The organism is Mesorhizobium sp. CA16, from assembly GCF_020165175.1.
Taxonomy (GTDB): Bacteria; Pseudomonadota; Alphaproteobacteria; order Rhizobiales; family Rhizobiaceae; genus Mesorhizobium.
On the sequence record NZ_JAIUHP010000005.1, the window covers coordinates 169,415 to 226,213 of the forward strand.

Consider the following 56,799-nt stretch of genomic DNA (forward strand, 5'->3'; position numbering starts at 1 on the left):
CTTACTTCGGCATCTGCTTCGGCATGCAGATGGCCTGCATCGAGGCGGCCCGCTCTCTGGCGGGTGTCGACCATGCGTCGTCGACCGAGTTCGGTCCCACCGACGAGCCCGTCGTCGGTCTGATGACCGAGTGGCTGAAGGGCAATATGCTTGAGAAGCGCAGGGCCGCAGGCGATCTCGGCGGCACGATGCGGCTTGGCGCCTATCAGGCCGAGCTCGCCAAGGGCTCGAAGATAGCGGATATCTACGGCGACACGCAAATTTCCGAGCGCCACCGACATCGCTACGAAGTCAACATCGACTACAAGCAGCGGCTCGAGGATTGCGGCCTGGTGTTTGCCGGCATGTCGCCCGACGGCGTGCTGCCGGAGACGGTCGAATATCCTGACCACCCATGGTTCATCGGCGTGCAGTATCACCCCGAACTGAAGAGCCGCCCGCTCGACCCGCATCCGCTGTTCGCGAGCTTTATCTCGGCTGCAGTGGATCAGTCGCGGCTCGTCTAGGTGTGCTGATATTCAGGTGAGGCCGGCCTGCAAATGGCGGCTTCCTGCGCTTCCGGTGCTCACGTACTTCAAGTACGTTCCGCTCCGGTTCTCGGAACCCACCATTTTCGACTCGGCCTGACCTGAATCTCAGCACGCCTTGGCTCCGGCCTGCGTGCCAGCTATGCGGACCGTAATGCAAACTTATGTCGCGCTGCTCTACAGCATCATCCTGGGCGAGGGGCGGCGGGTGGTCATGTCCGACCTGAAGGCCATGGCGGAAAGCCTCGGGCTGAAAAACGTCCGCACGCTGGTTGCGACAGGCAATCTGGTGTTCGAGGCGCGCACAGGCGAGCTTTCAAAGCTCGAGGGCCGGCTGGAAAAGGCGTTCGAGAAAAGCTTCGGCCGGCATGTCGACATCATCGTGCGCCGTGCCGAGGACTGGCTGAAGCTTGCCGCCGCCAATCCGTTTCCGGGCGAATCAGCGGACACGGCCGATCAGGTTGCGGTGCGCGTGATGCGCGAGCCGCTGCCGGCGGACACCGTCGAGGCACTCCAGGCCTATGCCGCCGACGACGAAAAAGTATTCCTGGTAGACGGCGATATTTGGCTTGTCTTCTCGCGTGAGCGGCCGAGCTCGCGGCTGCTTGCCGCCGCCAATCACAAGCGCCTCGGCATCGGCACGTCGCGCAACTGGAACACGGTGCGCCGTCTGGCGGAGATGGTAGGCAGTAGGCAGTAGGCAGTAGGCAGTAGGTGGCATTCTCTATTTGCCTAAGCCCTACTGCCCACTGCCTTGTTTCAGGCCTTGGCGGTCCTTGCCCCGGCGCCAAGCGCCATGGTGCGCAGCACATAATAGACGACGCCGGCGATCGCCACGCCGAAGAACCAGCCATAGACGCCCCACCAGGACGGCAGCCAGTTGGTGAAGTTAGGCAGGATCGAGGAGAAGATGGCGCCGATGCCGGCTGCGATGAAGGCGTTGACATGCCACCCGCTCTGGAAACGGAACTCGCCGTCTTCGCGATAGAGTGCTTCGACGTCGACTTCGCTTTTGCGGATCAGGTAGTAGTCGACCATCATCACGCCGAAGATCGGTCCCATCGTCGCGCCGATGACGTTGACGAAGGAAGCCGCACTGCCTTCCCATGGCGCGAAGGGATAGAGCACCAGCGCGATCAGCGCCGCGATGTAGCCGCCCTTCTTGAAGTCGATCTGGCGCGGGAAGACGTTAGAGAAATCGAACGCCGGCGAGACGAAATTCGCCACGACGTTGATGCCCAGCGTCGCCACCGCGAAGGTCAGCGCGGCAAGCGCCGCCAGGAACCAGCTGTCGAACTTGGCCGAGATCTGGTCGGGATGGAGCAGCACCTCATGGTAGACGTCATAGGCGGCGATCGTGGTGACGCCGGCGACCAGCGAGAACAGGATGAGGTTGACCGGCAAGCCCCAGATGTTGCCCTTGCGCAGCGCTGCATTGTCCGGCGCGTAACGGGCGAAATCGCAGAAGTTGAGGTAGAGAGCCGAGAAATAGGTCACCCAGATCGCCGCCACCGCGAACAGCGCGGTCCAGGATCCAGGCTCGCCCGGAACGCCGGCGTCCTTGGTCTTGTCCAGCAGCACATCCATCGGGATGTCGCTGGTGAAGGCGAAAGTGCCGGACTTCACGCAAAGATAGATGGCCAGGATCAGCATCATGATCCACACGGCCGGGCCGGCCCAATCCTGGAAGCGACGGACGGTTTCCATGCCCTTCTGGATGATCAGCAACTGCAGCGCCCAGATGATGATGAAGCAGATCACCTCCAGCGTCGAGTGTCCCAGAAGGTGCGAGCTCTTGTTGAACTCGTCGAACCATTGCAGGCGCGTCAGCAGCGCCACGATCGCGCCCGACGCCGCGGCCGTCTGGGCGCCGTACCAGAAGCAGGCGACGATCGCCCGCACCAGCGCCGGGACGTTGGCGCCCCAGATGCCGAAGGAGGCGCGGGCAAGCACGGGGTAGGGCACGCCGGTCTTCACGCCGGCATAGCCGACCATATTCATCAGCGCATAGATGATCAGCGAGCCGATGCCGATGGCGATGATGAAGTTGACGAAGCCGCCGCAAAACAGAAACAGGCTTGCCGCCAGGTAGTAGCCCCAGAGGCTATGGACGTCAGAGGTCCAGACGTTGAAGATCGAAAACGGTCCCCAGTTCCTGACCGTTGCGGGAGCCAGATCCTCATTGTAGAGGTCAGGCGATGCGCCTTGGATGGTCATTGCAAGTGTTCCCCTTTTTGCAAAACGCGCCCTCACGCGGTGACCGCGGAGGTTAAGCCTGACGCAGGGTAACCGGCAAGCAACCCATTTGCCGGCTTTCGCCTTAAAGATATTCAATGAGAATCGCCGTTATCCGGCGGCTCCAGGCCTGCATTGGCTGAGTCGCCAACTGATTTTCGCGCATGTCAGGCGCGGGCCCGCGTTTCGAACTTTTTCCATCGGCAACCAAATTTGTTTGGAACCGATTCGCGGGACGTGCGTTTATTGCGGTTCGACTGCGCTGCGGTCGACCGGGAGGATAATTATGGATCGCTTGCATTTCTTTACCCCAGTGCGAATTGCGCGTGGGCAGGGATACCCTGTGGAGGAAGTCGATAGCGTCTCCGAGGCGATGGTGTTCCTGCGGAAGTGGCCAACGGGACGGCGCGGCCCGGTTTATCAATGCGCCCTGAATTGCTGCGCGGCGGCACTATCGGGCAAGATGTCGGCCGAGGAAGCGCGCAAAGCCTTTGTCGGCTTTGCTCGCATCACCCGGCTGCTCGACGACGACATGGCGCTGCCGCTGGGCGGCGCGTCGATGGACAATGTCCACGCCTTGAGGCGCTAGCGCCGTCACGCCCCCGCGGCTGCGCTGACAGATGTGACGATGAGGCGTCGGCTTATGGTCGACGTCGCCGTGCTGTTGTCGGTTCAGTTTTCCTTGAAAGAGCGTGTGAGCGAAGCCTGCACCGGGGCCAGCATATAGTCGAGCAAAGTGTGCTCTCCCGTCAGGATCATGACCTCCGCCGGCATGCCGGGCGACAAGTGCACGTCATGCAGCTCTGCGAGATCGGCGGTGTCGACTTTGACCTTGGCGAGGAAATAAGGCTCGCCGGTCTTTTCGTCCGTCAGCCGGTCGGCCGACACCGATGTGAGCAGGCCATGGATTTGCGGCAGATGCCGGCTCGGATAGGCCGACAACACCACGCGAGCCGGCATGTCAGGATGTACCACGTCGATATCCGCCGGTTTGATGCGTGAATCGATGACCAGATTGGGCTCGTTGGGAACGATATCAAGCAGCGCCTGGCCGCTTGCGATCACGCCCGATTCGGTCGTTATGCGCAGGTTCATCACCGTTCCGGCGATTGGTGCGACAATGTCGGTCCTGGCCAGCACATCCTGGCGCGAAGGTAATTGGCTGCGCAGTTCAGCCAGGTCCCCTCGCACTTTTGCGAGATCCTCATTGGCGCTCTCGCTGTCCTGTTGGCGCAGGTTGAGGAGCTGGAACTCGGTCTCGCCGATCTGCTGGTCGTTATGTGCCACTTGCGCGCGGTTCGACGCCTGATTGGCGCGGATCTCGGCCTGGGACCGCTGCAGCGCCAGTATCCGCGGCAGCCGCTCCAGTCCCTGTTTGTACATTTCCTGCGCTGAGGCGATCTCCTGGTCGATCAGCCTGAGCTGCTCGGCCTCGGCGGCAATCACCTCCCTCGATCCTGTACTTTGCTCCTGGATTTGCGCGATGCGCTTGTTGAGGATTTGCGTGCGCCCCGCACGGGTCGCCAGGCGGCTGTCGAGCAGCGCCTGTTCCTCGGCGACCACCTTTCGCGCCGTCTCGCTGTCGATCGATGTCAGCTCCTTGGGCAAGGTGATCCGGTCCTGCCCGGCAAGCTCCGCGACCAGGCGCGCTTCGGTCGCCAGCAGTCGGATATAGTGGCCTTGCAACTCGTCATAGCGACCTTGGGCGTCGGTCGTCTTCAGGCTGATCAGCACCTGGCCGGCGCTCACCTTGTCGCCGTCCTTTACGTGGATCGCGCCGATGATGCCGCCCTCCAGATGCTGGACGGTCTTGCGATAGCCCTCGGGGCTGACAACGCCGTTGGCGACGACGGCGCTTGCCAGAAGGGCGACGCTTGACCACGCGGCGGTGCCGCCCACGAAGACGATCACCGACACATAGCCCAGCATGCGCGCTGGCCGCGTCCGTTGGTTCAGGTCGCGGCCGCTGGCGCGGAGGGCAGGTGACCGCCGCCGGACCAAGCCTGAAACCAGCAGCAGGACGAGCACGCCGGCGGCCGCAATCATCGTGACGCGCGTCGGCTGGTTCAGGCCGCTGAACGAAATCGATGCCGCGGCGACCAGATCGCCTGCGGAAATGGACAGTCTGTCCGCCAACGCGCCCAAGCTATCCATCAGCCTGTCCAGCATCGTCGAGAAGTCGCCAAATCGATCACCGCCCATGGCTCACTCCCCTGCCTTCCGGTTTGCTGGCGCATTGGCGGCGATCTTGTCCCGTATGGCCGCCGGCACCGGGATGTGCCTGGGCTGGCCTGCCAGCGCGCCGAGCACCTCGTCGCGCGTGCCGAACATCGAAAGGGATCCGTCGCGGATGAGGGCGATATGATCGGCAGTGCGCAGAAGATTGGTCTGATGGCTAATGATGACTACCGTGCGGCCCCGCTCCTTGAGCTGCTGGAGCACGTTGAACAGCGCCACTTCGCCTTCGCCGTCGAGGCCGGTGTTCGGCTCGTCGAGGACAATCAGCGGCGGGTCACCGAATAGCGCCCGGGCCAGCGCGATGCGCTGGCGCTGGCCGCGCGATATCCAGGCCCCATGCGGTCCGACTTCGGTGCGATAGCCGCTCGGCAGCCGCAGGATCATTTCGTGGATGCCGGCGAGTTGAGCCGCGGCTATGACCGCTTCGCTGTCGACGTCACGCAGGCGGGCGATGTTCTCGGCGATCGTTCCAGGGAACAGCTCGACCTGCTGCGGCAGATAGCCGATATGCTGACCGAGTTCCTCCGCAGGCCAGTTCCAGACCTCCGCGCCATCCAGCCGGACGTGGCCGAGCGAGGGCCGCAGCGTGCCGACAATGAGACGGCAGAGCGTGGTCTTGCCCGAGCCGGACGGGCCAATCACGCCGCAGGTCTGGCCGGGTTCGACGCCGAAGCCTATCGCGTTCAGCAGCGCCTGCGACGTCCCTGGCGCACAATAATGCAGGTTTTCGAGCTTCAGCCGGCCTTGCGGGCGGGGCAGGCTGACGCCGGCTGTTTGCATCGACCTGGTCTCGGCGAAAAGCTTCATCAGGTTGCGGCGCGCGGTCCGCGCGCTGACCAGACTGCGCCAGGCGCCTATCGAGCGCTCTATCGGCGCCAGCGCGCGGCTGAGCAGGATGGAAGCCGCGATCATCGAGCCGGGTGTCAGCTCGCGACGCAGGACGAGATAGGCGCCGAGCCCCAGCACGGCCACCTGAAGGGCGAGACGCAGCGAACGCGACAGGCTGCCGATGATGGTGGTGCGCTGTAAAATCCGGGTCTGGATGTCGATCAGCGATTGCTGGTTTTGCTCCCACCGCCGCAGTGCCGGCTCGGACATGCCGAGCGAGCGCAATGTCTCGGCGCCATCGACGAATTGACCGACGGCGGCCTGGCTGCGACGCAGTCCCGCTGCCGCATCCTGGCCTTTGCGGCGGGTGAGGAAATCGTTGGCGAGCGCGGCGCAGAACAGGAGCACGGCGCCGGCAAGGCCGACTACACCCAATGCCGGATGCAGAAACCACATGAACGCCAGGAAGACCGGCGTCCAGGGCGCGTCGAGGAAAGTCAGTATGCCATCGCCGGCAATGAAGCCGCGCAGATCGCCCACGTCCTTCAGGCCGGTTTCGAGGTTGCTGCCGGCCAGGCGCGCCTCCATCGCGCGTTCGATCACCGGAACGCTGAGCTGGTCGTCCAGCCACTGGCTGATATGGCCGAGCATCATCCGGCGGGCGTGTTCCAGCAGGCCATAGACGGCGATGGCGCCGATGACGGCAAGGGTAAGCCATAGCAGCGTGTCTATCGACCCACTCGACAGCACTCTGTCGTAGATCTGCAGCATGTACACGGTGCTGGCGAGCAGGAGGAGATTGGTAAGCAGGCTGAAGAGAAGGAGGGCGGGCACCTGATGGCGGGCCAGATGCATCACTTCCTGGAATTGTGGCCTTGGCTGCATCACGGATACCCCCCGCTTCGATGCCGTTTGTCAGTGCCCGGCCCCGGCATTGAATTGGCGCCTGGGCCGGTGTCGTTACGGGGGCAGCATCGGCTGCCCCCGTAAGGTCAGGCGTCAGGCGATGTCGACCAGAATGTGCTGCACCGCTGTCGTGTCGCCATCCGCGTCCGCTATCTGGACGCCGAAGTCGAGGTGCGCGTCCGGTGTCGTGGTCTGCGTCGAGGTGAAGCCGAGGTCCACGATCTTCAGCACGTCGTTGTCGGTCGCGTCCCAGTTCACCAGTGCGGTCTGAGAGCTACCGCCGGCTGAGCCCGTCGCCCGGTTCAGGTCGATCGCCGTCGGCGTCTCCTGAAAGCCGGCCAGGTTCGGGTTATCGGGACCGATGATCCCGTTACCGGACTGCATGATCTGTGCACCCTGGATCACCCAGTTCTCGCCGACACCATTGTAGTCGTTCCTCTCGATGATGATGAGGCCGTCGTTGTTATCGAGTGGGAAGTCGGCTGCGTATGCGGTAGGCACCTGCCCCATTTTGTAGATGTCGGCGTTCTCGATGTAGATCGCCTTGGTGGTATGCACGCTGCTGTCCGTGCTGCTGACGAGTTGAAGGATGACCATCAGGTCCTCACTGGTGCCGATCCCGTCGAACTTGATGGCCATGTCGGCGGCCGTCTGGCTCGGGGTGATGCTCTCGGTGCCGATGCCAGGGCTGGTGTCGAAGAACCGCAGCGTCAGCAATTCGCCTTTCTGGATGGTGTCGCCAGCGACCCCGTTCGTGCTCTGGGTAGCAGACACCCAGTCCTCGTGGTTGTTGGTGACCAGATCGCCAGGGTTCCACGCGGTGTCGGTGGGTGTCGCGTTGTCGCTGTCGCCGGTGGAGTTAAGACCGAACTTGATGGTGTTGGTGACCGAGTTCGCCGTGAACTGCACGAAGAAGTCCCGGTCGGTCGTTTCGGGAGTGCTATCCGCCTCGAAGAGCTTCTCCACCACAATGTTCGGGTGGCCGACATTGCTCGTGGGCTCCTTGGATAGAAGCTCACTGGTGTGCAGGATGTCTTTGGTGAAGCCCTCCACCGCGTCGTTCAAGGTGATGGTGTAGGTGTCAGCAGTCTTGTTGAAGACTAGGGTACCGCCCGCCGTGGCCGTTTGGTCGCCAGCCGTATTCGGGTCGCTGTCGTACGAGATTTGCCAGTTGAACGTTGCCTGGGTGGCGTCTTCCGACTGGAGCGTCGCGGACGAGCTAATGAACGGCGTCTGCGTGTTGGGGACCAGACCTGTGAGGTTGCCACCAAGGCTGAGCTGGATGCCGGTAGCCACGACGTCCTGGTCGGCGAAGTCCGAGTGCGTGGTGTCGTAGAACGCGGCTGGGTGGGCATCCGCGCCAACATCGTAGCCGAAGGCTCCGGTGGCCGACGCGTTGAGCGTGTTGGCCAGCGTCTCGTGCGTTCCGGGACCGTTGCCGGCATTTTGGTCGCCGTCGAACGGCACCGTGATCGTCGGGGCATCGTCCTTGAAGACGAGGCTTGTACCGATGTTGGCAGTGTCCGTGGCCTGATCGCCGTCACCGTCGGTGATGGTCGCCGTCAAGGTGACGAGATCATCGGCCGCCAGCGTGGTTGCCTGATCGGGTCCGGTGTCGGGCGAGTGTATGACTGCACGTGCCTGATCGAGTGTCACGTTACCATCAGCATCCACGCTCACCGTGAACACGATATCGCCCGCAGCTGATCCAGCGCGGCCAACCACCTCACCGTTTTCGACGAAAAGCAGAACCGACTGGCCGGTCAAAGTGTCCGTCAGGCCGCTGTCGTTCGTGATCTGACTGATGTCGAGCGTGTAACTGATGGCGTCGCCATCCGCACCAGCATTCGAGTGGAAGGCAGCGGAGAAGTCGCCGCTGTTGTCGCCCAAATTGGACTCATCAACCGTGATCGTCGGCTTGGTGCCGTCTGCCGTGATGCTCGGCCCATCGTCCTTGAAGTTGAGGTTCTGGCCGATGTCGAGGGTGGCCGGTGCGTGGTCACCGTCCTTGTCGGTGACGGTCGCGGTGAGTTGGATCAAATTGTCGGCTGCCAGAGTCTTGCTCTCGTCCGGGTCGCTGGTGGGATGGACCACCGCGCGGATCTGATCGAGGGTGACGTTGCCCGAGGCGTCGACAGAGACCGTGAACACGAGGTCGTTGCTCGTGGCTGTGCGACCTTGGATGGCGCCGCCACTCAGCGAGAGGACGACAGGCTGCCCAGTCGCGGTGTCGACAAGTCCGGTCGAACCTGCCGTAAAGCTAAGCGCGTAGGTCACCGTGCCCGCCCCGTCTGCCCCGTATAGCGGGCTGAAGTTGGCGGCAAAGCTCTTCGTGTCGTTGGTGCCAAGAATCGTCTCGTCAACGGTCAGCGTCGGCTCGGTGCCGGTCGTCGAAATGCTTGGTCCATCGTCGTTGAAGTTGATGAAAGAGCCGACTTGTTCGTTGTAGGCGTTGGCCACGTTCCCAGCAAAGTGCACTTCCTTGACGTCGAAATAGTCCTTCTCCATGTCGATATTCTTGATGGTGAATCGGTCGAACGTTCCGCCCGAGCCGCCCGCAGTCGTGAAATCGACGGTCACGCCCTCGCGGACGTTGTGCAGGATCATTCCGGTGCCGCTGAGATCAACTGTTATGCCCAGGGCGGCGGCCGTCGTCGCGACGCCGTTCAGCTTGAACGTCACTCCGGTGATATTGATCTCGGTATCGTTGTCGTCACCCGGCAACACGGAGCCTTTCGCGTTGTCGTTATTGTTGTAGGCGTGGACCTCAATATCGGCCACGGTGTTGGTGGGTGTGGACTGCGAGATCGAGAAACCTGCGCCGGAGACGTTCTCGATGTGGTCGGTGTAGTTGGGCGCGAGCGGCGTGTCGGTAAAGTTCTTGCCAGCGCTCTGGGTGCCGCCATTTATCAGATCGATCTGAAGCTCACGGCCGAAGCGTACATCCTGGGATGAGACGCCCAGGCCTTGCGTGCTGACGTTGACTTCAGCCTGCACCCCATTGTCGTGAGCGGTGACAAGGATCTTCTGTGAGCTCGCGACGTCGGCGTCGAGGATGTACCAATTGTTGTGTCCGGGAGGGGCGTCGCCGAGCTGGCTGAAATTGAGCACGGTCGTTCCCGTGACCGATGCGAACACCTTGTTGAGCAGATCGATTTGGTCGTTCGGGTTAGTTGCATCCGGATGGAACAACGGCACATACTGAACCAGGTACAGGTCTGCATTGGTGGCGCTGGTGCTGGCCAGCCCAAACGAGAAGGCGAGTGGGCCGGTCGGGGCGGGCATGGTGGCCGCGTTTGAGGTCCCAATGACGCCGATCACAACGTTTGGGTGAGTTTGATCTTGGAACAGCCAGACATAATTGCCATCGACCGTCCGGATGCCGCTGTTGACGCCGACGGTGGTCGAAAACGGAGTTCCGGAGGAATTCTGCGTGAGAATAACCGAGGTGATGGTTTCGCCCGCATTTGCTGAGGCCACCACGAAGTCGGCTTGGTAGGCGACTTCCGGCGAGGCCAATCCACCCGAACCGTCGAGGCTGAGGAGATATTGCAGCGTGGTGTTGCTGGTAGGGCTAATATCATCTTCCTGAAAACCGGTGGTCTCGTCGATGATGATGTCTTGAGCTGTGATGTCCAGTGCCATTGGTAATTCTCCCTGGTTTCAATGCGGCAGCGCGATTTCAGCCCCAACGCTGGCAACCGGCCGCACGGACGCGCATCGCTGGCCAGGCCAGCGCTACGCGCCATCGTTAAAGAAAACTGGAGTGGTGAATTGACTCTCAGGAGGGGTAGAGGGGTTCGGAGGAGCCGCCGCTGATCCTCCGCTCCTTGCCCCGTCAGGCAATTCTAGGGGGATGCGTCCTGCGCGCATCGGCGGCCCACCAACGGCGGCCGCCAAGGATCGATAATGAGGGCATACTAACCGCCCCTCCCCAACAGGCATGACTGCCTGCACGCCTCCAATGCTCATATTATGAGCAGCTAATGTTTACTCTTATTTGTGGAAAATTAAAACTGGACTATTGATTTTTTAATAACTATGTGACTGAGGAAAATGGTCCCTCTCGAAATGGGACTTATGTCCCTGCCATCGAAGTATCTGAAAATAAAAGAGAATGCGGTATATTGCGCTGACAGATTTGATTATGACAGGGGCAAACAGCATTGAATAGGCTTATGCGGACGACGCTAGCCATAGCACCAATGATGGATCGGGCAGATAGCTAAGTAATATCAGATGGTTGCGGGCAGCCGTGTGCAAAAATCGCACACAAACGTTCTGCTTCTCTTCTTTTTTCGTTCCCACGACGGAGCCGCCGACAGTCCCATTCGGACGCTCTCTTGCCGCCGATGTTGGCCGTTCCATCGCGAATGTTCGCTGCGATATCCATGGGCCTTAAAGTCCGATGCGGCATCCAATTTCCCTGGGGTTCCTGGAACTTTCGGAATCTGGGTCGCACCTCAGCCCGAATTGCGGGTGCTTATGGACAAGGCGGGGTATTAGGTTCGGTTTTTGGTCGGTTTGTAAGGCACCGGCTTATGATATGGGCGGTGTTCGGATAGCGCGCTTCATCACACATTTCCAATATGAACGACAGCTTTGCGCCTCAAGCCGGTCGTTCAGAGGTGTTTGCCGATTACCCGGAAGTGGACATTTGCCCTTGATGAAATCAACGTCCTCCTTGCCGGATTATCCGCGGTCATCCGTTTTGGACCGCCCGGCGCAACGACCCGAAGCGCAAGCGGTATTGCATCGGCGTAATACCGACCTTGCGGCGGAACAGGCGCCCGAAGAAACTCGTGTCCTCGTAGCCGACCTCGTTGGCGATCGCCTCGATGGCCTCGTCGCTCGTTTCCAGCAGCCACTTGGCTTCTTCGAGCCGCAGCGCGTGAACATAGTCCAACGCGTTCATGCCCGTTGCCTTGGCGAGGCGACGCGCGAAGGAGCGTTCGGGCAAACCCGACAGGCGCGCCATGACGGCGACCGGTGCCGGCTTGCGGAAATTCGATTCCGCCCATTGCTGACTTTGCTTGATCACTGCGTCGCTGGTCTGCCGCGAGCGCGCCAGCGTGGCGAAGGGCTGCTGGCCGAGGTCGTGCCATTGCAGCATGTAGACCCTCGCCACCTCGATCGCCTCACGAAGACCGACGAAGCGCGCGATCAGATACAGAGCCAGATCCTGCCAACTCGATCCGCCGCCAGCCATGACGATGCGCTGCGCCTCGCCGCTCAGCACCAGCGACTGCTCCACTTTCACCTTTACGCCGGGATAGTTGTTCGTCAGCGCGTCGACATAGCCCCAGTGGATTGTCGCCTCGCGGTTCGCGAGAAGCCCGGCTTCGCCCAGCAGCACCGCGCCTGAACAGGCGCTCGCCAGCAGCGCGCCTTCCTCATGCACGCGCTTCAGCCAGCGCGCTTCAGGGTCATACTGCCCGGCGACGCTTTCGCCCGGATTGACGAAGAAATCGGGGATGCAGACGATATCAGGACGCGGACAGTCGGCAATCGTGTGATCAGGATGTACCCAGACGCCGTTCGCAGCGCGAAACCGGTCTGCTCCGCGCGCCACGACCTAGGGCCGCATCCGCTGGTCGCCAGCCATGCCCTGCGTGATGAAGCGAAAGTCCCGCCCCGGCGAGGAGAACAGGTCGACCATCCCGTAGAGCGCCGAAGCCGTGACCTCGGGCACGGCGAGGATCGCCACATTGAACGGAGCCACCTGTTCAGCCATGGCAGAAATGACCGTTTCGTTGCATTTTCGACTTTAGCCGGCGCATTCGTTCCGCGCTAGCATTCTGGAAACGGAGGATGGGACGATGAACGCGACGACCACGCCTTCGCTTTCGCCAGCCAGCATCGAAAACCTTCGCTCCAGAATGCGCGGCGAGGTGCTGGTTCCGACGAACGAGGCCTACGATGCCACCCGGGTCGTTTGGAACGGCATGATCAACCGAAGCCCAGCCCTCATCGCCCGCTGCCGGAACGCCGCCGATGTCATGGTCTCGGTAAATTTCGCGCGCGAGGACAGACTCGCCATCGCCATCCGTTCTGGCGGCCACAATGTCGCCGGTTATGCGGTCTGCGACGGCGGATTGATGATCGACATGTCGCCGATGAACGCGGTGCGCGTCGTGCCCGGCCTCGACCGCGCCATCGTCGGTGGCGGTGCGACCTGGGCGGATGTCGACGCCGCGACGACGCCTTTCGGCCGTGCCACGCCGGGGGGCCTCATCTCCGCGACCGGCGTTGCGGGCCTGACATTGTCCGGCGGCATCGGGTGGCTCCGCGGCACTCATGGCCTCTGCGTCGACAATCTCGTCGCGGCCGATGTCGTCACCGCCGAGGGCAAGCTGATCCGCGCTGACGAGACGGAAAACCGCGATCTTCTCTGGGCGCTCCGCGGCGGCGGCGGCAATTTCGGTGTCGTGGTGAGCTTCGAGTTCAAGCTGCACCCGATCGAATCTGAGCTGATGTTGTGTGGCCCCGCCTATCCCGAGGAACGCGCGGACGAGGTCATTGCGCGCTGGCGCGACTTCATGGAAACGGCACCGGACCGGCTGAGCGGACTCGCTGAATTCTCGATGCTGCCTGACGATCCTTCCCTCCCCGAGCCCGCGCGCGGCCGGCGCGTAGTGTCACTTGCGCATGTGTATGACGGCCCGGCGGATGAAGGCGAACGGATTGTAGCGCCGCTCCGCGGTTTTGGCGAACCGCTGGTCGATTTCAGCGGCCGCATGCCCTATTGCACCATTCAGTCACTGTACGACGCGCTGTTTCCGAAGGGGCGCGACCGCTGCTACTGGAAATCAACCTATCTCTCCCGCCTCGACGACGGCGTCATTGCGGATATCGTACGGCAGATGGCGAAACGTCCGTCCGAGATGACTTTCGCCTCGATCTGGAAATTCGGCGGCCACGTGCAGCGCGTGCCGGAAGACGCGACCGCCTTCGGCGACCGGTCCATGCCCTACATGCTGAGCCTCGACGCGATCTGGTCGAGGGCTTCGGACGACGACGCGAATATCGGCTGGGTGCGCACCTTCTGGCAGCACATGCAGCGACACTCGACCGGCCGGCTCTATCTCAATTTCCCAGGCCATGGCGAAGGCGCCGACCTCGTCCGCGATGCGTTTGGCCCTCAGGCTTACGGACGTCTTCAACAGGTAAAGCGGCGCTATGATCCCGAGAACATCTTCCGGATGAACCAGAACATCGATCCTGGAGCCGCATAGTGACCTGGAGGCTGAATTTCCTCGACCGACGATCCTTCAAAACAAACTCTCCTGCGCCTTTTGGGGCTTCGATCAGCTCATCTAGCCGGAGGCCAAACGGCAGCTGTCCGCTAAACGCGCTCTGATAGCGGACCGACGGCTCTCGGCGCATAGCGAACTCCGCGTCCCGTCATGGGCCGCTCCAGCCTAGCTCTTTACTCGGCATCGCCCGGGTACGTCGCCACGAGCGTCACGATCTGCCGCCCTCTCCAACCCCGTGCTCGAGCTTACGGCGGGCGGCGACGGGCGGTGTCAGTCGAGCCCGGCTACGCGTAATCCTTTGATATAGCGCGCGCGATCCTTTTCGTGGATGATGGGGTGGTATTTCTCGACCCAATCCACGGACACGGATGGATGTAGGCGCCGCGTTTGTGACAGCGCGTGGGTGGCGGCGGCGTGATCGCCCGCCATGCCTGCGGAGGCGGCGTAGGTGCGCCAAGCCGTCCCGAAATTCTGCCTGAGATCCACAGCGCGCCGCTCGAACTCGGCTGCCTCGACATAACGCCCCGCCATGAAATGACAGAGCCCGACGACGGAAAGGCTGCCCGCCTGCGTGAAGTCGCGCGGGCTGAGCCGGTCGGCAAGCGCGACATGGTGCAGACCGTCGTCGGGCATGCCGGCATAGGCATAGGTCGATCCAAGGATCATGTGCGCGTAGGCGAGGCTCGGATTGAGGGTGATCGCCTCAGATAGGGCTTTAACGGCAGGATCGAAACGGCGCGAGGCCATATGCACGAAGCCCGCGGCGAAGTGCGTCCAAGGGTTCTCCGGATCGCTGCGGATCGCCCGTTGCGCCATGTCGTGGGCAGTCGACAAGGTGGCTTCGGCATCAGCCAGTCCAAGCATCACCTTTGCGCCGAGGCCCCAGGCTACCAGGCAGTTGGCGTGTGGATAGTCGGGGTCGATGTCGATAGCTTTTTTCAGCAGCCGCTCGGCGATCTCGAAATCCGGCATCGAACCCCAGGTCCAGACATAGGGCATCGCCTTCATGACGAACCCCCAGGCGTCCAGGCTGCCGGGTGACCGGCTCTGGAAACGCTCCTGCTCGGCCACGTAGAGCCTGGGCTCGATGGCACCGATTACGCTTTGGGCGATCTCGTCCTGCAGCGCGAAGAAATCGGCGATTTCCGCATCATAACGCTCCGCCCAGATCTGGCGCCCGGTGTTGGCATCGCTCAACCTGGCATTAATCCTGAGCCGCTGTCCGGAACGGCGCACGCTCCCATCGAGCACATAGCGCACGCCAAGTTCGCGCCCGATATGCTTCACGTCGACCGCTTTACCGCCATAGGTGAAGGAAGAGTTGCGGGCCGAAACGAAGAGCCAGCGCAGCCGCGCAAGGCGAGTGATGATGTCTTCGGCGAGACCGTCGCCGAAATATTGCTGCTCGCTGTCGTCGCTAAGATTCGCAAAGGGCAGCACGGCGATGGAGGGCCCAGCCTCCTCGTTGTCGGATGGGGTCGAGGTCGCGTCAAGGAACTCCACCGCGCCGCCGAAGCGGTAGCCGATCCGCGGTATGGTCGCGATCCACTCGGCATCGTCGGACGCCCGCCCAAGCAGTTTGCGCAGCAATGCGATCTGGACGGAGAGGTTGCTCTCCTCGACCGTCGCGCGCGGCCAAGCCGCGTCCATGAGCTCCGCTTTTGACAGAACTTCCCCAGTTCGCATCACCAGCGCTGCCAGCAGCAACACACCGCGATAGCCGACGGGAACGGGAACGCCTTGCCGGAGCAGCGTTCCTGCCTCCGGATTGAGCTCGAACGGGCCGAAGGCGAAACGCTTCCCCATCATGGAACAAACTAACATCTTTTTGGAGCTTTTCGGAACTTTTCGGCCATGGCCCCGCGACCTTGCCGCGCGCCGGGTTCACGCTGACAAGGTGTTTCGAGACAGGAGAGCCGAAAATGTCCGCTGTAGTTTTCGATCGTATCGGGTTTGGGACCGAGACCACCCAGGTAACCCCAGTGAGCACTCCGCGCCCCCGCGATCAAGAATTTCGCGCAGCGCTCGACCGCTATATAGCTGCCTATATTGCCGATCAGAAGCGCCGAACCGAGGGGAATGCGGCTTCGCAACTCGATGGGGAATGATGCGGGATCACACTATCGGCCACCGTCCGTTCGTTCGCAAGTCACCTGCGCAACTATGGCTAATATGATGGACATTAATTTAATTCGTTGACGGCTTTTGCCTCGCGTATTGGCTCCAGAAGGTTTGCGCCTTGCGCCCGCCTGTCGAGCATCTGCTATCCCAACATTTGAAGGACCAGCTGCAGGATAGGGGCAGTGACGTCCCTCCTATTTCGAGGCGGATAACGGGGCACAGGCGTTCCTCGATCGTGACGGCGAGATGGAAAGGGGGATGGCTTTCGCCATCACCCATCAGACGTCTCCCTCTGTGGCACGCCAGCCTATTCGAGAAGATCGGGGTGTTGCCTGAGGATGCGCTGCCAGAGCGGCTGGCATTGAAACCAGCCTGCGGCGGGCGTTCCGTTCACCGCGCGAGCGGCTCGGGCATTGGCCGGATCGACCTGCAGCGGCGTCCCCACGCTCTCGGCGAGGAACTGCGCCTGGCAACAGCGTTCCATTGAAATGAACCACCAGACTGCTTCGTCGACAGTTTCACCGACCGTAAGCAGACCGTGATTGCGCAGGATCGCCGCTTTGTGGGCACCAAGGCCCCCGGCGATCCGGGCCGCCTCGCTTGCCTCGGTGATCAGCACCCGCGTGTCATTGAAGAAGATGTGATCCTCATAGAACGCGCATGCGTCTTGCGTGATCGGATCGAGCAGCCGGCCCACCGCCGACCACGCCTTGCCATAGATGGAGTGGGCGTGGGCGGCCGCGACGACATCCGGCCGCGCGGCATGGATCTCATGGTGAATGGCGAATGCGGCTACATTGACCGGCATCGTGCCCTCGATCACATCGCCTGAGCAGTCGACGCGGATGAGGTCCGAGACGGTGATATGTGCGAAATGCATGCCGAACGGATTAACCCAGAATGTTTCGGTGAATTCCGGATCACGTGCCGTGATATGTCCGGCAACGCCTTCGCTGAAGCCCAACTCCGCGAATATGCGGAAGCCGGCAGCGAGCCGCTCCTTTCGGTGTTGCCGCTCCTGCTCTAGGGTTGCAAAGCGCGGCGGCCCCCGCCGTTTAAAAAACGGTTCATAGGCCTCCTGTTTGCGGATGGCCAAATCGCTTTCAGTGTCTGGAATTGACTTGACGACGTCCATGGCGCGCCCTCCTTGGGGTTCTGCACCGTCGGCATGACGGCACGCCTCAGATTGGGGAAGCTTCTCGCGCGCGTCTCGAAGGCTGCATCATTTGTTCCGAATTCTTCCGAATGGATGCCAAAAAGAGTCGAGTGTCGCGGCAATGATCCGAATTTGCCTGGTGCTGGACATGGATCTCAATCCGATCGAGCAGGCTTCGCCAATGTCAAGCCACTGGACGCGCTTCCAGTTATGTTGTTCCGGGTCGGCGGCTATTCCCAGTCAACCACGAAAAGCCGACAGTCTGCAATCGGCCCAGAGCGGCGACCCGCACCGTTTCTCCTTCGGCCGATCAAGGCCGAGGAGAACTCAAATGGGCCATTCTCAGTTCGATGATGCTAGCCGGGAGCGCGCAGCTTGTAACGCTGGAAAGAAGGTGGGAACCAAGCGTCCGCTCACGCAGAAACAGATCTGGGCCGTCCGCTTCTTCCTCGATCGCGAGCGCCGTATTCGTGACCGTGCGCTGTTCGATCTTGCGATCGACAGCAAGCTTCGCGGCTGCGACCTGGTTAAGATCTGGCAACGAGATTCGGCGGCAACGCGCCTGATGTCGGGCAGAGATCTTCGCCTCGCCTTTTCCCGGAAGCAGACATTGCCGGAGACCATACGGGTAGGTCGAAGTCGCTTCAGAACCAGAAACAAACGACAATAGCTTAGATACGGCTGGGCTTGCGGTGCAAGTCAGCCCATTCGCCGGGAGCTCATCGCCGACTAAAGGACGGTCAAGCGGCTTTCATGGCGTTGCAGATTTCTTCGACCAGCATGGCGGCCGAAATCGAGCCCGGGTCCGGGTGGCCCAAAGAACGCTCGCCGAGACGTGCGGCGCGGCCGACGGTTGCGACCATGTTGCGTGTCGCTTCTGCTCCCTGTCGGGCAGCCGTGATTATGGCATCAGCATTCTGACCATCGAGTGCGGCATCGGCGGCCGGTCCCCAGGCATCGAGCATCGTCTTCTGGCCGGGTTCCGCCTTGCCACGCTGGACGATGCCGTCGCGCATCGCCGCAATGATGGTCCGCAGTTCGCCATTCGGCATTGATCCGCGCGGACCTGCGGCCTTGCCGGCGCGCAGAAGGGCGGTCGCATAGAGTGGCCCTGAGGACGCGCCGACTGCGTTGAGAAAGCCTTTGGCGGCGGCATTGAAGACGTCCTGCAGCGTGCCCTCGGTAGCCTGGGCCGCATCGGCCGCGGCTTTCATGCCTTGTTCCATGGCAATACCGTGGTCGGCGTCCCCAATGACCCCGTCAAGGGCGCAGAGCCTGTCGCGCTCAGTTGCCATCCGCGCAGAGATGGTGCCGAAAAGAATTTTCAAATCCGCGGTCGTAAACTCCATCTCGCTCAACTCCGGAACATGGCGCAGTCGCAGGGATGGTCGATCATGCGCTGCAATTCGTCATCGAGATGCATGATGGTAATCGACGCGCCGGCCATGTCGAGCGACGTGCAATAGGAGCCGACAAGCGTCTTGTGGACCGCCAGTCCGGCAGACTTCAAGCGCTCCGCGATCCGCGCGTTCAGGATGTAGAGTTCCATCAGCGGTGTTGCGCCGAGCGAGTTGACCAGAACAGCGACACGAGAGCCGGCCGGCGCCTCCATTTCCGCCAGGATCGCGTCCATGATTTCGTCGGCGACATCATTGGCCGAACGCAATGGCCCGCGCCGCACCCCCGGTTCGCCATGGATACCCATGCCGATTTCCATTTCGCCAAGGGGAAGATCAAAGCTCGGCTTCCGCGTCTGCGGCAGGGAACAGGACGAGAGCGCCACGCCCATGGTGAAAGTGCGGTCGTTGGCGTGCCTGGCGATCCGCTCCACCTCGTCCAGCGGCATCATCATGTCGGCGGCAGCACCAGCGGCCTTGAAGATGAACACGTTGCCGGCCACGCCGCGGCGCTTTTGCCTTTGGTCGCGCGGCGCCGACGCGATGTCGTCGGTGGTCAGCACCGTGCGTGCCTCAATGCCTTCCATCTCCAGCAGCTCGGCGGCCATGTCGAAGTTCATCACGTCGCCGGCATAGTTGCCATACATGAACAGGACGCCTGCACCGCCGCTCGCGGCCGTCGCCGCGTCCACCGCCGGCTGCGGAGGGGGCGAGGCGAAGACGTTGCCGATCGCTGCGGCATCCACCAGTCCCTTGCCGACATAGCCCAGGAAGGTCGGCTCATGGCCTGAGCCGCCGCCGATCACCAGCGCGACTTTGCCGGGCCGCGGGCCATTCTTGGCAACGACCGCGCGCGGGGCGTTGTCAGGGCGCCAGAGATGCTCGGGATGGGCGGCCATGATACCGACCAGCATTTCGTCCACGGCGGCATTGCCGTCGTTGATCAGCTTCTGCGTCAGGCTCATTCGTGTCTCCCTGTATCGTCTCCGATCGTGAGACTAGAGTGTTTCGCGACGGCGGGGAAACGGTCTTCTTCTGGTCCAAGCAAGGTCGCGAAGCATGAAGCCGCGAAGTCTCAGCGGGCGTTGTACTTTGCGTCGACCTGGTCGATAGCGGCAACATTGCTTGCCGACCGCCCCTGCGGATCGAACGTCTCCTTCAGGAAGGCATCGGCGATCGACTTCGCCAGTTCCGTGCCGATGACGCGCGCGCCCATGGTGATGATCTGGGCATTGTTCGACAGCGCGGCGCGTTCGGCCGAATACGTATCGTGGGTCAGCGCCGCGCGGATGCCTGGCACCTTGTTGGCCGAGATGCAGACGCCGATGCCGGTGCCGCAGATCAGGATAGCCCGGTCATATTTGCCGGCCAGCACATCGCTCGCGACCCGGTCTGACAGGTTGGCGTAGAATAGATCGGGACCGGCCCCGGTGCGCGACACCTCCGACACCTCGTGCCTGTCCTTCAGGTAATCCGCGAGAACCTTGGCCAAGCCTTCGCCGGCGCTGTCGCCTGCAACCGCGAGCTTCATGATCGTCTCCTTCATAATGTTGCGGCGCATCTGGACAGGATGTCGAAATAACCCTCGACAGCCCAGGCGGAGCGCCCGATGAACAGCCCGTCGACATGCGGGCATGCGATTAGTTCGGCGCAATTGCCGGGATTGACCGAACCGCCATAGAGGCAAGGGACACGGCGCCCGAGCACGTCTTGGGCAGTAGCGACGATCTCCGCTTGGCGGGCGTCGGCATAATCCGAGGTTGCTGGAATGCCGTTTGCACCGATCGCCCAGACCGGCTCGTAGGCGAGCAGGATCGGCGCGCTCTTCTGCATGGCGCCGAGCTTGGAGAGTGCGCCGCGCACCTGCCTGTCGAGAACCTCGCTGGAAAGGCCGGCCTCGCGTTCGGCCAATGTCTCGCCAATGCAGATCAGCGGAATGAGGTCGTGGCGCACCGCGGCTTCCGTCTTGAGGGCCACGGTTTCGTCGGTTTCGCCGAAATGCTCGCGCCGCTCGGAATGGCCGAGCTCGACGATGTCCAGGTTGCAATCCCTGAGCATCACCGGCGAAATCTCGCCGGTCCAGGCGCCTTCGTCGGCCCAATGCATGTTCTGCGCGCCGACTTTCACGGACGTACCCTCAAGCATCGCCTTGACCTCGCGCGCGGCGGTGAAGGGCGGGATGACGAAGCGTTGGATGCGCGGATCGCCTTGCGGATCGGCAAGCAGCCCGCCGGCGAAGGCCTGCGCCTCGGCAAGCGTCTTGTTCATCTTCCAACTCGTGCCGATCCAGATTTGAGGCATCTGTGTCATTGGTCAGTCCTTTGGCGGCGATCCGAATGCGGGCGGGTGCGGCATGGCGCTGTCACGCGCCGGAACCGTCGCGGATGGCCAGGAAATAACGGTCGGTTCCGACCTGCCCGCCTTTCAGCGCGACCTCCAGCCCGTCGATTGCGGCGATGCTGGAGTGGGCGACGCAGAGCGGCGAGCCGGGCGACGCCGGCAGCGGCATCCTGACCGTCAGCGCATCGACTCCCATCTGCCCGAGTGCATGGCTGGAGGTATCGCCGCCGGCGATGATCACGCGCTTTAACTGATGCGCAATGGTGAGTTCGCGCAGCAATTCGCCAAGGCCGCGGCCGAGCTTGTGGCGCGCGCCTTCCTGGCGGTCGATCTCGGCGCCGCGATCGGCGGCAGGGCCGAGCGCGGTGTAGAGGATGACGCTTCGACCCGCTTCGAGGCTGGTCCTGCCGGCGGCGATCGCCTGCGCGATCGCCTTGCCGGAATGCTCCGAGACAAGCTCGACCGGGTCGACCTCGATGCCGTCGAAACCGTCGCTCATCGCATGCCGGATCTGCCGCTCCGTCGTCGGCGAGCAACTGCCCGACACCACAGCGATGCGCCCGGCGGCGCCCGGTGCGGGAAAATCTGTGCCGGCGCCCGAAACCGTGCTCGCCCATTCGGCAAGCAGCGCATATTCGATGCCGGAGGAGCCGACGACGAAATATCCGCCCGGCTTGCGGGCACGCCAGATCTCCTTGCCGGCCAGCGCCTGGGTCTCGGGGCTGTCGACATCGATCAACACGATTGCGGCGCCTTCGGCGGCCAGCCTGTCGAACGTCTCCGCTCGCGCGGTCGAGCGCAGCGTCGCCAGATCGAGCAATCCGGAGGCAAGCCCGGTCTGTCGTGACAGGTGGACGAGCAGGTCGGATTCGTTCATTGGCGTCGCGGGGTGCCGGCTCATCACCGGGTGTCGGTCGATGCGATAATATCTGTTGCGATACGCGGCGAACAAATGGCCGAACGCGGTGTAGCGTTTGAGCTGCGGCGCACCGACCACCAGCGGCACGCTTTCTTGAGCGAAGACCGAGCGGCCGATCTCGATCGCCCTGCCGATGCTGCCGATCGTCGGGCTGGAATCGAAGGTCGAGCAGACCTTGTAGTGACAGAGTTCGGCTTGAAGCGCTTTCAGCCAGACGAAAGCATCCTTGAGATGCGTGTCCATCCATTGCGGGGATTCGCTTCGGCTGGTGCCGGCGAGCCCGACGGCGCGACAATGGGCGAAACGCTGAAGCAGGCCGGCATCCGGCTTGCGTATGAAAAGCACGGTCGGCACGCCGCCGAGTTCCAGCGCCTCCATCACGTCGGTCGAGCCAGTGAGGTCGTCGCCGTAGTAGCTGAGGAGCAGGTCCTGCATGCTCAGGCCGCCTTGCCGTCGGCGAATTTCTCGATCGAGCGCGCCAGTTCCACATGGGCTTTGGCAAATTCCGTCAGCGGAATGCCCTCGACCGCTGCCTGCCAGGCCTGCAGCACGGCGCGCACGCCGGCGCCCGGTCCGTCCGGATGGCTGACGATACCGCCGCCGCAGAGGTAAAGCAGGTCGATCGTGCGCCCTGTGCGTCGATAGGTTTCCGGCGCCTGTCCACCCCATTGGCCGGAGCAGGCCACAGGCAGCGCGCAATCCTCAGGCGAAAACACCGGCGTCGTCACCGCCTCGAAAGAGCGGATGAAGGAGTCATCCGGCTCCCAGTATTTCGAGCCGATGCCATTGATCTGGAACTGATCGACGCCCAGCAGCCGCCAGAACTGCTGCCAAACCTTGAAATCCATGCCGAGGCCGGGGTGGCGGGTCAGGATGTCCCAGCCATTGCGATGCGCATGCAGCGCCAACCCGGAACGCTTCCTGAGGAAAGCCATGCCGCCGAAGCCGATGGAGTTGACGTTAACCACCGCGCAATTGCCGCCGGCCTCGAGCACCAGATCGTGGTTGCGCATCATCTGGTCCGGATCGGCATGCGAGATGCCAAAGGCATACATCACCTTCTTGCCGGTCTTCTGCTCGTGGTCCAGGATCAGCGGCATGATCGCCTTCACGCGTTCCGGCAGCGGCGAATAGGCCGGGCTCATCAGCTTCTCGTCGTCCTTGATGAAGTCGACGCCGGCCCCGATCAGCTCGCCCACGATTTCAGCCGTCTCATGCGGCCTCAAACCAAGCGCCGGTTTGACGATGGTGCCGATGATCGGGCGGCCTTCGACGCCGGTCAGCCTGCGACTGCCGGAGATACCGAATTGCGGGCCGGGATGGGCGCCCTTGAATTCTTCCGGCAGCTTCATGTCGATGACCCGGACACCGGACAGGCCCCTGATCGAATAGGTGCCGCCGATCGCAATCGTCATCAGTGCCGCGAGATCGGTGCCGATCGCGTCCAAGGGGAAGGCGATGTCGACATCGGCACGCTTGAAGGGACCGCTGCCGGCCTCGGGAATGGAAGGTTGCGCCGTATCCGGCAGATGACGGATCGCCAGCACGCGCGCCGCCACGCGCGCCTTCAACTCCTCGGTTTCACCCGGCAGCGCGACGAAGGTGCCGGTCGACTGGTCGCTAGCGATCTTAGCCGCCAGTCCCTCGATGCTCCCCGAGGTCTCGATGCGATAGGTGAGGGTGATCATGGCCGGCAATACCCATTCGAAATGCCTGGAAAAGAATTCCCTGAGTCCAAAATCTGGTATAATGAGTACATAAGCATTGCAAGCAATATCCTGGCTGGCGCGGCGCCAAAGGACGATGGACATTCCGCAAATTGCGGTCACGGTGCTAGATTGGAAGCAGGGCCAAGGGAGTGATTCGCGGCGATGAACCGTTCGGAACCGATCGTCCGACGCAAGCTTTCCGATGAAGTCTTTGCCAGGCTGAAGCGGCTGATCACTAGCGGTGAATTGCAGCCGGGCGATGACATGCCGTCCGAGCGCGAACTGATGGAGCGCTTCGAGGTCGGCCGGCCGGCGATTCGTGAAGCGATGCAGGCACTGAGCAATATGGGCCTGGTCGCCATCTCGCATGGCGAGCGTGCCAAGGTACTGCAGCTCACCGCCAAATCGATCATCAAGCAGGTCGACGGCGCGGCCAAGATCATTCTGTCGTCATCGAAAGACACGCTGGAGTATCTAAAGAGTGCGCGCATCTTCTTCGAGCGCGGCATGGTCAAGGAAGCGGCGGAGAAGGCCACGCCCGAGGACGTTCAGCGGCTCAGGGCAACCGTCGCCGAGCAACGTGGCGCGCGCGGCGATGCCGAGGCCTTCATCTCCGCCGACATGAAGTTTCACACCCAGATCGCGGCGATCTCGGGCAATCCGATCTATGTCGCGGTCAGCGAGGCGATGCTCGGCTGGCTGAAGGAATACCACACGGAAATGCTGATCTGGACCGGCAAGGAAAAGTTCACGCTGACCGAGCACGAGGAGATCATCGGCCGCATCGAGAAGAAGGATGCCGACGGCGCCGAGAAGGCGATGATCAAGCATCTCGAGCGCTCGCGCGCCCTGTATGTGATGAACTCCGAGAAGTAGCTTCAGCCGATCCTGCCTACGGCATAGGCGGCCATTGCCAGGGGCCCCGAAACCGCGCCTGGAGCAAGCCTGCGCGCTCCCGCTCCATCCCAGATCGTAACCGGACCCGCCGCTCCGCCCGCGAGCGCCGAGGCGTCGACGGTCACATCATCCGATGTGACGTTCGCCAGCCAGACCGTGATGGCGCCGGCTGGTGAGCGGCCCGCCAGAACGGCCACGCGATCGTCGCTCACGCGCATGGCAATTTGCGAATGACCAGCCAGTGCGACCAGGCCCTGCAACACGTGGAAGACCGGTCGCGGCTTTCCCTCCTCGGCGGGCTCGCCGGTTGTCGCCAGCACACCGAATGGCCCGGTGAAGCCGGAGAGCGTCAGCATCTCCAACCTGGCCGGCGCGACGCGCGCGGCGTAGCCGATCGTCCACGCGGCGGCGAACAAGCCGGCATGACGCGGATCGCGATTGGCCATTGCGATGCGCTGGCCGTTTGGATTGTCCTTGGTGGCGCCGCCATAAGGATTCTGCCGCATGGCGATCGTCGACGGGCCGATGCGATAAGGCTTCGCCCCATAGATCGCCCTTGTCGACTGAGTGATGAAAGGCAGCGCCTCCAGCGACTGCATGACACTGAGATCGTCCGCCGCGTGCACGATCGGACAGGTGCAATGGGTGATGAAATCGAGCTGGCCGGCGGGAACGCGCTTGCGGTTGAGCTCGGTGAAATAGCTGAACATGCCGCCGCCGAGACGGATGTCCGGGAAGGCGCGCCGCGCGGCGCCATAGACGTCCTCCAGCGGCGGACAGGCCGGCCACGCGCTGCCCGGCGGTGTCGACTGCCGGTCGACAGACGGCGAGACCGCGACGGCATCGAGCCGTAGGCCGGCCCGGCGCACCATGTCGGCGACACCGGAGAGCTCGGCGTCGAGATCGCCAGCGCAGGCGACCACGCATTCGAGCGTTGTGGAGGCCGGGTATGCTGCGGCGAGCCTGGCATAAGCCTGCAAGGCGTCCCGGCCGTGGCCGCGTGTCGAATCGTAATGGAGGAGGAGCTGCTGTGGGCCAAGCTTCTTGAGCAGCGGAAGGTTGCCCAATGCCGCTTCGACATCTTCCGGATAAATGACCAGGCCGACATCGGGCAGCTTCGCGCCGGTCTCGCCTGGTTCGATGCGGACCGGTTCGGCGCCGATCGCCTTGGCAGTCTCCTTGGAGCCACCGGTGATGCGCAGGCCGATCGTCTGTCGCATCGGCTGGCCGGCCGGCAGCATATAGGGCCATGGCAGAGCGAGCGGCCGCACATAGGTCTTGTAGGAGGCATCCGACCAGTTACGCTGGTCTTCCATCTCGAAAATGTCGCCTTCCATCAGGCATTCGGCGCTAACGCCCGGCCGCACCTGATGAGTGATGGCGCGCATGTCTTTGAAAGGCTGCCAGGGGTCGATCAGCAGCGGCAGCTTGGTATTTACGATGGTGCCGTCCGTGTGCTCGACCTTCACCGGGCTGCCGGCGAGGCCGGCGATCGGATGCAGGATGCAGAAACCGCAACGGTTGGTCTCGAAATCGCTCTGGGGCAGGGCGGTAACATCGAAGCTGAGCCGGCCATCCGCATGGCCGTCGATCGCGGCTTGGAAGCCGAGCCTGCTTCCGTCCGGCCCCTCGCAGCTTGCCGAGTAGCGCACCCAGAAATGGTCGTCCTTCTGTTCGATGGCCAGATCCGCCAGCGCAGGTTCATAAGTGCCCCAGTCACGGTCGCGCACGATATAGGCGATGGCGCGCAGCACCTCGGTGCCGGCGTGGCGAATGGTGCGCAGATTGCCGTTGACGAAATCGGCGCTAAGCGGTCCTGCGCTGAGCCTGACAGGCTCGGCTTCGACCGCGTGCGTCCCGTAGAGCAGGAACGGATCAGCGGTCATTTGAGTAGCTCGTTGATCCGTACCGGTTGCCGGCTGGCCGCACCGGCATAGGCGGCCTCGACCAGCGCGAATGTCTTGAGGTTATCGGCGCCGCAGGTGGCGGGTTCCTTGCCAGCGGCAAGGCAGTCCACCCAGTGCTTCTGGATCGCCGCGACGCTTTCCTGGATGTTGTGCCACGGCCGCGACGCCCAGGAAAGCAGCGGCGGCGAGACGTCGGTGACGCTGGTGCCGCTCCTGCCGGTGACCGTCAGGCGGTAGCCCTGCGCCAGGCGGATCGTGCCGTCCGTCCCGTCAAGCTCGATCAGTGTCTCCGGGAACGGCTCGGTGGCAAGCTTCGTCGCATAGCTGCAATCGACCACGGAGGTTGCGCCGCCCTCATGATCCATCAGCATCGTCGCCACGTCTTCGCCGGCGATGGCTGGATTGACGCGCGCAGTACGCGCCGTGAGGCTCAATACGTCGCCGAGCAGGAAGCGTGCGATGTCGAGGATGTGGATGCCGAGATCCTCGATGATGAAGCGCTTGCCCGTTGCTAGATAAGGCTGACCGGAAAACACATCATAGGCCGAGCGGAACGAGATGCGCCCGAAGAACGGCCTGCCGATCTCACCGCTGTCGACAACCGCGCGCGCCGCCTGGATCGGCGACTGCCAGCGGAAGTTCTCGTGCACCATCAGCGGCACGCCGGCATCCGCGCAGGCTTTCACCATGGCCTTGGCGTCGGCCAGCGACGGCGCAAACGGCTTCTGACAGATCACGGGCACGCGGTTGGCCGCAGCCATCTCAACCAGCGGCCGATGGCTGCCGACGGTGGTGGCGATGTCGACGAAGTCGAGCGTCTCGCCGGCAAACATCACGGCCGCATCGCCATAGCGCCGCTCGATGCCGAACTGGTCGCCGACGATCCGTAGTCGCTCGGGGTCGCGATCGCAGATGGCGACGATCGAGGTGCCGTCTATATCGCGCCAGCCATGCATCTGGTTGACGGCGAAGAAGCCGCAGCCGATCAGCGCTCCACGCAACTCAGCCATGCTCAACCCACCTTCGCCATCTGCATCAATGTCACGCGGCTCTGCAGCCGGCGCTGCGCCTGGTCGACAACGACGGCGACGATAATGACGAGACCCTTGATCACCATCTGCCAAAACGAGCTCACCCCCATCATCACCAGCCCATCGGAAAGGATGCCGATGACGAAGGCGCCGACGATGGTGCCGCCGATCGTGCCGCGGCCGCCCGACATCGAGGTGCCGCCAAGCACCGCCGCCGCAATGGCGTTGAGCTCGAAGCTTTCGCCCGTGGCCGGATGCGAGGCCATCAGCTCGGACGAGATGATGAGGCCGACGATCGCCGCGCAGAGGCCGGAGAACATGTAGACGAACATCTTCACCATATTGACCCGCACCCCCGAGATCCGCGCGGCGCGCTCGTTGCCGCCGACCGCGAAGATGTGGCGGCCGAGCGGCGTATAGCGGGCGAGATAGGCCGCTCCCAGCGCCACCACTACCAGTATCCAGATCGAGACCGGCAGGCCGAACAGTTTGCCGGCGCCGAGATAACCGAAGCCGGTGGTGCCGAGCTCCGGCTTGCCGACGAGGTTGGGGAAGGTACGGCCGTCCGACGACAAGAGCGCCAGTCCGCGCGCGACATAGAGCGTGCCGAGCGTGGCGATGAAGGGCGCGACGTTGAGCCTGGTGATCAGTAGCCCGTTGACGGCGCCGATCAGGATGCCGACGCCAAGCGTGATCAGCGCGATCTCGATGACGTTGAAATAGACGGTGTAGCCGATCTGCAAGTCGATGCCGTTGAGCACCAGATAGCCGGCAACCATGCCGCACAGGCCGACGATCGAGCCGACCGACAGGTCGATGCCGCCAGTGATGATGACAAAGGTCATGCCCATGGCGAGGAAAGCATTGAGCGCCACGTGCTTGGCCATCAGGATGAGGTTGCCCGCCGAGAGGAAATTCGGCGCCGCGATCGAGAAGAACACCAGCACGGCGATCAGGGCGATGAAGGTCCGGAGCTTCATCAGCGTCAAAAGCATGGAGCCGCTCGACACGGATGGCGCGGCAGCCTTGGCTGGGATGTCGGTCATCGGGTTTGCTCTCCGTGTACGGGGCCATGGCCAAGCGCTGATGCGGCGACGATCGCCGCTTCCGTCGCCTCGGCGCGGTTGAACATTCCCGTCAATTTTCCGTTGCTCATCACCGCGATGCGGTCGGACAATGCCATCACCTCGTCGAGGTCCGAAGTGGCGAAGAGGATTCCCAGGCCGTCGCGCGAAAGCTTGCGCATCGTGCGGAAGACATCGGCCTTGGCGCCTACATCGATGCCGCGGCTGGGCTCGTCCATCAAAAGCACTTTCGGTCCGGTGAGCAGCGCCTTGCCGATCACAACCTTCTGCTGGTTGCCGCCGGACAGTGATGACACCTCCTGCGCCGGGTCGGCCACCTTGATCGCCAGCTCGCGCACCATCTGCGTGACAGCCTGCTTCTCGGCGCCGCCGCGAATGTGGAACAGGCTGACGAAGCGCGACAGGCTGGCCAAGGTTAGGTTGCTGGCGACGGACAGGATCGACACCAGGCCCTCGCGCTGACGATCTTCCGGGATCAGCGCCAGGCCGCGCCGGATGCGCCGCGTCGTGTCGCGCTCCTTGACCGGCTTGCCGTCGATGAAGATCCTGCCGCTGGCTTGGCCGTGGCGACCCATGATGCAGTCGAACAGTTCGCTGCGCCCGGCGCCCATCAGGCCGTAGATGCCTAGGATCTCGCCGGCGCGCAGCGACAGGGAGACATGGTCGACCGCCAATCCGCCGGTGACGCGCGGCAGGCAGATCTCCTCGGCGCGGAAGATCTCCTCGCCCGGCTGATGACCATCGGCCTTGGCGAAATCCTTGGCGTCGGAGCCAATCATCTGCCGCACGATCCACTGCGTGTCGACGTTCTTCATCTCCTCCTGGCCGGTGATGCGGCCGTCGCGCAGCACGGTGATGTAGTCGCCAATGCGGATCAGCTCTTCCAGCCGGTGCGAGATGTAGACGATGGCGACTCCGCGCGCCTTGAGATCGGCGATCACCTTGAACAGGATCTCGACCTCGGCCGCACTCAGCGCCGAGGTCGGCTCGTCCATGATCAGGACGCGCGCGTCGAGCGAAACCGCCTTGGCGATCTCGACCAGCTGCTGCTGGCCGATGCGCAGATCCTCGACCGGCATGTCCGGCCGGATGCCGGCTTCGAGTTGTTCGAGGAACTCGGCAGCGCGCCGCTCCTGCGCCTTATGGTCGATCTTGCGGAAGCAGTTGGTCAGCTCGCGGGTGGCGAAGATATTCTCGGCGACTGTGAGGTTGCCGAACAGGTTCAGTTCCTGGAACACCATGCCGATGCCGCGGCCGACTGCATCTCCCGAGGACGAGAACGAAACCTCGTTGCCGTCGAGCAGGATTCGGCCGGCGGTTGGCCGTTCAACGCCGGCGATGATCTTCATCAGCGTCGACTTGCCGGCGCCGTTCTCGCCGACCAGCACGTTGACGGCGCCCTTGCGCACCTCGAAATTGGCGTGCTTGACCGCCACGGTGCCGGCATAGACCTTGGAGATGTCTTCCAGCTTGAGTATGACGTCGTGATCGGAGCTCATGGCTTCGGCCCGATCTCGGCCTCCGCCGGCGTCACCAGCGGCAGGTTCTGGCTGCTTTCGATCGTGTAGGCGCCGAGCACCTTCGCGGTCCGGCCCTCGAGTTTATCACGCGGCAGCTTGGACAGCACGGTCTTGTCGGCATGGGCATTGAAGGCCTTGCCGAACTGGGCGAAGTCGATCTGGTTGGTGAAGTCGTTGAACTGCACGAAGTCCAGGCTGTCGCGAAGTGCGGTGCCGCGCATCGCCGGCCCGATCTGCACACGCGCATCCGCTTTGCCGTCGCCATCGACGTCGACATCGATGGTCGCCGCGCGCGATTGCGTGTTGGCGGCGACGATCTTGCCTTCGACCCGAACCGCGAAAGTCCATGGCGAATTCGCCTGCTTCTTCGCATTGCCGTATCTGGCGCCGGCGGCGACTTGATCGGTCTTGGCCAGCGCATGGACCTCTGCGAACGGTCCTGCCTTCTGCTGCAAATAGGGAATGACCTTCGAGACCCAGATGTCCTCGACCATCTTGTCGGGATTGAAGGCCGTACTGTTGGCGCTATCGCCGCCTTGCGCCGACAGTGTCGGCAGGATCTTGCAGGCGCTAATGCTGAGACCAACGAGCGCGGCAACGGTCAGCCCAAGGGTGAGCCAGGTCAACTTGTTCGGCATGGCGTTCGAAAGACACCCGGATAGTGAAAATGGAGGCGAGGGGCGAACGCGTTCGTCCCTCGCAGCTTCTATCGGGCCGGCTCAGTTCTTGAGCGCGAAGGTCTCCAGCTTGGGAGCATTGTCGCCGTTGATCAGCACGCAGTCCATCAGCTGCTTTTCCTTCTCCGGCGACTTCTTGTTCTTGATGAAGTCGCTGGCCTGCTCGACGGCCATCTGCGCCTGGGCGTAGGCCGGCTGCAGCACCGTCGCCTTGATGCCGCCTGACGTGATAGAATCGCGCACATCGTTCGAGCCGTCGAAGCCGACGACGATGACGTCCTTGCGGCCGGCTGCGGCCAACGCCGCATAGGCGCCCATCGCCATCGTGTCGTTGCCGGAGATCACGCCCTTGATGTCCGGGTTGGCCTGCAGGATGGACTCCATCTTGGAATAGGCCTCGGTCTGGCTCCAGTTGGCCGACTGCTGCGCGACCTTCTTCAGGTCCGGATAGTCGTCGATCACGTCGTGATAGCCCTTGGAGCGGATGCCGGCATTGGTGTCGGACTCCTTGCCGACCAGTTCGACATAATTGCCCTTCTCGCCCATCAGCTTGACGAATTCCTGCGCGCCGAGCTGGGCGCCCTGGTAGTTGTTGGAGACGATCTGCGCCACGGCGACGCCGGTGGCGTTGATCTCGCGGTCGATGAGAAAGGAGGGGATGCCGGCGTCCTTGGCTTTCTGCACGGCCGCGACAGTGGCGTCGGCGCCAGCATTGTCGAGGATGATCGCCTTGGCGCCGCGACCGATCGCCGTGTCGATCAGCTCCGACTGCTTGTTGGCATCGTCGTCATGCACCAGCACCAGCGTATCGTAGCCGAGCTCCTTGGCCTTGGCCTCGGCGCCGATGGCTTCCGCCTTGAAGAAAGGATTGTCGTGCGAAGGCGTGATGATGGCGATCAGGTCCGCCGCATAGGCAGGCATCGCGGTGCCGAGTGCGAGCACGCCGGCGAAAGCCGCAAGCGTCATTCTGCGATTGAGTTTCATAAAGTCCTCCCGTTGAAAAACCTGCCCCGGACGGCCGAGGCGATTGTCTGCGTCTGAATTAGTTAGGCAGTGCGGGCCGCGCCGCTCGGATTTTGAAAGTCTTTGCCGGCTTTCATCCGAACCTTGTCTCGCTGCTCTCCCCGCCGCCCGTCACTCCTTCGTGGTCGGATTTCCCAAAAATCCGAGCCAGGGCAGCTAAAGCTAGCTGGTATGATGAGTCAACCACTAATTCAGGTGATCTGTACCTAACCTCGACTTCGCATCAGGTTATGCGCTGGATGCTGGCTGCGATCTCTTCCGGTTCGAAGACCCGCTTCCAGTCGTCGCGCATGAGCACCGGCTTGCCGAATTCGATAGCCTTGTTGCAGGCGTCCGAGAACACACCCTTGGTTTCACCGAAGATGACGGCGCCGAGCACGTTCATGTGGCCAAGCAGGAAGTCGAGCGCCGCCTGCCTGTCGACGCCGCGCGCCACCACCTCGTCGACGGCTTCTTTCATGACGACGAGCAGCGAAGCACATACCGTCTCCGACAGACCAGGCTCCAGTAGCGCCATTTGCTCAACGGTCAAGCGATGCGAGCGCATCACCGGCGCCCAGATGATCCGAGCGATCTCCTCGCCCTTGGCATAGTCCTGCTCCGGACCCTGCATCAGGGCGCTGACGAAGTGCTGCTTGGCCTTGACGCCGCCGAAGAAGTCCTTCTTGGCCGCCATGTCGGTTTCGTCATTGAAGATCGGCGGATGGCAGGGATGGGTGACGAAATAGGTGAGGTCGGAGCGCTTCGGCAGATGGCCGGCAAAAGGCGCTGCCGCATCGAGCACGATCACCATCGTTCCCGGGACGAGTTTGCTCTCGATGCCGGCCGAGACCCTGCCGATATGCGTGTCGGGAACCGCCAGGATCACCACGTCGGCACCCTTGAGCGCTTCATCGACGCCGACCGTGTCGATGCCGAGCCCGGTCTTCAGGCGCTCCTTGCCCGGCTCGCTGATCTCGACATGGCGGATGGTGTAGGGCGAGCCGCGAAAATTGGTCGACAGGCGATAGCCCATTTTGCCGCCGGCACCCAATAGCGCAATCGTTGTCATCAATCTGCTCCTGACGTTCAGACGAGGGGCCGCGCCAATCGTCATCTCGCATACTGGTATGATCACTCTACCAGAGTTTGGCAAGAGGAATTGTCTATGACTTGTCTGTCATCTCGGCTGGACCGTCGCCGCCGGCACTTTCGTCGTCGCCTCCGGGTCCTTGTCGCCGTCCGCGAGGTCGGCGGGCGTGCGCCGTGCCATTGCCTGGCGCCCGGCCAGCGCAAGCACGAAGATAACGACGATGCCTTGCACGATGTCTTGCGCGCCCGGAGGCAGACCGATGATCTGCATGGTGGTGACGATGAGGATGAGCAGGATGCTGGCGAAGAGCGTCCCTAAAGCCGTCGCCGATCCGCCGAAGATCAGCGTTCCGCCTAGCACCACCGCGGCAATCGACTGCAGCAGATAGGGCTGGCCCATCTCCAGGAAGGCGCCGCCGATATAGGCTCCGAGCAACAGACCGTCGAGCGATGCCAGCACCGAGGAGATGACGAAGGCCGATGCGACCACCGGACCGTTGCTGATGCCTGCGAGCCGGGCCGCGGCGCGGTTCTGGCCGACCGCTGACAGCAGTTGCCCGAACACCGTGTAGCGCAAAACGAAGGAGGTTGCGGCGACGCCGAGAATGGCGATGACGGCCATGATCGGCACGCCGGAGATACGGCCAGTCGCCAGTTGCTTCAGTGCCGGGCTGACCGCGAAACCCGGGATCGCCTTGTTCGATAAGAGCGTTGCGGTCGCCAACACATAGCCGGTCGCCAGCGTCGCGATGATCGCCGGAATGCCGAGCCCGACGACAAGCAGCGAATTGAGCGCCCCGACGGCCAGGCCGAGCAGGATCGCGGCGATGACGCCGATGGCCAGGTTGGCATCCTGTCCCTTGATGGTGAGCAACGCGACGAAGGCGCTGAGCGTGATTACCGAAGCGACGGAGAGATCGACGTTGCCGCGCCCGGTGGTCACCACGAACATCTGGCCGATGCCGACGATCGTCAGGAAAGATGCCGACAAAATGACTCCGGACAAGCTGGACAGGCTGAAGCGGTTGGTGACCACGGAGAGCACCAGCCACAACACAAGCACGCCGATCGCCGCCCAGATCCAGCGGTTCCGCTGCGCCCAGATGCCGAAGCTGGCAAATGCGTTCATGACTCGCTCCGGCGGTCTGCGGTCAGGCTGCGCAAGGTGAGCAGCGCGATCAGGATCAACCCTTGCGTGGCGGCGTTGTAGTCGCTGCTGACGCTGAGGGTGCCCAGAAGTGCGCCGATCAGCGAGAGCGTCACCGCGCCGGCGACGGCGCCGACCGGCGAAATGATGCCGCCGAGGAGCGAGCAGCCGCCCATCACCACCGCGGCGACGCTGAGCAGCGTGAAGGAATTGCCGGAGTTGATGTCGCTCGCCGTGTTGATGGCCGTCAGCGACAGGCCGGCAGCGCCCGCGAACAGACCGGCGATGAGATAGCGCACCAGTGCATAGCGGGTCGGCGACCATCCTGAGCGGATCATCGCAGCCGGGTTGTTACCGAAGCCACGCAGCACCACACCGAGCGGCAACCGGTCAATGGCGAGCACGATCAGTGCCACGGTTGCGATCATGATGATCGACGTCGGCATGAAGCCGATCGACCAGCCGAAGAGGGTGATCAGCCAGTCCGGGCTTGCGCCGCCGGGTGTCGGCTGCAGCGCGTAGCCGATGCCGACCCAGATGAAGGATGCGCCCAGCGTGACGACGATGGCCGGGATCTTGCGCGCCTGGATAACGCCGCCAAGGCCGGCATAGGCGGCGAGCGCGGCCACCAGCGCCAGCGTGCCGAGCCATGGCTGGTCGTAGAGCAGTGTGGCGCTGAGCACGCTGACCAGGCCGGCGAAGGCGCCGACGCCGAGGTCGATCTCGCTGCCCCCGACGATGAACATCTGCGCCGCCGTCACCAGCACCAGCGACAGCGCCGGCATCAAGAGAAGATCGAGCCCGAAAGTCGAGGCGACAGCCGGATTGATCGCGATCATGATGGCAAGCACGGCGGCAAGCCCGATGAACGGCGCGGCATTGACCAGTTTGCGCCCGAGTCCCGCCATGACGGTCCGCTTGCTGGGGGTATTGGATTGGCCGGCCGCCGGTTGCGCGAAGGAGGCACCGACGATGGCTTGCTCGGTAATAGCCTCGCCCGCCAGCTCGCTGACGATACGGCCGCCGGAAAAGACCAGCACGCGGTCGCAGGCAAGCAGTTCCGCATCCTCGGTCGTATGCCAGATCAGCGCTCTGCCGCCACGCGCGACTTCGTTGCAGAGCCGATAGAAATCCTGTTTGGTGGCTATGTCGACGCCGCGTGTCGGATCGTCGAGCAGGATGATCGGCGTGTCAGCGACCAGCGCCCGCGCCACCAGTGCCTTCTGCTGGTTGCCGCCGCTGAGCTCGGTGATGTTGGACTGAAAGCGCGTGTCGTCGAGCCGCAGCTTGCTGGCGGCGCCTTTCGCCGTATCGCTGTTGGCGCGCTCGGAAACGACGCCCAGCGCCGACCGGCGGGCAAGCGCGCCAATGCTGATGTTGCTGAGCACGCTCCACAGCGGGAACACGCCTTCCTTCTGCCGGTCACCGGCGATGAAGCCTGCCTCGGCATACCTGGCGACGGTCGCCTGCTGTTTCCGGTCGGGCTTGAAGATCGCGTGCAGCAGATCCTTCTGGCCGCTGCCCTCGAGCCCGGCCAACCCGACGATCTCGCCGCGCACGATGTCGAGGTCGCGGCCGAGCTCCGACGTCAGCGCTCCCGAGAGCCGCACCAGCACGTCCTGCGAGGATGCCGCGGCGACGCTGTGCTGATGGATCGGATTGGCGTCGCCACCCATCAACTGCACCAGCTTGCCGATCGAGGCATTCGAGGCGTGGCCCTGCCAGGCCATGCGGCCGTTGCGCAGCACCACGACTTCGGTGGCGATGTCGATGATCTCCTGCAGCTTGTGGCTGATGAAGATGAAGGCGAGTCCGGCCTTTGCGCGTCCGCGGACAAAGGCTCTCAGCTGCTTCGAGCGGTCGAGGTCGAGAGAAGAGGTCGGCTCGTCGAGCACGATCAGCGTGACGCTGGGCGTCGCCGCGGCGCGTGCGATCTCGACCATCTGACGTTCGGCAATGGTGAGATGGCCGACCTCGGTATCGGCGTCGATGCCGTTGCCCGGGAAGACGGCGTCGAGCGCCGCGCGGGCGCGGGTTCGGTACAACGCCCGCCAGCCCGGCCGGCTTGCCGAGTCGCCAGGGGTCTCCAGGAAGAAATTCTCGGCGACAGACAGGTTGGCGCATAGCGACAGCTCCTGATGCACCATGCGGATGCCACGGCGCTGCGCTTCGCCAGTGTTGTAGGCTGCGAAAGGAACCTCTTCGCCGGCAAAGGAAATCGCGCCTAGCGTCGGCCACATCGCGCCGCACAGAATGCGCATCAGCGTCGACTTGCCGGCACCGTTGCCGCCGACGAGCCCGATCACGTCGCCGGCCCGCACAGACAGGTCGATCCCCGCATTGGCCAGCGTCGGCCCAAAACTCTTGGTGATCCCGCTCAGCGAAACGACGCTCGGTCCAGCAGGGGCGGCAGCGGTGCCCTGTACGGCAACGGCGATGTGGGACATTCGTCCTCCGGTTTTGCGCGGACAACGATCGGGCGCGGCCGTGCGGCAGCGCCCGATCCCGAACTGCCTGGCTTATTTGCTGAGCAGGTTCTGCTTGACCCAGTCCAGCGAGTAGCTCGGGCTGATGATCTGCCCGCCCGGCAGCTTTGCATAGTCCTTCAAGTTGCTCGCATCGACCGTCGCCACCGGCATGATCATCAGCTTGGGCGCATTGGCGCCCTTAAGCAGCGACAGCCCGAGCCAGAAAGCGGCGCCGCCGATGCCAGGCGTGGTGTTCATCGAAACCGTTTGGTAGCCGTTCTTGGCGTTCTCCTCGGCCCACCATTTGACGAAGTCGGTGCCGCCGCCGCCTTCGATGATCGGCATCTTGTCCTTGTAGTCGCCGCCATACTGGACGAAGGCCTGGGCGATGCCGACATCGTCGCTGCCGCCTTGGCCGAGCACGGCGTCGACATGCGGCAGCGAGGGCAGCACATTGGCGATGGCCGCCTGCGCAACCGAAGCGGTCGCCTGGCCGTAGACCGTGGCTACCACCTGGATGTCCGGATACTTGGCCAGCACCGACTGTTGCGCATTGAACATGTCGTTGTCGGGCGCCGAGCCCTTCACACCGCGCACCTGGATGACATTGCCCTTACCGCCGAGCATCTTAAATACGGCTTCGGCCTGGGCCGCCTTGTAGCCCTTGAAGTCGAAATTGAGCTGGTAGTTGCACGGCGCCGATGCGACGGAATCGAAGGAGATCACGATGATCCCGGCTTTGCAGGCCTTCTCGATCACGCCGTTGACGGCGGTCTCCGAGGCCGCGTCGACGGCGAGCACGTCAACCTTCTTGAGGATTAGTTCGGCGATCTGGCTGTTCTGCTGCGCGACCGAGCCGTCGCCGTTCATGACGATGTAGTCGGCGATTTGCCCGGCGGCCTTGGCTTCCTTGGCGGAGGCTTCGAACGCCTCCACCATCTGGTGCCGCCAGGTGTTGCCATAATAGGCGTTGGCCAGCGCGATGACCGGCGCGTCCTGCGACGCCATTGCCGGTAGAACCGAAACACTCGCCAGCGCGGCGGCAAATGCCGCCACAGTTGCAAACTTCATGGATATCTCCTCCCAAAAAAACCGCCCAACCCGGTCGGTCGTCTGTCATTTCCCTTACAGCGTCTCTTCCGAAGATGCCATACCATCTACATGTTATACCAGCATACCAAATAGGCAAGCCGGTAGCGGAACTTGTTCGCTTCCGATCGTCGGGAACGAAATGGGCCTGTCGGTTAAGTCTGTCCTCAGTCTGCGGGCCGGCTTCGGTGCCGGCCCTGCGGCATCCTGCGCGCCGGTTTGTGGCTCCACGCAAGCTGGACATTAGGTCATCATATATGTAATGTCAATTGACCGGCAGGGCTTGTTTGCCCGTGCGACTCGCTGTCGATATGCCAACAAGGATTACGGAGGGGCGGATGGAACCGGTCCAGAAGAAGAAGCTGTATGTCGAGGTGCTCGACCGGCTGTTGGCCGCGATCTCGACATCGGAGTTTCCGCCCGGTTCGCAATTGCCGTCGGAGAAGGAACTGATGACGATGATTGGCGTGGGCCGGCCGTCGATCCGCGAAGCGATGCAGTCGCTGCAGCAGATGGGCCTTATCAGGATTTCGCATGGCGAACGCGCACGCGTAATCAATCCGACGCCCGAGGTGATTGTCGACCAGGTCTCAGCGGCGATGGTCATGATGCTGGCGACGAACTCCCGCGGGCTCGAAGAACTGAAAGAAGTCAGGCTCTTGCTGGAAACCGGTCTGGTCAGGATCGCGACACGGCGCGCCACGGCCAAGGGCCTGGAGCGACTTGCCGAGACCTTGCGCCATTTGCGCGAGGCAAAGACCGATCAGGCGCGATTTGTGACCGCAGACATGGAGTTTCACGCCGTCATCGCGGAGATGAGCGGGAATTCGATGATCGCAGCTGTGGCCAAGGGAATGCTCGAGTGGCTTTCCCGGTTCAAGCGGGATCTCGTCGCCATGAAGGGCGCCGAACGCCTCACAGTCGAGGAGCATGAACGAATATACAAGGCGATTGCCAGCGGCGATGCGGAAGGCGCGAGCGCCGCTATGGCTGAACACATTGGCCGCGCCAATGAACTCTATTCGAAGTTGGCCGGCGGTGCCGGCGGCTAAATTGCGCGCTTCTGAAAACTTTTTTTGCCACCCAAAACTCATGTGATGACATAATGTCATTTTGGTGCTAACGCTCCCTCCATGAGTGATGTCACAGCTGGAATAGCCGCATCGAATGGTCGTCTCTGCGCCACCTATTTGATCGAAACCCGCTATCCGTTAGAGGTCGCCGCAACCGCAATGGCCGGCGAACAATCCAGCGGGACCTTCCGTGCCGTTCCGGGAGAGACACCGGAGCTGCTGAGGAGATTTGGAGCGCGCGTCGAATTCATCGACGATGTCGTGGAAGTCGAGAATGAGGCCTTGCCATTTTCGCGGTCTCCGAAAACCCTGAAGGCCGGCAAGCCGCTCCGGGCAAAGGTCGGACTCTCCTGGAATATCGAGAATACGGGGACCGTCCTTGCCTCGGTTTGGTCGACAGTTCTCGGCAACTTGTTCGAGCTGCATCATTTCTCGGCCATGCGGCTGCTGGACGTTACCTTTCCGGATCTTTTTACGGACGCTTACTCCGGGCCGGCTTTCGCCGTGGAGGGAACGCGTCGGCTGACCGGCGTGGAAGGGCGCCCCTTGATCGGCACGATCATCAAGCCGAGCGTCGGTCTCACGCCGGAAGAGACGGCTGCCCTTGCCGATACGTTGATTGCCGCCGGTGTCGATTTCATCAAGGACGACGAATTGATGGGAGATCCTCCGCATTCGCCATTCGAGCAGCGGTTCGAAGCGGTGATGGCGGTTATAGACAGACATGCCGACAGAACCGGTCGCAAGGTTATGTACGCGGCCAACATTTCGGGAGATGTCGACGCCATGCGGCGTCGGTTGGATATGATCGGTCGGCGCGGCGGGACCTGCGCCATGCTCGTCTTGAATTCCGTCGGTCTGTCGGGCGTCATCGACGTTCGCCGACATTCAGCTGTCCCTCTTCACGGGCATCGCGCAGGCTGGGGCCTTTTCAGCCGTTCTGTCGATATCGGCATGAGCTATCTCGCCTATCAGAAATTCTGGCGGCTGGCCGGGATCGACCACATGCACGTCAACGGGCTGTCCAACAAATTCTGCGAGCAGGATGCGTCGGTGATGGCCTCGGCCCATGCCTGTCTCACGCCGATGTTTGGGCGCGCGGACCGTCCCGACATGGTCATGCCGGTATTTTCGTCCGGACAGACTGCGGTGCAAGCGGCCGACACCTTTGGCAGGCTCGGCTCGAACGATTTCATCTATTGCTGCGGCGGCGGCATCATGGCGCATCCGGGTGGGCCGGCTGCAGGCGTGCGAAGCCTGCATGATGCTTTCGACGCCGCTGCCGCAGGCATTCCGGCACGCGACTATGCCGCCAACCATCCGGAACTCGAGGTCGCGCTGCAGGCGTTCGGCTGAATCTGCGCCATCCGGGCGCCATCAACGTGAAAATGGGAGAGAAGAAATGAGGACATCCGTAGCGGTGCTTGGAGCCGGAGGGAAGATGGGCTTCCGCGTGACCCGCAAGCTGGTGGACGCGGGCTACGATGTCCGCGCCGTGGAAGTCGGCGAGGCAGGCCGCAAGCGGCTGGCCGACGCCAACCTCAGCGCCGTCGCCATGGAGGAAGGCATTCCCGGCGCCAAAGTCCTAGTGATGGCTTTGCCTGACAACATCATCGGCCAGGTGATGCGGCAGATATCGCCGATGTTGGCCAAAGGCACTATGATCCTCATTCTGGACGCCGCGGCACCCTACGCCGGCGATCTTCCCGGGGATCGGCCAGACCTGTCCTACTTCATCGGCCACCCCTGCCATCCGCCTTTGTTCAATGACGAGACGGAGTGGGCGGCGCGTCGCGATTATCACGGCGGCATCGCCAGGCAGTCCATCGTCTGCGCCCTGATGCAAGGCCCGGAGGAGCACTACGCGCTTGGCGAAGAGGTGTGCAAAACGATGTGGTCGCCGATCATCGAAAGCCACCGGGTCACGGTCGAGCAACTGGCGATACTCGAGCCGGGCCTGTCCGAGATGGTTGCGATGCCCTTCGTCGACACGATGGTCGAGGCTGTGGAGGAATGCGAGCGTAGATATGGCATTCCCAGACAAGCCGCTCTTGACTTCCTCATCGGCCATCTGAATGTCGAGATAGCCATGTGGTTCGGCTTCTCTCCCAAAGTGCCCTCGGACGCCGCGCTGCGCCTGATGCGCTTCGCAAAAGGCGTCGTGGTCCGCGACGATTGGCGCGAGGCCCTCTCTCCAGCCAAGGTGAAGGAAGCCTCCGAACTGATCGTCTACGGCAAAGGAGCCTGAGCGCTGCCTCCGATGCCCAGGACCATATCGGTATCGACTGCGCTCTTTGACGGCTATTCGATGGAACTGGCCATCGGGGAAATCGCGCTGGCCGGCGCCATCCATGTCGAGCCGGCCTTCATTCGCGGTTATGTCGATTTCGAAGAGGGCATGTTCACCACCACGAACGCCTCAAGGCTGAGGGCGACGGCGGAAGCTGCCGGGCTTGGGATCAAGGCCGTATCGGCTCATCTCGACCTTTCGGGGCCGGATGCGGTGGATGCCTTGTCGCGGCGCATCGCCTTTGCTGCCGGTTTAGGCGCATCCTCCCTGATTACCAATGCCGGGCCGATGACAAAAAGGGCGGGCATACGAAAGGCGATCGATGCCGTTCTGCCGAGGCTGGAGCAATCCGGTGTCGCTCTTGCGCTCGAGAACCCTGGACATGGCAGGGGCGATTTACTTGGCAATGCTCGGATGTGAGCAAGCTTCGTACGCGACATCGGATCGCGCCTAGTCCGCCTCAATCACGACGCCGGAAACGTCTTCACCTATAGCCATGAGGCAACGCAGCCCGCAGAAGATATCGCGACAGCCATCGACACGATTGGTCATGCACATCTCAAGGACGTTGTCAGCCGCGACGCAGGATGGACGTTCTGTGCTCTCGGCGAGGGCGCTGTCGATTACCTGAAATATTGGCGGATGCTCCCTCCGGCGCTTCCAGTCAGCATCGAAATGCCATTGCGATTGGAGCGCCCTCAGCGCCGCGACCCGCAACGGCGAAAGACCCCTGTCGATATCCCGACTATTCGGGCCACGCTGCAGCGCTCACTGCGTTTCGTGAATTCGCTGGAGGCCGCCAGGAACAGCGCTGTGTGAGCCGCGACGGTTTTGTCCAGGCGATGTTGGTCCAGCCGTGCCGAATGGCTGCTATCGCATTTACGAGGCCAGAAGCTGTCGGTCTTCTTGCGGTCCCAGACTCCAACCGAGTAAGTACGTAGGCGTTCCTCCCGTGGCCAATCATGCCCGAAGGAGAAACGAAATGGGACATTCCCTTTATGACCCCACCGCTCACGATCGCCGCGCATGGAACGCGGGCAAGAAGGCCGGAACGAAACGCCCGCTGAAACTCGACAGATATGGGCGATGCGCTTCTTTCTCGATCGGGAGCGGCGCAGACCACCTGCTTTCCATCTGTCGAAATGAGCGGCGATGGTTTGAATCTGGCTGTGATTGAAACCGTCCTAACCGGGCCGATCAAACCGGTCGCGCAACATGCTCCAAGGCAGCAGCATGTTGGGCGCGTAGCGCAGCAAGCCGTGAAGGGGGATCGGCGCCGGCGGCGCAAATGGCAACGGCAGGTCGCGCCCTTCTGTCCCGGCGGCCCACTCGGCGAGCACCCTGCCCATGGCCGTGGTCATGGCGATGCCGCGTCCATTGCAGGCACGGGCCGCCATCAGACCTGGGCCGAGGTCGATCAGATGCGGCAGGAAATCCGGCTCCACGGCGGCGATCCCCGACCAGCTATACTCAAGCGGTGGCAAGTCGGGCAGTTCCAGCCGTCTCGCCAGTCGCCGCCAGATTGTCCGCGGCACGCGCCTGTCGGCGCCCGCGCTTACCACATGCATGCCGCCGCTGATGAGCCGGTTCTGGGCATCGAAGCGGAAGGTGAGAAGATTGCGTCTGGTGTCGGAGAAACCCTGGTCTCCAGGCAGCAAGCGCTGGCGCGCCTTCGACGGCAGCGGCGCCGTCGCGATCTGGAACACCTTCAGCGGAAAATAGGTCCGCTGCAATGTCGGATTAAGCGCGCCGCCATAGGCGTTGGTGGCGATCAGCACCTTGCCGGCACGCAGCGAGCCGGACGGAGTCGTCAACGTCCAGCCGTCGGACAATCGGTCGATCGATGTGACACGCGAGTGCTCGAAAATCCGTGCGCCGGCGTTCTCGGCCGCATCGGCCAGTCCGCGCGCGAAATGGACCGGATTGAGCACGCCGCCTGAGCGGTCCATCCAGCCGCCGGCATAGCCTCGCGCGCCGGTCAACGCTTCGGTCTGGTGGCTGTCCAGTATCACCGCCGGCCGGCCGCGCTCCGCCCATTGCCTAGCGCGGGATTGGATTCTCTCGAGAGCAGCCGATGAGTGCGCCGCTTGTATCCAGCCGTTCTGGACGGCGTCGCAGGCGATGCTATGCCGCGCGATCAGGTTGAACACGAGGTCGGCGCTGCCCGCGGCGACCCCGATCAGCCGCTCGCCGCGCTCGGCACCGAGATGCGCCAGGATCGCGTCCGGATCCATTTTGGCGAAGTTTGGCACGATGAAGCCAGCGTTGCGGCCTGTGGCGCCCCAGGCGATGATCTCTGCTTCGAGCACAGCCACCGAAAGGCCTTTGCTGGCGCCATGCAGTGCGGTCGACAGGCCGGCAAAGCCGCCGCCGACGACGGCAAGATCGACATCGAGGTGATCTTCCAGCGCGGGTCGGAGGCAGTGGTGGCGGCCGACCGCGTGCCACAGGGAAAGCGCTTCGTGCCGCGCCATTGCGTTCAGGATCCACTTTCGCTGGCTGTGGCTTTCGTCCGCTTGCCGAAACGCGCCCGACGTGGCCGCTCACCAAATACGCCGTTCGGCCGAACCAACAGGATAACGCATAGCATAACGCCGATGGCGACGATTTGCAGTGATGCGGCTCGCGCCTGTTGTTCCGGTGCGAAGAGCACGCTCGTGAGCGCGCCTGAACCCGCCCATATCGCCCAGACCAGTACGCTGCCTGCAACGGCGCCGGCGTTACTCCCAGAGCCGCCGACGATCAGCATTACCCAGACCTGGAAGGTGAGGATCGACAGGTAATTGTCGGGAGCGATGAAGCCGATGAAATGCGCCTGAAGTGCGCCGGCCAGCGCCATGATAGCGCCGCCGACGGCGAAGGCCTGGACGCGGTAGAAGCGCGCGCTCTTGCCGAGCGAAATCGCCGCTCGTTCGTCCTCCCGCAGCGCCTTGAGCACACGGCCCCATGGGCTGCGTGACAGATGCTCCAAGGCCAGATAGGCGATCAGCGTGACAGCCGAGACGACAGCAAGGTTCGACAGATTGAACAGCAGCGGAGTTTCGGCGAGGCTGCCGAAGGGACGCGGGATGAAACCGATGCCGAACGGCCCGCCGGTCAGCTTCTGCGCGTTGAGTGCGACCAGTTGCACGACCACCGCGACACCGAACGTGGTGATCGCTAGATAGTCGGACCGCAGACGCAGCGTCGCTATGCCGGTAAGGGCTGCGGCAACGCCGCCCACCACCATGGCGCCGGCCCAGCCGGCAAGGATCGGCAGGCCGAAACCGCCGAGGCGCGCGGGGTCGTCCGGTGTCGTCAGCAGCGCCGATGTGTAGGCGCCGATGGCGACGAAACCGGCGAGGCCGACATTGAACAGGCCCGTCAGCCCCCATTGCAAATTGAGCCCCAGCGTGACCAGCGAGAAGATCAGTGCAGTGCTCAGGAAGAAGGCGCCATAGCCGATGAGATCGATCATCTTTCCCCAACTCCGAAAAGGCCGATCGGCCGCACGAACAGCACCGCCATCAGGATGATGAAGGAGACGGCGGCGCGCCATTCGGCACCGATCAACTGCACCGCGCCGGCTTCGGCGAGCCCGATGATCAGGCCGCCGAGTACCGCGCCCGGGATGCTGCCGATGCCGCCAAGAATGGCGGCGGCGAACATCGGCAGCAGCATGTCGAAGCCCATGAACGGTCGGATCTGCACCAGAATGCCAATCATCACGCCGGCCACGCAGGCAAGCGAGCCGCCGACGATCCAGGTGACGCGCACCACCTTGGCGACGTCGATGCCGACAATGCGGGCCAGCGCCGCGTTCTGGCTTAGCGCCTGCATCGAGCGGCCGGTCTGCGTGCGCGTCATCAGCAGATGCACGCCGAGCACAAGCACGGCGGTCAGCAGCAGCAAGGCGATCTGGTCAGGCGTGATGCGGATGCCGAAGCCGATCGGCATGGCGATCTGGATCGCGCGGCTGAAATAGGTCGGCCGTGAGGTGAAGGTGAACTCCAACAGGCTGCGCAGCGCCATGGAGGCGCCGAAGCTCGCCATCACGACGATGATTGCCTGGCCTTGCGAGCGCAGCCGCGAGAACAGCACCTTGTCGAGCAGCAGCGCCAGCAGGGCAGTGAACGCCATGCCGACGACCAGGGCGACGAGCAGCGACCAGCCGAAGGACAGTGGCCCGATCGGCGCCACCTTGCCGAAGGTCGCGCCGATGGCGCTGACCACGGCCAGCGTCGCATAGGTTCCCCAGGCCATGAAGTCGCCATGGGCGAAGTTGGAGAAACGCAGGATAGAATAGGTGAGCGTCACGCCGATGGCGCCGAGGCCGATCATGGAGCCGGTCAGCAATCCGTCGACGATGAATTGCAGGCTCATGCCGCGCCTCCCTTGTGATGCTGGGGGCGCTGGCCGAGATAGAGTTCGGCGACGACCGGATCGCTCCACAATTCGAAGGCGACGCCCTCATGCCGGTCCTTGCCCTCGACCAGGACATAAGCGCGGTCGCCGATGGCAAGCGCTGCCTTGGCGTTCTGCTCGACCAACAGAACGGTGACGCCGGATCTGCGGATGCCGGCCAGCATCTCGAACACGACCGACACGAATTTTGGCGACAAGCCGGCCGACGGCTCGTCCAGCACCAGTACCTTGGGGTGGACGATCAGCGCCCTCGCGACGGCGAGCATCTGCCGTTGCCCGCCGGACAGATTGCCGGCGGCGGTGCGGCGCTGGCGGACGAGGTCGGGGAAGGCGGCATACATCTCCTCGATGCGGGCGGGGATTTCCCGCCGCTCGAGGATGCCGCAGGCTACTTTGAGATTGTCCTCGACCGACATCAGCGGAAAGATGTTTTCGGTCTGCGGCACGAAGGCAAGGCCAAGCCGCACCATGGTGTGGGCGGGTGCTGCGGTGATGTTCTTCCCGTCCAGGAAAACCGTGCCGCCGGTAATCGGGACGAGGCCGGCGATCGCCTTGATGAACGTGGACTTGCCGGCGCCGTTGGGGCCGAGGACGACGACGATCTCACCCTTGCCGACCGTGATCGAAGCGCCGCGCACGATCGGCATGCCGGGTTCATAGCCGGCTTCGAGATTGCGGACATCGAGGACGGTCACGCTCATGCGGCGCCTCCCAGATAGGCTTCGATGACGCGCGGATCGCGGGCGACTGCTTCCGCCGTGCCCTCGCTGAGCAACTGACCGCTCGCCATTACCAGGACGCGGTGGCAGAGCCGCGCCACCATGTCGATATTGTGTTCGATCAGCAGGAAGGTGATGCCTCGCGCATTGATGTCGTGGATCCGATCGATGATGACCTCCAGGAGCGTCGCGTTGACGCCAGCCGCCGGTTCATCGAGCAGGATGATCGCCGGGTCGGCCATCATGACACGGGCGAGTTCGAGCAGCTTGCGCTGGCCGCCGGACAGCACGCGCGCCGGCTCATACGCGAGGTGGGTGAGGGCGACGAGCTCCAGCAGTTCGAGCGCCTTTGTCCGGGCGGCTCTTTCCTGCGCCGCCACTCGCCAAGGCGTGACGAAGTTGGCGAGCAGCCTTTCACCGGTCTGCCCCTGCGCTGCCAGCATGATGTTTTCGATCAGCGTCAGGTTGGGCAGCGGTCGTGGAATCTGAAAAGTGCGGCCGAGCCCTCGACCGATGCGCAGGTGAGCGGCTTCACCGGAGATGCGCGTGCCGTTGAGAAAGATATCGCCGCTGTTCGGCAATATGCTGCCGGCCAGCAGATCGAACATGGTCGTCTTGCCGGCACCGTTCGGTCCAATCAGGCCAAGGATTTCTCCGGCTTTGACATCGAAGGAGACATCGTTGACGGCGACGAGACCGCCGAACCGCCTGACGACGTTCCTTGCCGTCAGGACCGGCGCACGGCTCTCCCGCCCCTGCCGTCTGGTTGCCTCGCTCATAAAACCCTCTGGCCGAAGACGCGCGTTGTCGCCTTCCCATTTTGATTTGTGATCACACTTGCTTTGATCACGCTATTCGGCTTTAATTTCCTCCGCAAGCCGAAAACCGGGCCCAGAGCGGAATTCCATGCACAAGACTGCCACCGAAAGGAACAACGAGACGATCGCGGCCCAGCTTGCGCCGGTGGGCCGCGAAACGGTGCAGGATCGCGTCTATTCCGAACTGCGACGGGCCTTGATTGGCGGCCTGTTCGAACCAAGCCAGGTGCTGACCATCCGCGGTCTGGCCGATGCGCTGGTCACCTCGACGATGCCGGTGCGCGAGGCGCTCGGGCGGCTGATCACGGAAAAGGCGCTGGAGGCGTTGCCCAACCGTTCGGTGCGCGTGCCGCCGATCACGCTGGATCGCCTCGACGATCTCTTGCGAGCCCGCATCCTGATCGAAGGCGAGGCGATAGCGCTTGCCGCCGCTCGCATGGTGCCGCGCCAGATCTCCACAATCGAAACCATTCTCGGCGAATGGGATGAGATGCGGGCGCTGAAGCACAAGAAAGATGTCGACCGCGAAGTGACGCTCAACCAGAGCTTTCATTTCGAGATTTACCGCTCCTGTGGCTCGGCCGTACTGATTCCGATGATCGAGAGCCTGTGGCTGCAATCGGGGCCATGCATCCGCGTCGCCATCTACGCCTTTTCGGAAGCCGGTGAGGTCGACACCGCCCAGTATCACCGCCGCATTGTCGAGGCGCTGGCCACGCAGGACGCACGGGCGGCGCGCGACGCGCTGGTCGCCGACATCAGCCGGCCCTTCACCTTCCTGCGCAGCAAGCTGCAATCCGCGGCTGGGAAAGATCAGACATGACGTTTATCCGGATCACCGAGCCACGCTCGAAGCTTGCCGTCACGGCGCTGTTACTGCCCGAGAAGGCGCCGGAAAACGCCGCTTTTCTCACGGCGTATCTCGCCACGCCACGCGTCGTCCCAGGCATCCACGCCATGTGGACTGGACCTGAAATTTCCTGTCCGGTTCCATCAGCCGACCTCGAAGGCCAAGCCTATGCCCGGCCGCTGCCGGCGGAGAACGCGACGCTGACGCCGCAGCCCGGCGATATCGTCTTGTCCTACGTGCCGCCGCACATGTGGGGTGGCAACCCCAATGCCATCTTCGACATCGGCCTGTTCTACGGGCAAGGGGCGCGGCTTCTGTTCCCGATCGGCTGGCTGGCCGGCAGCGTGGTGGCGCAGGTGCGCGCCGAAGAGAGCGATCAGTTCGCCGCCGCATGCGGGGCGATCCGCCGCAACGGCGCCTGCGATATCAGCTTCATCGTGGTGGAGGCCTGACATGACCGACGACAGCTTCGAGCTCTTCGATCTTCGCGTCGAGGCGATCGTCCCCGAAGGCAAGCCGATTTATTGCGGCGCCAAGGCCGGCGACTATTTCGAGCTCAAGGGCGAAACGCTGTCGATGCCGGCAGGGCAAGGCTTTTCGATCTATTCGCTTGCCGCCGTGCTGCCGCTGCTTGCGGCAAAGCAGCGCCCGACTCAGAAGAATGACTGGATGACCTCGGACGCCGAGATCGCTTGTCCCGACCCCAATTGCTCCAGTCGGCTCAGGATCGTCAGGCTGGCCAAGCGGCGATTCAGCCATGCCGAAACCACGGCCGAGCCGCTGCCGAAGGAGACTAACGAGGGATGAGTGCTAAGACCTTCGAGCTCGGCCCAGGCTACAAGATCTCGCGCGTCATTCGCGGTGGGTGGCAACTCGCCGGCGGCCATGGCGCCATCGACGGTAACCAGGCGGTGGCCGACCTCATCGCTACCTTCGATGCCGGCATCTGGACCTATGACTGCGCCGACATCTACACCGGCGTCGAGGAACTGATCGGCGCCGCCCGCCTGCGACTGGCCGATGAGCGCGGCCTGGATGCAGCGGCCAGGATGAAGGTGCACACCAAGCTGGTGCCCGACCTCGAGCGGCTGGCCACCATCAGCCGCAACTATATCAGGGGCATCGTCGACCAGTCGCTGCTCAGGCTGAAGACCGAGCGGCTTGATCTCGTGCAGTTCCACTGGTGGGACTATGCGCAGCCTCGTTACGTCGAAGCGATGGGTTGGCTGGACGAGCTTCGATGCGAGGGCAAGGTGCACAATCTCGGCACCACCAATTTCGACACGCCCCGGCTCGCTGAAATCCTGGCCGCCGGCATCCCGGTGGTCAGCCAGCAGCTGCAATATTCGGTGCTCGACCAGCGGCCTGCGCACAGCCTCGCCGCAGTTGCGAAGACAAACGGCGTCAGCTTCCTCTGCTACGGCTCGGTGGCCGGCGGCTTCCTCAGCGAGAAATGGCTTGGCGTGGCCGAACCCACCACGCCGCTCGAAAACCGCTCGCTGGTCAAATACAAGCTGATTATCGATGATTTCGGCGGCTGGGATCTGTTCCAGCAAATGCTGCGGGCGCTCAAGTCCGTCGGCGATCGCCATCGGGCCGACATTGCCACCATCGCCAGCGCATGGGTGCTGGAGCAGCCGCGAGTGGCCGCCGTGATCGTCGGTGCCCGCAACCAGGCGCATGCATTGGCAAATGCGAACATCATGGACATCGAGCTCGATGCCGACGACCGCGCACGGATCGCTGCCGTCATCGCGCAAGGCGCCAGTCTCGAGGGCGATGTCTACGCGCTGGAGCGTGACCGCCAAGGCCGCCACGGCTCGATCATGCACTACAATCTCAACGCGGGCCGGGTTTGAAAACGATGGACGGAAAGCTGTTTTCGCGGGCCAGTGCCGAAGTCATCGACCTGCATCGCTTCTTCGCCGACTGGTTCGTTGCTGCGCGCGCCGATAGAGTGCATTTCGGCCGCTTCGAAGCCGCCATGGGGGAAGGCTTGACGATGATCGCACCAACCGGTCAGATCCTCGACCGTAAGGCCGTCGTTGAGCATGTCCGCTCCAGCCGCGCCACATGCGACGATGGCTTCGCCATCTCGATCGAGGACATCAAGCCCGGCTGGCAGGACGGCGACACGATCGTCATCCTCTATGTCGAGGCGCAGTTGCGTGGCGGCAAGCACAGCCGCCGCCAGTCGAGTGCCGTCTTCACCACTAGTTCATTGGCGCCCAATGGCGTCCAATGGCGGCATCTGCATGAAACCTGGCTGCAGGTGCCGGAACACTGACACTTTCGAGACGTCAAACCAGTTCGTGCAACTCAAGGGGAACAACAATGAGAAAGACGATACTCCAACTCACCACCGCGCTCGCTCTCGTCACGATTGCCAGCGCCGCGCAGGCCGCCGATTGCAAGATCACCGTCGGCCTCGTCATGGAACTGACCGGTCCCGCCGGCGAATACGGCCAGGCCGGCGCCAAGTCTGTCGAAATGGCCTTCCGCGACATCAACGACGCCGGTGGCGTGCGCGGCTGCGATCTCGTCACCGACACGCGCGACAGCCAGAGCCAGGGCAACATCGCGGTCGATGCCGCGACCCAGCTGGTTCAGGTCAAGAAGGTGCCGGTTATCATCGGCGGCATCATCTCCTCGGTGTCGATCCCGATCCTGACCTCGGTCACCGCGCCGGCCAAGATCGTCCAGGTCTCGCCGGCTTCGTCCTCGCCGACGCTGACGGCACTCGGCCGCGAGGGCAAGACCAACGGCATCTTCTTCCGCACCATCACCTCGGACGCGCTGCAGGGCGTGGCCGCGGCCAAATACGCCCTCGACAGGGGCTTCAAAAAGCTGGCGATCATTCACGTCAACAACGATTTCGGCGTCAACATGGTGGCCGAATTCTCGCGCGCCTATAAAGCGCTCGGCGGCACCATCGTTTCCGACACGCCCTACAATGAGAAGCAGTCGAGCTATGCCTCGGAAGTGACGGCAGCGATGGGAGGCGAGCCGGACGGACTTTATCTCGTCAGCACGCCGGTCGATGGCGCCACCATCGCCCGCACCTGGATATCGCAAGGGGGCGTGCAGAAATTTCTGCTCAATGACGGCATGAACAGCCCTGACTTCATCGAGTCGGTCGGTGCCGACTATTTGAAGGATGCCTATGGCACATCGTCCGGCACCAGCCCGACCGCATCGACCGAGTATTTCACCAAGAACTACAAGGCGTTCTCCGGTATCGAGCCCTCGAATCCGGCGGCCGACCGCTCCTATGACGCCGGTGCCATCGTTGGCCTTGCCATTGCCATAGCCGGCTCAGAGGATCCGGCCAAGATCAGGGATGCCATATACAAGGCGGTCGACCCGGCCGGCACGCCGATCTTTGCCGGGAAGGAGGAGTTCGCCAAGGCACTCGGCCTGATCAAGGACGGCAAACCGATCCGCTATGAAGGCGTCATCGGTCCGGTCGCCTTCGACAAATTCGGCGACATCACCGGTCCGTTCCGGTTGTGGAAGATTGTCGACGGCAAAGTGACCACCGATGGTGAAATGACCACCGACGATGTCAATGCCCTGCAGGCCAAGCTGCAGTAAGCTGGACAGTGCTACCGGCATCGACAGCATTTCATCGCGATTGATGCCGGCATCGCTTGAGGCGGGCCGATATCACTTGCACGGCATGCGATCGCGAATAGGATCGGCCGGCTGCAATTGAACGATTCCTGGCGAAGGCTATGCCTCGATCGCTGCGACGCCCGAAGGCTAATGCCGGGCCGCAAGGTAAGCTTCGGGGGACGACGGCTGGCTGCTGACGCTGCCGGTCTCACAAGAGGCCCAGAACCAGCTTGTGCGCGATAGCCTGGCGTGGAGAAAGCAGACCCTGCTAACGACAACTATCACGGTCTTTTTCTCGCCATACGGGTATCGACAAACCGTTCGTGCGCCGGTTGCTCAAGGATCTCCTGGCACATGGCGTGCCACAGGTATGGTGGGACGAGGCTGAAATCCACATCGGCGCATATCCAGGGCTGCGGCCTTGGAGCGGCGAGGGGACTTGCCTACATTGAACATGTCGTCGATATGAAGGTCGATGAGTTCGCCGAACATTTTCGGGCGAGGTATGCGGGACTTGGTCGGAATCTCACCGCGATCGACCTGGCGCTCGGTTTCGGTCGCCCAGCGTCCTGTGCAAAAATCGCACGTGAAAATTCTGCTTCTCTTCTTTTTTCGTTTCCCAGGACGGAGCCGCCGACAGTCCAGTTCGGGCGCTCTTTTGCCGGCGATATTGGCCGCTCCATCGCGGACGTTCGCGGCGATAGCCGTGAGCTCAATGTCCGAGGCGGCAACCATTTGCCTGGGGTTCTTGGAAGCTTTCGAACTTTCTGGGTCGCGCCTCAGCCCGAATTGAGGGTGCTCATGGACAAAATGGGACACTGGTCAGCTGACGCAATTCCAACGAGACCATGGCCTGATGAGCCGATGCAAGTGGCCGCTCCGCATAACTAGCGGCTACGCGGGCCATGGCAGCGCCGCGCTCGGCGTTGTCGCGCGAATCCTCCGTCGGCATTCCATGGTGAGTTCTCGAACCCCACGAACATGACCGCCAGCCCGATGGATGCCGCCAGGCCGCGGTTTCACCGCGACTGAAAGCCGAGCCGACCAAACCGTGTCGGCGCAGAGTCGGTGGCGTTGAAGGCGGGCAAGGAAAGCGTCGAGATCGTCACGCCGACTTTCCTGATCGCGCATAGCGCCCGAGTACGAAAAGCAGCCGCAGCTGCCCCATTCGCCAAAGTGTCCCCGTCAGTACCATTCGGCAAGCGCGCCATGCTAGAACCATCCAGGGAAGGCAACGCGTGCCGCCGTCGCCAGCGGTGGGATGTCCTCGTCGGGGACCGAAGAATAGGGCCACAATAGCTGGGCCCTGATCGAACTCCAACTGCCGGCTGCCGCCATTGCCTTGTCGAGGGCGGCGTCGCTGACGGCGTAGCGTGCCCGAAATGGTAGGACGTGGTCCGCGAGAAAGGCCTGTACGCGTGCTTGCATCTCGAAGGCCGCTTGTTCCCCGGCTCGTATCTGCGCCCACCACTGCAGTGCGCCTTTCGGGCTAAGGCAGGCGATGTTCGAATAGCTGCCATGCGCACCGTTCGCGTAACCGGTTGCCAGCGTGTGGCCTGGCACGAACACCGAAAGGCCCGACAGTTCGCGCCGCACGCCGGCGTACCAGCTGGCGTCACCGCCGGGGAGTTTTGCCCCGACAAGCGAGGGTACCGCGGTGCCCAATGCGGCAATACTTTCTAGAGTCAGCCGCCGCTTGGCGTGGGGCGGGTTATAGAGCACCAGAGGAGTGCTCGGCGCTGCCTCGGCCAAGCCCGAGACGAAACGCAGCACTTCTTCGTCGCTTGGTGGCCACCAGTCCGGCAAGGTGAATTGCACTCCCGAGAGTCCCAATCCCGCAACCCGCTTCAATCGCTCGCATGCAACTCGCGGATTGGACTGGCTGATGCCGATCTGGAATGGGATTCTCGCGGCACCGGCGACTGCCGCTACCATCTCGCTCAGCCGGTCGAATTCTGCTTCAGTCTGGCAATGGAATTCACATGCCGTGCCGTTGGAATAGACGCCGTGAACGCCGGATGCGCAGAGCCGCGCGACGGTTTCTTGCGTAGCGCTCCAGTCGATATTGCCATCCAGGCCCACGGCCAGCATCACGGCGCCCCAGATGCCGCGCGGCGCGTGTTCGGGGAGGGCGGAGAGATGATCACTCATGGTCCGACTAGCGCAGCGTGAAGGAGAGCGGTATGAAGTCTCCAAGATTGACCTCTATGCGACCCCTCCTTGGAACGATCAGCAGCGGCGACAACGATCCGGTGGTGATCACCATGCCTTTTTTGAAGCTGCCGAAATGATCGTCGGCCATTCCGGCGAAAGCGATGATGGGAGAAAGGGCGTCGCCAAACGGGTATTTGGCGGTCTCGCGCTGGCTGATCGCTTCGTCGCTGGAAAGCGTGATCACCATACCGTCGACCTTCGGCGCTTGCGCCAGTGTCTGCCTGCCGATGACGTAACCGCATGTGACCATATTGTCGGCCAGCGGCCCGAACGGGCCGGCTTTGGTCCGGTCGTCGATGCGAGAGCCGATGAGCTCGATGCCGAGAATGAAATGCTGGATGGTCTGCAACACGGCCGAGCGGCCAGCTTTGGCGATCTCAGGCGTCAGGTCGGCGCCGAGCCTGACAGCCACTTCGATCTCGAGCCCGGCGAGGTCGCGTTCGCAAAGTTCGATCGTTCCGCCATCGTCGATAACCATTCCGGCGGGGATCGGCGCAGCCATCGCGATACCATCGGGCGGCATGGCCACCTTGGCGACGGGCACGCGCTCTCGGAGCTGCTTCAACACCGCGCCTTGAACGGCCATCGCATCGCCGCGCGTCAGGTCGACCAAACGCGACCCCGGTACCCGACCACGCGGGTTCCTGTGAGCCTCGGCGATGGCCTCGGAAATTGTATCTATGTCAGCCGGCATCAGCGATTGTTTCCTCGCGGCGGGATTTGTCCGAGGCGTGGGCTGCCTCGATGATGCCGATGAGGTTGCGCCCATAGACGCCCGTCACCGGTACCGGCTTGTCGTCGACGATAGCGTCGCGCAACGCTGCCCATTCGCGTTTCACCGCATTGTGCATCCAGGCGGGCTCGAACGAATCCGGCAGGTCGGTCCACACGGTATCGCGACCAATCATCGTGCCGCGATCCATCTCGATGCGTAGCGTGCCGCGCTCGCAGACGAGATCCATCGCAAAGCCGACCGCACCGTTGCGATAGCCAATACTCTGCACCTGGCCCAGGCCGCCACGTTTGAAACGCAGCGCCAGCATCGACGTGTCATCCGCTTCCTGTTGATGGAATTTTGCGCCGAGCATGGCGCTCACCGAGATGACTTCGTCACCCATCAGCCAGACGAGACGGTCGAGCGCGTGAATGCCGGCCGTCATCAGCATGCCGCCACCGGTAGCGTTGCGCAGGTGCCAGTCGCGCCGGTTGTGCTCCATCCAGAGCTTGATCATCCAGCTCGACGCGATCAGCGGCCGTCCGATCTCGCCTGCCTCGATGACCTTCTTGGCTGCCATGCAAGGTTCGAGAAGTGCAGGAGGTGGGCGACCATCAGCTTGACGCCGCTCTGCGCCACAGCCGCATTGATTGCATCGCATTCGGCTACAGTTCGCGCCATCGGCTTTTCGAGCAGAATGTGCTTGCCGGCCTTGGCCGCGCCGATCGCCATTTCGGCATGCAGCGCGTGCGGGGCAGCGATAACGACGGCATCGACGCTGCTGTCTTCGAGAAGTTCGCGCCAGTCGGTGTAGCCCTTGCCGCCATATTCGGCCGTGAAAGCCGCCAGCGCCGTCGCGTTTCCACGGCAGGCTGCGACGAGGCGGATGCCGTCGACCTCCTTGATTGCGCGTGCATGCGCGGCGCCGAAATCGCCCGCGCCGATAATGCCTAGTGCAATCATCGTCCTGCCTTCTGATATGCGGCGTCGATCAGCGACATCGCCGCAACATAGTCGTCTATGGAGATTGCCGGCGCAGCGTTTCGCCGCAACCGTTCGAATGTGTCGCGCATGCTGAGGCGGTAGCGAGTAGCCGGCAGTTCGACCGGCAGGTCCACAACCGTAGCGTCGTCGAGAGTTGCGCAGATCGCCTTGTCGCCACGGTCGATGAGCGTGGCGTTGGCGGAGACGATGCGCCATTCGAAATCCCCGCCAGGGAGCATTGAAGCGAAGGTATAGCCCGCCTCAATGGTGAACACCGCGCCGGCATTGTCCTCGAGCACCAGCAATGCGTAGTCCTCAACCGAAGCCCTGTGGATGCGGTTGCCCATCGATACAGCTTTGAGATGGAGCTCTCCACTGGCCAGGCTCAGCGCTGCATCGACACCGTGGATGCCCAGATTGCGCAATGCGCCGCCTCCGCCAATCGCGGGATCGACCACCCAGCCGACACCATCGGCGGCATAACGCTCGGGCGGCCCGTTGACGACGCGGAAATGGCCGTGCGCGACTTGGCCGACGCGGCCTTCCCTTCGCAGTCTCTCAAAGGCGATCACCGCCGGGCCAAAGCGATTGGGCAAAGGCACGCCGACGAAGGCATTTCGTTGATGGGCTAGGTCTCTCAGTTGCATCAACGGCGCCGTGCCGGTCGCTGCCGGCTTGTCAAGGATAAGCGGGACGCCGGCTTCGATTATCCTGCGCGCCCTGGCCGGCACGTTCGAAGGATGTCCCATCAGCAAGATCAGATCCGCAGGTGTTGCAAGAACGTCTTTGAATGCAGCAATCGCGCTCAGCGAGTTGCGCGCTGCAAAGCCCCTTGCATGCGCCTCGTCCTCATCCCACACGCCGATGATTTCAGCGCCGGCATCGCGCGCCGCATCGAGATGCAAGTCGGCATGCCAATGGCTAATGCCGGCCAAAACGACTTTCATCTCCTGATATTTCCTCCTGCACTTGCAGGATATCCTACAAGTGGTTATAGGACAAGTCGTCAGCCTCTCAAGCGAAGTGGTTGTCGGCGTCGGACAACAGTGGAAACAGGAAACAAGATGCCGGTATTGAAGTCGATCGAACCGCTTAGCCGACCACCGCTTTTGCATGTGACCGTCCAGGAGAGCCTGCGGAATTATATCGGGGCGAACAGGCTCAAGGCAGGCGACCCGTTGCCCCCGGAGACCTTCCTGGCGCAGCAGCTCGGCGTTGGCCGCAATTCGGTCCGCGAAGCGATCAAGGCGCTGGAATCGATCGGCATCCTGGAGACGCGTCGTGGCATCGGCGTGTTCGTCAAGGAATTCTCCTTCAAGCCACTACTCGACAATCTGGCTTATGGCCTGCAGGACTCGCTGCGCGATGTCGAGGAACTGCGCGAGATTCGCCGTGTGCTCGAGACCGGGCTGATCTCCAAGACCATCGAGATGATCAGCGCCCAAGACATCGACGAGCTTCGCCGGTTGACCGAAAGCATGCGCCAGCGCGCGGAGCGCAGCGAGAGCTTTGCCGAAGAGGACCAGCAATTCCATCAGATGCTGTTCCGCTGCCAGAACAACCACATGCT

52 protein-coding genes (2 of these 52 only partly in view) are annotated in these 56,799 nt (G+C 62.9%); 17 read left to right on the forward strand and 35 right to left on the reverse strand.

The window, feature by feature from the left end:
• A protein-coding gene (locus LB525_RS10085; protein ID WP_140542386.1) for a CTP synthase crosses the window boundary here: on the forward strand, positions 1-506 show its end. It extends 1,132 nt beyond the left edge of the window; the window shows 506 of its 1,638 coding nt (coding positions 1,133-1,638); the start codon falls outside the window, past its left edge; the stop codon is at positions 504-506.
• A 175-nt stretch (positions 507-681) separates the two neighbouring features.
• Complete coding sequence (locus tag LB525_RS10090) at positions 682-1,227, forward strand: DUF1697 domain-containing protein (RefSeq protein WP_224544483.1); 546 nt, start codon at positions 682-684, stop codon at positions 1,225-1,227.
• 59 nt (positions 1,228-1,286) lie between these two features.
• Here the strand turns inward: LB525_RS10090 and LB525_RS10095 are convergent, their stop codons facing one another.
• On the reverse strand, positions 1,287-2,744 hold the full coding sequence (locus tag LB525_RS10095) for an NCS1 family nucleobase:cation symporter-1 (RefSeq protein WP_224544484.1): 1,458 nt from the start codon (positions 2,742-2,744) through the stop codon (positions 1,287-1,289).
• A gap of 304 nt (positions 2,745-3,048) precedes the next feature.
• Here LB525_RS10095 and LB525_RS10100 point away from each other — a divergent pair, with 304 nt between their 5' ends.
• A complete protein-coding gene (locus tag LB525_RS10100) occupies positions 3,049-3,351 on the forward strand; it encodes a DUF982 domain-containing protein (protein WP_095765383.1) in 303 nt (100 codons plus the stop codon).
• An 83-nt stretch (positions 3,352-3,434) separates the two neighbouring features.
• Here LB525_RS10100 and LB525_RS10105 read toward each other — a convergent pair whose 3' ends face one another.
• From LB525_RS10105 to LB525_RS10125, 5 genes are all read right to left on the reverse strand, one after another.
• Positions 3,435-4,964: an HlyD family type I secretion periplasmic adaptor subunit gene (locus LB525_RS10105; RefSeq protein WP_224544485.1), complete on the reverse strand. Its 1,530-nt coding sequence runs from the start codon at positions 4,962-4,964 to the stop codon at positions 3,435-3,437.
• 3 nt (positions 4,965-4,967) lie between these two features.
• Positions 4,968-6,713, reverse strand: a complete 1,746-nt coding sequence (locus tag LB525_RS10110) for a type I secretion system permease/ATPase (protein WP_224544582.1) — start codon at positions 6,711-6,713, stop codon at positions 4,968-4,970.
• A gap of 114 nt (positions 6,714-6,827) precedes the next feature.
• Positions 6,828-10,379, reverse strand: a complete 3,552-nt coding sequence (locus tag LB525_RS10115; RefSeq protein WP_224544486.1) for a DUF5801 repeats-in-toxin domain-containing protein — start codon at positions 10,377-10,379, stop codon at positions 6,828-6,830.
• A gap of 1,057 nt (positions 10,380-11,436) precedes the next feature.
• Complete coding sequence (locus LB525_RS28640) at positions 11,437-12,306, reverse strand: GlxA family transcriptional regulator (protein WP_224544487.1); 870 nt, start codon at positions 12,304-12,306, stop codon at positions 11,437-11,439.
• A gap of 3 nt (positions 12,307-12,309) precedes the next feature.
• A complete protein-coding gene (locus LB525_RS10125) occupies positions 12,310-12,468 on the reverse strand; it encodes a hypothetical protein (RefSeq protein ID WP_224544488.1) in 159 nt (52 codons plus the stop codon).
• 85 nt (positions 12,469-12,553) lie between these two features.
• Between LB525_RS10125 and LB525_RS10130 the strand changes: the two genes are divergently transcribed.
• On the forward strand, positions 12,554-13,969 hold the full coding sequence (locus tag LB525_RS10130) for an FAD-binding oxidoreductase (protein ID WP_224544489.1): 1,416 nt from the start codon (positions 12,554-12,556) through the stop codon (positions 13,967-13,969).
• 291 nt (positions 13,970-14,260) lie between these two features.
• Here LB525_RS10130 and LB525_RS10135 read toward each other — a convergent pair whose 3' ends face one another.
• Both LB525_RS10135 and LB525_RS10140 read right to left on the reverse strand, forming a co-directional pair.
• Positions 14,261-15,697, reverse strand: a complete 1,437-nt coding sequence (locus LB525_RS10135) for a winged helix-turn-helix domain-containing tetratricopeptide repeat protein (RefSeq protein ID WP_263492745.1) — start codon at positions 15,695-15,697, stop codon at positions 14,261-14,263.
• 721 nt (positions 15,698-16,418) lie between these two features.
• Positions 16,419-17,246, reverse strand: a complete 828-nt coding sequence (locus tag LB525_RS10140) for a class II aldolase/adducin family protein (protein ID WP_224544490.1) — start codon at positions 17,244-17,246, stop codon at positions 16,419-16,421.
• A 352-nt stretch (positions 17,247-17,598) separates the two neighbouring features.
• On the opposite strand from LB525_RS10140, the gene LB525_RS28700 reads away from it, so the two are divergent.
• Entirely contained in the window at positions 17,599-17,937 is a 339-nt protein-coding gene (locus tag LB525_RS28700) for an integrase (protein ID WP_411909040.1), read from the forward strand.
• 70 nt (positions 17,938-18,007) lie between these two features.
• Here LB525_RS28700 and dhaL read toward each other — a convergent pair whose 3' ends face one another.
• From dhaL to oiaX, 6 genes are all read right to left on the reverse strand, one after another.
• Positions 18,008-18,616, reverse strand: coding sequence for a dihydroxyacetone kinase subunit DhaL (gene dhaL / locus LB525_RS10150; RefSeq protein ID WP_224544584.1), 609 nt, complete (start codon positions 18,614-18,616; stop codon positions 18,008-18,010).
• A 5-nt stretch (positions 18,617-18,621) separates the two neighbouring features.
• Positions 18,622-19,629, reverse strand: a complete 1,008-nt coding sequence (locus LB525_RS10155; RefSeq protein ID WP_224544491.1) for a dihydroxyacetone kinase subunit DhaK — start codon at positions 19,627-19,629, stop codon at positions 18,622-18,624.
• A 110-nt stretch (positions 19,630-19,739) separates the two neighbouring features.
• The gene (locus tag LB525_RS10160; protein ID WP_224544492.1) at positions 19,740-20,195 is read right to left on the reverse strand and encodes an RpiB/LacA/LacB family sugar-phosphate isomerase; all 456 of its coding nucleotides are present in this window, start codon (positions 20,193-20,195) and stop codon (positions 19,740-19,742) included.
• An 11-nt stretch (positions 20,196-20,206) separates the two neighbouring features.
• Positions 20,207-20,965: a triose-phosphate isomerase gene (locus LB525_RS10165; RefSeq protein WP_224544585.1), complete on the reverse strand. Its 759-nt coding sequence runs from the start codon at positions 20,963-20,965 to the stop codon at positions 20,207-20,209.
• 61 nt (positions 20,966-21,026) lie between these two features.
• A complete protein-coding gene (locus LB525_RS10170; protein ID WP_224528607.1) occupies positions 21,027-22,358 on the reverse strand; it encodes a four-carbon acid sugar kinase family protein in 1,332 nt (443 codons plus the stop codon).
• A 2-nt stretch (positions 22,359-22,360) separates the two neighbouring features.
• Positions 22,361-23,611, reverse strand: coding sequence for a 3-oxo-isoapionate-4-phosphate decarboxylase OiaX (oiaX, locus tag LB525_RS10175; protein WP_224544493.1), 1,251 nt, complete (start codon positions 23,609-23,611; stop codon positions 22,361-22,363).
• Between the two features lie 183 nt (positions 23,612-23,794).
• On the opposite strand from oiaX, the gene LB525_RS10180 reads away from it, so the two are divergent.
• The gene (locus tag LB525_RS10180; RefSeq protein ID WP_224544494.1) at positions 23,795-24,508 is read left to right on the forward strand and encodes a transcriptional regulator NanR; all 714 of its coding nucleotides are present in this window, start codon (positions 23,795-23,797) and stop codon (positions 24,506-24,508) included.
• 2 nt (positions 24,509-24,510) lie between these two features.
• Here LB525_RS10180 and LB525_RS10185 read toward each other — a convergent pair whose 3' ends face one another.
• The 10 genes from LB525_RS10185 to LB525_RS10230 all read right to left on the reverse strand — a co-directional run bounded on the left by LB525_RS10185 (position 24,511) and on the right by LB525_RS10230 (position 37,529).
• On the reverse strand, positions 24,511-26,415 hold the full coding sequence (locus tag LB525_RS10185) for a hypothetical protein (protein WP_224544495.1): 1,905 nt from the start codon (positions 26,413-26,415) through the stop codon (positions 24,511-24,513).
• The gene (locus LB525_RS10190) at positions 26,412-27,446 is read right to left on the reverse strand and encodes a Gfo/Idh/MocA family protein (RefSeq protein ID WP_224528599.1); all 1,035 of its coding nucleotides are present in this window, start codon (positions 27,444-27,446) and stop codon (positions 26,412-26,414) included. The genes LB525_RS10185 and LB525_RS10190 overlap by 4 nt, the downstream gene beginning before the upstream one ends.
• Before the next feature lie 2 nt (positions 27,447-27,448).
• Entirely contained in the window at positions 27,449-28,513 is a 1,065-nt protein-coding gene (locus LB525_RS10195) for an ABC transporter permease (RefSeq protein WP_224528597.1), read from the reverse strand.
• Positions 28,510-30,051 (reverse strand): sugar ABC transporter ATP-binding protein, encoded by a 1,542-nt coding sequence (locus tag LB525_RS10200; protein WP_224528595.1) that lies wholly within the window; start codon positions 30,049-30,051, stop codon positions 28,510-28,512. The genes LB525_RS10195 and LB525_RS10200 overlap by 4 nt, the downstream gene beginning before the upstream one ends.
• On the reverse strand, positions 30,048-30,710 hold the full coding sequence (locus LB525_RS10205; RefSeq protein ID WP_224544496.1) for a DUF2291 family protein: 663 nt from the start codon (positions 30,708-30,710) through the stop codon (positions 30,048-30,050). Before LB525_RS10205 ends, LB525_RS10200 begins: the two co-directional genes overlap by 4 nt.
• An 81-nt stretch (positions 30,711-30,791) precedes the next feature.
• Entirely contained in the window at positions 30,792-31,733 is a 942-nt protein-coding gene (locus LB525_RS10210; protein WP_224528588.1) for a D-ribose ABC transporter substrate-binding protein, read from the reverse strand.
• 262 nt (positions 31,734-31,995) lie between these two features.
• The gene (locus LB525_RS10215) at positions 31,996-32,823 is read right to left on the reverse strand and encodes a phosphogluconate dehydrogenase C-terminal domain-containing protein (protein WP_224544497.1); all 828 of its coding nucleotides are present in this window, start codon (positions 32,821-32,823) and stop codon (positions 31,996-31,998) included.
• Between the two features lie 108 nt (positions 32,824-32,931).
• Positions 32,932-33,972 (reverse strand): ABC transporter permease, encoded by a 1,041-nt coding sequence (locus LB525_RS10220; protein ID WP_224544498.1) that lies wholly within the window; start codon positions 33,970-33,972, stop codon positions 32,932-32,934.
• Positions 33,969-36,437: an ATP-binding cassette domain-containing protein gene (locus tag LB525_RS10225; RefSeq protein WP_224528580.1), complete on the reverse strand. Its 2,469-nt coding sequence runs from the start codon at positions 36,435-36,437 to the stop codon at positions 33,969-33,971. The genes LB525_RS10220 and LB525_RS10225 overlap by 4 nt, the downstream gene beginning before the upstream one ends.
• Positions 36,438-36,509: 72 nt before the next feature.
• Positions 36,510-37,529 carry an ABC transporter substrate-binding protein gene (locus LB525_RS10230; RefSeq protein ID WP_224544499.1) on the reverse strand — a complete coding sequence of 340 codons (1,020 nt, stop codon included), beginning with the start codon at positions 37,527-37,529 and terminating at the stop codon, positions 36,510-36,512.
• A gap of 287 nt (positions 37,530-37,816) precedes the next feature.
• Here LB525_RS10230 and nanR point away from each other — a divergent pair, with 287 nt between their 5' ends.
• The 4 genes from nanR (at position 37,817) to LB525_RS10250 (ending at position 41,330) form a co-directional block, all read left to right on the forward strand.
• Positions 37,817-38,599: a transcriptional regulator NanR gene (nanR, locus tag LB525_RS10235; protein WP_224528574.1), complete on the forward strand. Its 783-nt coding sequence runs from the start codon at positions 37,817-37,819 to the stop codon at positions 38,597-38,599.
• Between the two features lie 81 nt (positions 38,600-38,680).
• A complete protein-coding gene (locus LB525_RS10240) occupies positions 38,681-39,976 on the forward strand; it encodes a ribulose-bisphosphate carboxylase large subunit family protein (protein WP_224544500.1) in 1,296 nt (431 codons plus the stop codon).
• A gap of 46 nt (positions 39,977-40,022) precedes the next feature.
• On the forward strand, positions 40,023-40,868 hold the full coding sequence (locus LB525_RS10245) for a phosphogluconate dehydrogenase C-terminal domain-containing protein (protein WP_224544501.1): 846 nt from the start codon (positions 40,023-40,025) through the stop codon (positions 40,866-40,868).
• 12 nt (positions 40,869-40,880) lie between these two features.
• The gene (locus LB525_RS10250; RefSeq protein ID WP_224544502.1) at positions 40,881-41,330 is read left to right on the forward strand and encodes a sugar phosphate isomerase/epimerase family protein; all 450 of its coding nucleotides are present in this window, start codon (positions 40,881-40,883) and stop codon (positions 41,328-41,330) included.
• 764 nt (positions 41,331-42,094) lie between these two features.
• Here the strand turns inward: LB525_RS10250 and LB525_RS10255 are convergent.
• Genes LB525_RS10255 through LB525_RS10275 form a run of 5 tightly spaced genes read right to left on the reverse strand, consistent with a single transcriptional unit; the run spans position 42,095 to position 46,812 of the window.
• Positions 42,095-43,384 (reverse strand): NAD(P)/FAD-dependent oxidoreductase, encoded by a 1,290-nt coding sequence (locus LB525_RS10255; RefSeq protein WP_224528561.1) that lies wholly within the window; start codon positions 43,382-43,384, stop codon positions 42,095-42,097.
• 5 nt (positions 43,385-43,389) lie between these two features.
• Positions 43,390-44,367 (reverse strand): branched-chain amino acid ABC transporter permease, encoded by a 978-nt coding sequence (locus tag LB525_RS10260; protein WP_224528556.1) that lies wholly within the window; start codon positions 44,365-44,367, stop codon positions 43,390-43,392.
• Positions 44,364-45,272 carry a branched-chain amino acid ABC transporter permease gene (locus LB525_RS10265; RefSeq protein ID WP_224528553.1) on the reverse strand — a complete coding sequence of 303 codons (909 nt, stop codon included), beginning with the start codon at positions 45,270-45,272 and terminating at the stop codon, positions 44,364-44,366. The genes LB525_RS10260 and LB525_RS10265 overlap by 4 nt, the downstream gene beginning before the upstream one ends.
• Complete coding sequence (locus LB525_RS10270) at positions 45,269-46,015, reverse strand: ABC transporter ATP-binding protein (protein WP_224544503.1); 747 nt, start codon at positions 46,013-46,015, stop codon at positions 45,269-45,271. Before LB525_RS10270 ends, LB525_RS10265 begins: the two co-directional genes overlap by 4 nt.
• Entirely contained in the window at positions 46,012-46,812 is an 801-nt protein-coding gene (locus LB525_RS10275; protein WP_140721376.1) for an ABC transporter ATP-binding protein, read from the reverse strand. The genes LB525_RS10270 and LB525_RS10275 overlap by 4 nt, the downstream gene beginning before the upstream one ends.
• Positions 46,813-46,939: 127 nt before the next feature.
• Between LB525_RS10275 and LB525_RS10280 the strand changes: the two genes are divergently transcribed.
• The 6 genes from LB525_RS10280 to LB525_RS10305 are packed head-to-tail and all read left to right on the forward strand — an operon-like array spanning position 46,940 to position 51,295.
• Positions 46,940-47,674, forward strand: coding sequence for a GntR family transcriptional regulator (locus LB525_RS10280; RefSeq protein ID WP_224544504.1), 735 nt, complete (start codon positions 46,940-46,942; stop codon positions 47,672-47,674).
• Entirely contained in the window at positions 47,671-48,153 is a 483-nt protein-coding gene (locus tag LB525_RS10285; protein WP_224544505.1) for a DUF3830 family protein, read from the forward strand. The genes LB525_RS10280 and LB525_RS10285 overlap by 4 nt, the downstream gene beginning before the upstream one ends.
• A gap of 1 nt (position 48,154) precedes the next feature.
• Positions 48,155-48,508 (forward strand): TIGR04076 family protein, encoded by a 354-nt coding sequence (locus tag LB525_RS10290; protein WP_224544506.1) that lies wholly within the window; start codon positions 48,155-48,157, stop codon positions 48,506-48,508.
• Positions 48,505-49,560: an aldo/keto reductase gene (locus LB525_RS10295; RefSeq protein ID WP_224544507.1), complete on the forward strand. Its 1,056-nt coding sequence runs from the start codon at positions 48,505-48,507 to the stop codon at positions 49,558-49,560. Before LB525_RS10290 ends, LB525_RS10295 begins: the two co-directional genes overlap by 4 nt.
• A 5-nt stretch (positions 49,561-49,565) precedes the next feature.
• Entirely contained in the window at positions 49,566-49,988 is a 423-nt protein-coding gene (locus LB525_RS10300) for a hypothetical protein (RefSeq protein ID WP_224544508.1), read from the forward strand.
• 47 nt (positions 49,989-50,035) lie between these two features.
• Entirely contained in the window at positions 50,036-51,295 is a 1,260-nt protein-coding gene (locus LB525_RS10305; RefSeq protein ID WP_224544509.1) for an ABC transporter substrate-binding protein, read from the forward strand.
• Between the two features lie 357 nt (positions 51,296-51,652).
• Here the strand turns inward: LB525_RS10305 and LB525_RS10310 are convergent, their stop codons facing one another.
• From LB525_RS10310 to LB525_RS10335, 6 genes are all read right to left on the reverse strand, one after another.
• Positions 51,653-52,051 carry a hypothetical protein gene (locus LB525_RS10310; protein WP_224544510.1) on the reverse strand — a complete coding sequence of 133 codons (399 nt, stop codon included), beginning with the start codon at positions 52,049-52,051 and terminating at the stop codon, positions 51,653-51,655.
• A 477-nt stretch (positions 52,052-52,528) separates the two neighbouring features.
• On the reverse strand, positions 52,529-53,467 hold the full coding sequence (locus LB525_RS10315; protein ID WP_224544511.1) for a dihydrodipicolinate synthase family protein: 939 nt from the start codon (positions 53,465-53,467) through the stop codon (positions 52,529-52,531).
• A 7-nt stretch (positions 53,468-53,474) separates the two neighbouring features.
• Positions 53,475-54,224, reverse strand: a complete 750-nt coding sequence (locus tag LB525_RS10320; protein ID WP_224544512.1) for a hypothetical protein — start codon at positions 54,222-54,224, stop codon at positions 53,475-53,477.
• On the reverse strand, positions 54,214-54,825 hold the full coding sequence (locus LB525_RS10325; protein WP_224544513.1) for a Gfo/Idh/MocA family protein: 612 nt from the start codon (positions 54,823-54,825) through the stop codon (positions 54,214-54,216). The genes LB525_RS10320 and LB525_RS10325 overlap by 11 nt, the downstream gene beginning before the upstream one ends.
• Complete coding sequence (locus LB525_RS10330; protein WP_224544514.1) at positions 54,777-55,208, reverse strand: Gfo/Idh/MocA family protein; 432 nt, start codon at positions 55,206-55,208, stop codon at positions 54,777-54,779. The genes LB525_RS10325 and LB525_RS10330 overlap by 49 nt, the downstream gene beginning before the upstream one ends.
• Positions 55,205-56,164 (reverse strand): Gfo/Idh/MocA family protein, encoded by a 960-nt coding sequence (locus LB525_RS10335; RefSeq protein ID WP_263492746.1) that lies wholly within the window; start codon positions 56,162-56,164, stop codon positions 55,205-55,207. Before LB525_RS10335 ends, LB525_RS10330 begins: the two co-directional genes overlap by 4 nt.
• 129 nt (positions 56,165-56,293) lie before the next feature.
• On the opposite strand from LB525_RS10335, the gene LB525_RS10340 reads away from it, so the two are divergent.
• Positions 56,294-56,799, forward strand: the 5' portion of a protein-coding gene (locus LB525_RS10340) for a FadR/GntR family transcriptional regulator (protein ID WP_224544515.1). Its footprint extends 208 nt past the window's final position; the window shows 506 of its 714 coding nt (coding positions 1-506); the start codon lies at positions 56,294-56,296; its stop codon lies beyond the right edge, outside the window.

Excerpts from the sequence above, each read along its gene's own strand:
- LB525_RS10140 (WP_224544490.1), bottom strand. The coding sequence starts at position 17,246 with ATGGACGTCGTCAAGTCAATTCCAGACACTGAAAGCGATTTGGCCATC.
- LB525_RS10090 (WP_224544483.1), top strand. The coding sequence starts at position 682 with ATGCAAACTTATGTCGCGCTGCTCTACAGCATCATCCTGGGCGAGGGG.
- LB525_RS10330 (WP_224544514.1), bottom strand. The coding sequence starts at position 55,208 with ATGATTGCACTAGGCATTATCGGCGCGGGCGATTTCGGCGCCGCGCAT.
- LB525_RS10305 (WP_224544509.1), top strand. The coding sequence starts at position 50,036 with ATGAGAAAGACGATACTCCAACTCACCACCGCGCTCGCTCTCGTCACG.
- LB525_RS10240 (WP_224544500.1), top strand. The coding sequence starts at position 38,681 with ATGAGTGATGTCACAGCTGGAATAGCCGCATCGAATGGTCGTCTCTGC.
- LB525_RS10155 (WP_224544491.1), bottom strand. The coding sequence starts at position 19,629 with ATGAGCCTGACGCAGAAGCTGATCAACGACGGCAATGCCGCCGTGGAC.
- LB525_RS10320 (WP_224544512.1), bottom strand. The coding sequence starts at position 54,224 with ATGCCGGCTGACATAGATACAATTTCCGAGGCCATCGCCGAGGCTCAC.
- LB525_RS10275 (WP_140721376.1), bottom strand. The coding sequence starts at position 46,812 with ATGAGCGAGGCAACCAGACGGCAGGGGCGGGAGAGCCGTGCGCCGGTC.
- LB525_RS10195 (WP_224528597.1), bottom strand. The coding sequence starts at position 28,513 with ATGACCGACATCCCAGCCAAGGCTGCCGCGCCATCCGTGTCGAGCGGC.
- LB525_RS10265 (WP_224528553.1), bottom strand. The coding sequence starts at position 45,272 with ATGAGCCTGCAATTCATCGTCGACGGATTGCTGACCGGCTCCATGATC.
- LB525_RS10180 (WP_224544494.1), top strand. The coding sequence starts at position 23,795 with ATGAACCGTTCGGAACCGATCGTCCGACGCAAGCTTTCCGATGAAGTC.
- LB525_RS10220 (WP_224544498.1), bottom strand. The coding sequence starts at position 33,972 with ATGAACGCATTTGCCAGCTTCGGCATCTGGGCGCAGCGGAACCGCTGG.
- LB525_RS10125 (WP_224544488.1), bottom strand. The coding sequence starts at position 12,468 with ATGGCTGAACAGGTGGCTCCGTTCAATGTGGCGATCCTCGCCGTGCCC.
- LB525_RS10210 (WP_224528588.1), bottom strand. The coding sequence starts at position 31,733 with ATGAAACTCAATCGCAGAATGACGCTTGCGGCTTTCGCCGGCGTGCTC.
- LB525_RS10230 (WP_224544499.1), bottom strand. The coding sequence starts at position 37,529 with ATGAAGTTTGCAACTGTGGCGGCATTTGCCGCCGCGCTGGCGAGTGTT.
- LB525_RS10110 (WP_224544582.1), bottom strand. The coding sequence starts at position 6,713 with ATGCAGCCAAGGCCACAATTCCAGGAAGTGATGCATCTGGCCCGCCAT.
- dhaL (WP_224544584.1), bottom strand. The coding sequence starts at position 18,616 with ATGGAGTTTACGACCGCGGATTTGAAAATTCTTTTCGGCACCATCTCT.
- LB525_RS10325 (WP_224544513.1), bottom strand. The coding sequence starts at position 54,825 with ATGGCAGCCAAGAAGGTCATCGAGGCAGGCGAGATCGGACGGCCGCTG.
- LB525_RS10280 (WP_224544504.1), top strand. The coding sequence starts at position 46,940 with ATGCACAAGACTGCCACCGAAAGGAACAACGAGACGATCGCGGCCCAG.
- LB525_RS10300 (WP_224544508.1), top strand. The coding sequence starts at position 49,566 with ATGGACGGAAAGCTGTTTTCGCGGGCCAGTGCCGAAGTCATCGACCTG.
- LB525_RS10130 (WP_224544489.1), top strand. The coding sequence starts at position 12,554 with ATGAACGCGACGACCACGCCTTCGCTTTCGCCAGCCAGCATCGAAAAC.
- LB525_RS10190 (WP_224528599.1), bottom strand. The coding sequence starts at position 27,446 with ATGGCTGAGTTGCGTGGAGCGCTGATCGGCTGCGGCTTCTTCGCCGTC.
- LB525_RS10115 (WP_224544486.1), bottom strand. The coding sequence starts at position 10,379 with ATGGCACTGGACATCACAGCTCAAGACATCATCATCGACGAGACCACC.
- oiaX (WP_224544493.1), bottom strand. The coding sequence starts at position 23,611 with ATGATCACCCTCACCTATCGCATCGAGACCTCGGGGAGCATCGAGGGA.
- LB525_RS10105 (WP_224544485.1), bottom strand. The coding sequence starts at position 4,964 with ATGGGCGGTGATCGATTTGGCGACTTCTCGACGATGCTGGACAGGCTG.
- LB525_RS10310 (WP_224544510.1), bottom strand. The coding sequence starts at position 52,051 with ATGGTTGCCGCCTCGGACATTGAGCTCACGGCTATCGCCGCGAACGTC.
- LB525_RS10215 (WP_224544497.1), bottom strand. The coding sequence starts at position 32,823 with ATGACAACGATTGCGCTATTGGGTGCCGGCGGCAAAATGGGCTATCGC.
- LB525_RS10225 (WP_224528580.1), bottom strand. The coding sequence starts at position 36,437 with ATGTCCCACATCGCCGTTGCCGTACAGGGCACCGCTGCCGCCCCTGCT.
- LB525_RS10295 (WP_224544507.1), top strand. The coding sequence starts at position 48,505 with ATGAGTGCTAAGACCTTCGAGCTCGGCCCAGGCTACAAGATCTCGCGC.
- LB525_RS10160 (WP_224544492.1), bottom strand. The coding sequence starts at position 20,195 with ATGAAGCTCGCGGTTGCAGGCGACAGCGCCGGCGAAGGCTTGGCCAAG.
- LB525_RS10095 (WP_224544484.1), bottom strand. The coding sequence starts at position 2,744 with ATGACCATCCAAGGCGCATCGCCTGACCTCTACAATGAGGATCTGGCT.
- LB525_RS10270 (WP_224544503.1), bottom strand. The coding sequence starts at position 46,015 with ATGAGCGTGACCGTCCTCGATGTCCGCAATCTCGAAGCCGGCTATGAA.
- LB525_RS10315 (WP_224544511.1), bottom strand. The coding sequence starts at position 53,467 with ATGAGTGATCATCTCTCCGCCCTCCCCGAACACGCGCCGCGCGGCATC.
- LB525_RS10205 (WP_224544496.1), bottom strand. The coding sequence starts at position 30,710 with ATGCCGAACAAGTTGACCTGGCTCACCCTTGGGCTGACCGTTGCCGCG.
- LB525_RS10200 (WP_224528595.1), bottom strand. The coding sequence starts at position 30,051 with ATGAGCTCCGATCACGACGTCATACTCAAGCTGGAAGACATCTCCAAG.
- LB525_RS10260 (WP_224528556.1), bottom strand. The coding sequence starts at position 44,367 with ATGATCGATCTCATCGGCTATGGCGCCTTCTTCCTGAGCACTGCACTG.
- LB525_RS10170 (WP_224528607.1), bottom strand. The coding sequence starts at position 22,358 with ATGCAGGACCTGCTCCTCAGCTACTACGGCGACGACCTCACTGGCTCG.
- LB525_RS10245 (WP_224544501.1), top strand. The coding sequence starts at position 40,023 with ATGAGGACATCCGTAGCGGTGCTTGGAGCCGGAGGGAAGATGGGCTTC.
- LB525_RS10185 (WP_224544495.1), bottom strand. The coding sequence starts at position 26,415 with ATGACCGCTGATCCGTTCCTGCTCTACGGGACGCACGCGGTCGAAGCC.
- LB525_RS10255 (WP_224528561.1), bottom strand. The coding sequence starts at position 43,384 with ATGGCGCGGCACGAAGCGCTTTCCCTGTGGCACGCGGTCGGCCGCCAC.
- LB525_RS10100 (WP_095765383.1), top strand. The coding sequence starts at position 3,049 with ATGGATCGCTTGCATTTCTTTACCCCAGTGCGAATTGCGCGTGGGCAG.
- LB525_RS28700 (WP_411909040.1), top strand. The coding sequence starts at position 17,599 with ATGGGCCATTCTCAGTTCGATGATGCTAGCCGGGAGCGCGCAGCTTGT.
- LB525_RS10285 (WP_224544505.1), top strand. The coding sequence starts at position 47,671 with ATGACGTTTATCCGGATCACCGAGCCACGCTCGAAGCTTGCCGTCACG.
- LB525_RS10165 (WP_224544585.1), bottom strand. The coding sequence starts at position 20,965 with ATGCCTCAAATCTGGATCGGCACGAGTTGGAAGATGAACAAGACGCTT.
- LB525_RS10290 (WP_224544506.1), top strand. The coding sequence starts at position 48,155 with ATGACCGACGACAGCTTCGAGCTCTTCGATCTTCGCGTCGAGGCGATC.
- LB525_RS10250 (WP_224544502.1), top strand. The coding sequence starts at position 40,881 with ATGCCCAGGACCATATCGGTATCGACTGCGCTCTTTGACGGCTATTCG.